This is a genomic window from Kouleothrix sp. 19917 (genome assembly GCF_057073505.1).
Window position 1 is genome coordinate 807280 of the sequence record NZ_CP097099.1, and the last position, 57671, is coordinate 864950.

Here is a 57671-nt window from a genome sequence, read left to right on the forward strand (position 1 = left end):
TGCGCCTCGGCGGCGGCGCTCTGCTCGGCTGGCCAGTCGCGCTCTGGCCCGCGAAAGCGAAAGCGCTCGGGGCGCTCGCCGCGTGCGGCCCAGTCGGCGCGCATCTGCTCTTCCTGCTCGGGCGTCACAAAACACTTATAGGCGTGCCCGCTTGCTACCAGGTCGTCGGCATAGCGCTGGTAGATACCCAGGTCCTTGCGCTCAGACTGGACATACGGCGCGTGCGGGCCACCAATATCGGGCCCTTCGTCCCAATCGATACCAACCCAGCGCAGCGAGGCCATCATGTCGTCGGCCGCGCCTGGCACAAAGCGCTTCTCATCGGTATCCTCGACGCGCAGCAGAAACTGCCCGCCATAGTGGCGCGCAAACAGCCAGTTGAACAGGGCGGTGCGCACACCACCAATGTGGAGAAAGCCGGTTGGGCTCGGGGCAAATCGCACCCGCACCGGCGGAACAATCGTCGCCATACAAACTCCTTTGTCGATTCTCCCGCTATTATACGCTGAAGACGACCCTGCGCAACACGCCTTGCGCGGCGGCACCGAGCGTGGTATACTCGGGATGGTATCCGAAAACGTGTAAAAAAGATGATCACACTTGGCGTGGCTGTAAAAATTCTGGGGAATGGCGGGCTGCGGGCACGCGACGGCCGTCGTGCCGAGCACGCGCCGCACCTGAGCGTCAGCCTGCTGCTGGTGCGCGAAGTGCTGCTCTACCTGGCTGCGCAGCATATTCGGCTGTATCGCCTGGCCGACGATCTGGCGCCCTACGCGGATGGCGCGCGCGGGCCAGCTATGGAACAGCAGATCGATGCGTGTGCCGATCTGCTGGCCGAAACCGGCGCGCTGGCGCAGGCGCACAGCATCCGCCTGACAATGCACCTGCCGCTTTGGCTCGCGCTCGCCAGCCCCGACGAAGCGCTGGCTGCGCGCAGCGCCGCCGCGATTGTGGCGCGGGCGCGCTTGCTGGCAGCGTTGGGCTGCGGGCCATCCAGCATCATGGTGATGCACATCGGCGGCGCGCACGCCGAGCGGGCGGCCACGCTCGGGCGCTGGGCGGCGCGCTTTGCCGCGTTGCCGGCCCTGGCGCGCGGGCGCATCGCCATCGAGCCCGACGACGACGCGTGGAGCTTGCCCGACCTGCTCTGGCTGCACGAGGCGACGGGCGTGCCAATCGTCTTCGACGCGCTGCACCACCAGCTCAACAATCCGGCGCGCATCCCGCTCGGCGCGGGGCTGGCGCTGGCGCTGGCTACCTGGCCGGCAGGCGTGCGGCCCAAAGCGCATTTTAGCTCGCAGCGCACCGAGGCACATGTGCTGCCGGCGCGGCGTGGCGCACCTCAGCAGGTGCTGGCGCCGCAGCTCGGGCAGCACGCCGATTTCATCAACCCAATTGAGTTTGCCGAGTTTGTACGCGCTGCGCACGGTCTGCCCGGCTTCGACTTGATGCTGGAAGCAAAAGGCGCAGATCTGGCGCTCGTGCGGCTGCGCGCCGATCTAGAGCGTATTGCGCCCGAGATGGCGGGGCTTGTGCAGTGATGGAAGATGCTATTGAGCACGACGAACGCTCGCCCGGTGCCCGCGTTCTGCTGGTGGTGGTGATGCGTTTGCGCGACTGGCAGGCTGTTCGCGAGGAAGGCTGGTATCGCATTCCGCTGGCGCGCGCCCCACGCGCCCTGCACGCCGAATACCTGGCGTTTTACCCAACCGCCGCCTGCGGGGCCGATCGCTGGGCGGTGCGCGTCTACGCAGCGGTGCGGGCCGTCACGATCGCCACGCGCGCGGCGCTGCTGCCCGACGAAGCCGCACATCCACGCGCCGCCGAGCGCTACTATCGCTTTGCGCTTGGCCCGCTGCAGGATTTGCCCACGCCGCTGCCCAGCCGGCGCTTGCGGCGCGTAAGCTTTATTCCAACCACGTTTGGGCAGTTATTTGCGGCGCGCGATGTTGCCGAGCTGTGGCGTACACCAGGCGACCAAGCGGCGGGGTGGGATGCTCTCTGGGGCGCGGGCGTGAACCGCCGCTGAGTGAGACACTTGGCCGGATGTGGGCCAGTTTTTCACGCAGATAGCGCGTTGTTCTGCGCAAGAACGGATGCTGCTGGCAGAATGAAATACGCACTACACTCTGCATTTTGCAGTGTGTAGTGCGTACTGTTATGCATTTAACACACCAGGCTATCAGTGCCCGAGGTGGCGTTGCATCTTGCCGATCAGCTGCGCAAAATTGATTGGCTTGGTTTCGAAGTCGTCGCAGCCAGCCTCAAACGAACGCTGGCGCTCCTCGTTCAGGGCATAGGCGGTAAGTGCGATGATTGGGATGGATTGCGAGGCCGGGGCGGCTTTGATCGCCTGGGTGGCTTGCCAGCCATTCAAAACCGGCAGCCCAATGTCCATCAGGATCAGGTCGGGGTTGACTTCCTGGGCCAATGCTACGGCCTGCTCGCCATTGCCGGCAATGCTGATCTGGTAGCCTTCCCAGGCCAGGCGCCGCGAGATCATCTCGCGGTTCATGGGGTCGTCTTCAACGAGTAAAATGTGCGGCATGATGTTCTCCTGGTGCCGTGTGGCACAACAACGCGACATGGCGTTTGCCGAACTCTCAATTTTTGTGCTTGTATTGGAACAGGCTATTACATACCGCTCGGCCACAGCAAAAGTTACTGCCTGACAGCGGTTTATATGTTTACATGCCAGGCGGCGCGGCAAAGCTGCTGCGATGTATAATGGGCGGGCAAGCTGCGCAAAGGATCGTATGGATATTGTGATTGTAGCAAACGCGCCCGACCTCGACGCCGCGCCATTTCGCGAGCGCATTGCCGCGGCGGGCCGGCGCGTGGCGGCCGATGGGGGGGCGCTGCCGCTGATGCAGCTTGGCCTGCCGCCACATGTGATGATTGGCGACATGGACTCGCTCGACGCCGTGGCGCTCGATGCGCTGGCGGCTGGCGGCGCCGAGCTGCGCCGCTTCCGGCGCGACAAGGACGAAACCGACCTGGAGCTGGCGCTGCTGTATGCCGCCGCCGAGGGCGCGCAGACGATCGATATTATTGGCGCGCTGGGCGGGCGCTGGGATCATACGCTGGCGAATGTGGCGCTGCTGGCGCTGCCCGAGCTGCGTGGCCGGCAGGTGCGCATGCTGGCGCCCGGGCAGACGCTCATGCTGGTGCCGGGCGCGCTCGACATCCTCGGCAAGGTCGGTGACACGGTGTCGCTCGTTCCGCTGGCCGGGCCGGCGCATGGCGTCACCACGCGCGGGCTGCAATACCCGCTGCGCGACGCGACCCTGAGCTTCGAGCGGGCGCGTGGCGTAAGCAATGTGCTGCTGGAGCCGCCCGGCCGCGTGGAAGTGCGCGACGGCCTGCTGCTGCTGGTGCACCACGACGACGGTGGCGCGCATCAGTGGCGTGGCGGCTAGGGCGCGTTCCAATGCCCAATTGCCAGAGCGCCTGTGGTACAATACGCGCGTGCGAAGGAGCAAACCATGCCAGAACAAAAAAAGAAAAAATCCACAGCCAGCTCGATAATCAGCGGCATCATCTTTCTGATGTTTGTTGCGGGCGGGCCAATTATTCGCCTGCTGCGCAACCTGTTTGGCGGCACCGTTGCGCTGCCGAATATCAGCAACCTGCTGCCGCTGGTCGTTGGTGTGCTGGTGGCGCTGGGCGTGCTGGTGGCGATTGGCCGCGCAATTGGGCGCGCAACGCAGGGGCGCAGCGAAACGCGCCTGCCGACCAACATGCAGCCGCCTTCCAGCGGGGTTGCGCCGCAGCTGCCCGCCGCCCGCACGATGACGATGCGCCCGCCCAGCGCGGCAAGCAGCCTGCCCCGCGCCGCCGAGCGCTTGGTGCCGCTGCCATCTGCCCCGCGCTTCGACCCGATCTTCCCGCCTGCGCTCCTGCTGGTGGGGATCGTTGGCCTGCTCATGCTGGCTGGCGTGGCACTGGTGATACTCGGATGAGCCAGTTCGACGCGTTTGCGCGCTACTACGACGCCGACTATGGCGCGATTGCCGACGATGTGCCATTTTACCGCGAGCTGGCCCGCCGCAGCGGTGGGCGCGTGCTTGAGGTGATGTGCGGCAGCGGGCGTCTGCTGCTGCCACTGGCGCAGGCGGGGCTGCGGGTGGCCGGCATCGATATCTCGGGGGCGATGCTGGCGCGGGCGCGCGCCCGGCTGCAAAGCGCCGGCCTGCTCGACCGCGTTGATTTGATGGAAGGCGATATTTGCGCGGCCGCGCCGCAGGGGCCGTTTGGCCTGGCACTTGTGGCGATTAACTCGTTTATGCACCTGGGCAGCACGGCCGAGCAGCTCGCCGCGCTCGGGCATATTCGCGAGGCATTGCGTCCCGGCGGCCTGCTGGCGCTCGATCTGTTCAACCCCGACCTGCGGTCGCTGGCGAATGAGAATGGCGCGCTGGCGATCGACAAAACCTTTACGCTGCCTGACGGCACGCGCGTGCAGAAGTTTGTGGCCCAGCAGCCCAACCTCGCCGCGCAGACCAACCATGTCACCTTTATTTACGACGAGCTGGATGCCGACGGTCGGGTGACGCGCAGCGTGCTGCCCTTCCCAATGCGCTGGCTGTATCGCTTCGAGCTGGAGCACCTGCTGGCGCGCGCTGGCTTTGCGCTTGAGGCTGTGTATGGCTCGTATGAGCTCGATGAATACGATAGCACCAGCGATTTGCTGCTGGCTGTCGCTAGGAAGCACTAAGTTCCATGTTCCAAGATCGCGCGGTTGAGCAGGCACGCGAGGCACGGCAGCAGCGGCGCGCCTTGCTGATTTTCTCGCTGGCGGTGGTGATCCTGCTGGGTTTCTGCGGCACGGCTGGGTTTCGCATGCTGACGCTGCCCGCCAAGCTCTACCCGGTTGGCCAGGCGGCCGATTTCGCCGACGGCAAGCCGCATCAGGTCAGCATTCCCAAGCTCGAGATCAGCAGCCTGATTGCGCGGCGCGATTCGTCGCTGAGCGAAGACACGGTGTTCGTGCGGCGCGAGAGCGACGGCTCGTGGGTGGCACTGCTTGGCATCGACACGCTGTCGGGCTGCTTTTTGTTCTGGGATGCCGAGGCTGGCCTGTTCCACGACGTGAATTGCCTGGGCGCGCGCTACACGCCCGATGGTCGCTACCTCGATGGCCTGAAAAGCGGCGAGCCACCGCAAGACATGGCGCGGCTGGTGGTGGAAGTGGATGGCGACCAGGTGTTTGTGCGCGATGAGCGATTGCGCGAACGCTAAGATACACCGATTCTTATCATTCACTACTATTCAAGCGCCGCGCATCGTGGTATAATTGCGCGTGTTATGGGGATGACTGGCTTCGACAGGGAAGGATGTCGTTGGTTGCAAGCCGAGCCGCCCAGTCTCGTTAAAGGGGCACCGGCATTAACTGCCAAAAACAACACAAGTGCACGGAGCTTCGGTTCCCTCGCGCTGGCTGCCTAATTAGGTAGTCCGTTCGCCCACTCTCACCCCGATGGAGTGGGGCCGAACGTCAACAGTCGGGGCGCTCCCGGGTAAGTACCTGCGCGCTCGGGCTAAGCAAAGCAGGATGGCCCAAAAGTCGCTTTGTCGGTTGTGTGGCTTCGGGCGACATTAAACAATGGACTACGCTTGTAGACGCCGGCGTCTAACTTTTCTGGACGGGGGTTCGACTCCCCCCATCTCCACCAAACACGCGCCCCCGGCAGGTTTTCTGCCCGGGGCGCGCTTTTTACCCGCGTTTCTGCGCAAAGGAGGCGATCATGACGGCGACCGAATGGGCATGGGCGGCACTGAATGAAGACGAGCTGCGCGCCATTGCGCAGGCCGAGGCCAGCCTGGGTGCCGATTATCTGCTGGCCTACCAGCCGCTGGCCGCCGACGGCACGCCCGCCGAGCTGCCAGCTTTGCCGGCGGCGCAGCTCGACGCGAGCCAGCTGGAGTGCCTGCACGGCCTGGAACAGCAGCTCCACGCTGTGGTGGTGGCCTACGCTGCCGCGACGTAAACGCCTGGAATATGCCGAAGACTCGGGGGCGGCTTGCCGCTCCCGTTTTTTTGCGCCTGCGCGGCGTGCGTTTGCGCCTGCGCGGCGTGCGTTTGCGCCTGCGCGGCGTGCGTTTGTGCCTGCGCGGCGTGCGTTTGTGCCTGCGCGGCGTGCGTTTGTGCCTGCGCGGCGTGCGTTTGCGCCTGCGCGGCGTGCGTTTGCGCCTGCGCGGCGTGCGGCAGGGGCCGCCGCCGGCCCCTGCACCCCGGCGTTGGGGCTTGCGCCCCAAACCCCAAATTTTAGGCCGGTATCTGGGCTCGCGTAATGGGCACATGCCTCCGTTATGCTGTTTGCTGGCAGCGAATAGCCATACATTGATGTAACTACAATCTATTCATTTTGTTTAGAGGGAAAGTCCGCAGTTATTGCGAATTCATACAGGTGTACCAGGCATGCGTGCAGTTGCACTGCACAGGCATGCAGATATACCAGGCATGCGTGCAGTTGCACTGCACGAGCGTGCAGCCGTACCAGGCGTGCGTGCAGTTGCACTGCACAGGCATGCAGTTGCACTGCATAGACATGCAGACGTACTGCTAATATGCGCGCCTGAACGAAAGTGCCATGCAACTGCACCAAAACTGTACGCGCCTGTACCCGGCATTTCGCTATGATGCAGGGGCGGCGTGGCGCGGGGCTGCGCCGATACAGGAGTGTGTATGGGCCGGGAAACAATCAGCGAGCAGCTTGAGCGCGCGCGTATGCTGTTTGCGGTGCTGGAAGGCCGCCCTGATCTGCGCGAGCGGCTGGCGCGGCTGAGCTACGCGCCGGAAGAATTGGCGGCCGGGCGGGCGCTCTACCTTGCGGCGGCGCAGGCCCGCACTGTACACCACGCCAGCCGCGCCACGCAGCTGCAAGCGAGCGGCGCGCTGCGCGGGTTGCGCCAGCAGGTTGATTCGCAGTATCGCGATCTGGCTGCGATGGGGCGGGTGGTGTTTCGCGATGATACAGCGGCGCTGGTGGGGCTGGGGCTGCGCCGGGCCGAGCGCCGTTCGGCGCGGGCGGTATTTTTTGCGCGAGTGGGCCAGCTCTACGAGGGCGTGGCCGACAAGCCCGAATGGCTGGCGGCGCTCTCGGCGGTGGGCTACGACGCCGAGCGATTAGCCGCCGAGCGCGGGCAGTTTGCCGCGCTGAAAGAAGCGCGCACCGTGTACGAATCTGCGCGGGGCGATGCGCGTAATGCCGCCGACGCGCAGCAGGCGGCGCTGCGGGCGCTGGGCAACTGGCTGCGCCGGCTGTTTGCGATTGCGGCGATTGCATTGCGCGACGCGCCCGACGATCTGCGGGCGCTGGGTGTGCAGCCCCGGCGCTAAGCACGATCTCAAGAAAGTATTGCGAAACGAACCGCCAGGGTAGCAGGGCTTTATAGCAGTTTGCTGTCGGCGGTCTGCAGGCGGCAGTGGTGTTTCTGCGCTGCAATGCGTTTCTTGCCAGCACCTGAATGGCCAGTTGTTCTGCAAACGGGCTGCCTTGGGTTGCAATGCAATCGACCGCCTTTTGCCCTTCCTCCCAGGCTCCCAGCCCGGGAAATAGCACCCGCCTCTCCAACTACGCTCCCCGCTGTGCGCACGCGAACCGAAGATAACGATATTGTTAGAAATGCCATCTGGCTGCCAAAAAAGCCTTGTCTTCGGCTATACTACTGCTAGATCCAACATGAATTAGAAAGCTGGCTACGGCCTTCCTCTCATCACGATTGTGAGTACGCGCGCTGCTGCGAAGCAAGGGCTTGCCCTGCGCAGCAGATTTGTGGTGTGGTGTATTTTCGCTGGAGGGCGGTTCGCGCATCGGGTTTTGCTACCGGCTGCGTTCCGCATGCATTTGTCTTCGTGCAACAAGGGGGATGGGTATGCGATCACCTGTTTCGCGTCGGTGGTTTCATGTGATGGTGGCGGTGGGTGTTGCGCTGGCGCTGCTGCGGGTGCCTTCGCCTACATTGGCGCTTTCGAGCGATGTTGTGATTAGTGAAGTCTATGGTGGTGGTGGCAACTCCGGGGCAACGATTAAAAGCGACTTTATCGAACTCGTCAATCTCACGGGAAATCCGATCGACGTCTCAGAGTGGAGCGTGCAGTATGCTTCGGCGGCTGGCGCGGTCTTTCAGATGACGAATCTGAGCGGTAGTATTCCGGCACATGGTTTCTACCTTATTCAGCAAGCTTCGGGGGCTGGCGGCACTGTCAACCTGCCCACCGCAGATGCCACTGGCTCGGTTCCCATGTCGGCCACCTCGGGCGTGGTTGCTCTGGTCACTGCGCAGATTCCGCTGGTTGGATGCGGAATCTCCTGCTCGACTGCGCCGAATGTGAAGGACTTGGTCGGCTATGGTGCAACGGCGAATGTCGAGACCCAGGCCGCGCCGGGGCTGAGCAACACGACATCTGCTTCCCGTACGGCCCCATACACCGATACTGACAACAATTCCGTCGATTTCTCGGACGGCGCTCCATCGCCAATTAATAGTGCTGGCGCGATGGCGTGGGCTGACCCGACGGCTGTACCGACGCATACGCCCACGAACACGCCGACGGATACTCCAACGAATACGCCCACAGATACGCCGACTAACACGCCAACAAACACACCGACGGATACGCCGACAAATACACCAACCAACACACCCACGAATACACCAACCGACACGCCCACGAACACGCCGACGAATACGCCGACGGATACTCCTACAAATACCCCCACGAACACGCCAACCAACACACCAACGAATACCCCCACAAACACGCCAACCAATACACCCATACAGCCGCCAACGCTGGCGATTGCGCCAGGCGGCGCGTGCGTGACGGATTTCAGCGGCCAGGTGTTTGTGACGGTGAGCGACCCCGACGGCCCGGCGAGTAGTTTGACGCTGCGTGCCAGCTCCTCGAACACGAGTCTTATCCCCGTCAGCGCGATCACGTTTGGCGGGAGCGGCGGCGCGCGGACAATGCTTGTAACGCCAGCGACAGGGAAGAGTGGCAGCGCCACGCTCACGATTGCGGTCAGCGATGGCGCGGCAAGCACGAGCCTGACGCTGAAAATGGTGGTGGGCACGAGCAAGAGCGATAGCCTGACCGGCAGCAGCGGCCCTGATATCCTGCTTGGCGGCGACGATAACGATACGCTCCAGGGTGGCGGCGGCAATGACCTGATCTGCGGCGGGAAGGGCAACGACAAGCTATATGGCAGCGACGGGCACGACATGCTCGATGGCGGCGCTGGCAACGATACTATCTACGGGCAGGATGACAACGACACGCTGTTTGGTGGCGCTGGCAACGATGCGCTTTACGGCGGCGATGGCGATGATGTTCTGCGCGCCGGCGATGGCAACGACAAGCTCGACGGCGGTGCGAACGACGACCAGCTCTTTGGGGAGAACAACAACGATACGCTGACGGGCGGCAGCGGCACCGATCGCTTCGATGGCGGCAGTGGCACCGATACGGCCAGCGACCGTAAATCGAACGAGGGGCAGGTGAATATTCCGTAGTGTGCTTTCAGCGCAGGGGTTGGGGATGGAGCGACAATCCAGCTTACGTGGTGGGGGTTCGGGGGCGGCAAGCCGCCCCTGAATTTTCTTTCTCTAGTGCTGCGCCCCGGCTTTGCCGGGGCGCAGCACTAGAGAACCAACGTAATAAACGGATTTGGTATCACTAATACCCATCGGTACAGCCATCGAATGACCTGATCTCTGGGCATAGTAGCCGTGGGGTTGATGACTATGCTGAGGCTTTGACTATGGTGCTACTCGTTAGACCTAAGCAAGTTTAATGTCGTTCAGAGTCCCGGTGAAGAGATTGAAGTAGTGAGCCGAGCGAGAAAAGTTGCGTCGACTGCTTTGTGGGTCTTTGTACATTACGACGTTCTGAGAATCATCACTTTACAGCACGCACAATCCTGGCTATACCATCATAGACTTGTGGTACAGCATAAGACCAATACTCTGTGGGGAAGAAGCCCGGCGAGATGGCAATAGTAACTACCGCGATTTGAGCCACCCAGCGTACTTCTGCGAGCTGGCTGAGGAACCCCTCAATGCGGGCTTTCATTTCCTCGCACTCCTTGGTCGTGGCAATTTGATAACGTAGATCAGAGTCACCACAGTAGCGATTGCAAAACGCATCGAGATCGACATCCAGCCAGATGCGCTCGTGAATATCTATTGAAAGATCATCTGGCAAGCGCCGCGCCTGCCGAAATTCCCATAAACCAGGTGCCATTTGTTCTTGTATATGCATTCTCGTCTGGGTAAAACTCCTCCCTGCAAACGCAGTCTGGTATGGTCTTGGGGCTAGCCACATTGTTCGCTCTTCAACGCTAGAGCCAATGTGAATTAGGCAGCCAGGTGGCATAGCGAGCAGATATGCTGTGAGAAAATTACTCTTGGTAATCACGCCGCGATCGATTGCCCGCTCCAGTGCATCGGGATCAGAAAGATCCACGGCTTGTTGGAATACCTCATCATGGAACTGTCTTTGGTTGATTTCCCACGAAAGCAATAGTGGCATAAGATCACTATGGTCATCGATATGGACGATAGTAGTACCTCTCTCAACATAGTTGGAGTTGAGAGATGCACATGCCGCAAGAAGTGCACGCGAATGAACCATCGACAAACTGAATATGGTGTCATTGATTTGCTCGTTTCGCACAAATCGCGGCATGGTCTGGAGATCTGTTCCATAAGCTTGTGCGCCCTCCAGCACTAATGGATCGATGTAGTACGCTGGGTCGGGTGACCAGCCAAGGCTAAATATCCAGACATCATCACGATCGACAACCAGCTTAGGGCAATGATCGGGAAAGTGCTCAAACAGCACATCCATCGCAGCATTAAGATCTACGGCAGATGTATACGGAAACTCAATTATAGAAGTGTCAATCATAGTAGTATAGATAGGTTGATCGAGACCTGTGGAGCGGCGCTGTGCTGCTAAATCCAAGAGATACTGACTCGACTTACACGTTCTGCCCCATAGTAGATGTATCAATAAGGAACGAGCTGCCCTTCCTTTCGTGACATGCCTTTACCCACGAACAGCGTCACCTTGGTACCTATTACTCAAGGCTCAGAGGAAGGCACAAATGAAATCTTGACTAGCCGACAGCTTTGCCTCTGTGCCGTTGAATGGCGTTTACTGTTACGCTTCGTTGCCCTGCTACACTTTCAACACGTACTGCTTGATCATGATTCCAACACCATATACCCTTGTAGAGTGATCATGTTTCCAGTCTTTCCTTAAGAATGCCAGGAGGGCGACTTGGCGGAATATCCTCCCCCAATTGGTGCGCAAGCTCATTTAATAGGCGTTCCCCGCGCTCTGTCAGCAGCGCGAAGTCACGGAGACTTGCAATACCATAGGATGCCTGTGTACGGCAACGAGCGGCGTTCTGTTGTGCTTTTGCGAGATCCAGCCCCACCGGCTGTGCATCTGCGAGCACACTCCAGAAGCGCGCGAGACCAGCGAAAACGAAAGTGCCATGAAAGAAACCACCGGCAGGACGAAGCCCTTCGCGCCACGGCGCCGGAAATTGCGGGAAGACATGGTCGAAGAGAAAGACGCCATCACGCTCCATATGATACAGCTGCTGGTGGTAGAATTCATGCAAGATTGAGTCAGCAAGATCATCGAACGCTAGAGGTGCACCACCAGAATAAGCAGCGAGATATAATATATTGGGCGCAGTGTCGTCACTAAAAGAGAAGATCCCCTTCTCGTCAGGATCAGTCGTTTCCACAAACAGCACGTCCGAAATGAGTGCTGCGATGGCGGCAGGCAGGGCGGGGTCAACCAGCGCCAGGTAGCGTTCAATCGTATCCAGCGCGTTGATTCCGTGTATTACCTCAGCCGAAGCAGATGGCAAGAGCCGAATCGTATCCTTGAAAGGGCGCACTAACCACAGCTCAGGCAATTGAACGCGGATGGCTTCTAGCCAGATGTGCTTCGCTGCCAGCACCGGGAGAAGCTCAGTATCAGAGCCAGATGGGGCACTAGCACGAAGAAGGACGGCTGCTGCAGGCGTATCGTTACGATGCCATCCTTGTTCAGCAGCAATAATGTCTGCTTGCCGTTCTGTCTCAGATCGCCAATGTTTGCATGCCTTGATAAGCGCCTCTCCTTGAAAAATGACGGCTGTGGAATCAACCAGCGAAAACTCATGATGCTCGTCTCGTAATTCTTGTTGTAGCAGGCTCGTCGCAACGTGGAGGATACCGAACATCTCGTGGCAGTAGACTGTTGGTGCGTTCAAGCCACGCGTCGGATGATATCGGTGCATTACACAACCACCACCGCAGGCTGCTATAACAGGACATGAGCGGCACTCCGGCGCAATCCCTGCCATTGACAGCCGATAGCTGTGCTCGTGGATGTGTGGGTGACGGGCAATCTCTTCGAATGAAGTAGTGGTCACCATTCGATTAAGCAGCGCGCCACCTGGTCGGGTAATCTTGAAGACATCGTGGTCTGTGTAGGATCCATCTGTCTCGATGACAATCAGGCCGACCGCACCAAATCCCATGATGTCTGTTGAGCTAGGTACGCCCAGACGCGAGGCCAGAAGCGCGTCAAACCAGCGTATAGGTAGATCGGGGTAAGTGTGGAACCAGCAAGTGAAAGCCTCTTCTAGCCATCTTCGATACAATTCAGGATCTGCGTTTCGACCAATTGGTTGATCAGTATGTGTCGCATCAGGTAAAAGCAGGTCAAGGCCAGGCAAATTCAGGGATGCAAAAAATGCGAGCAACTCGGAGGGAGGGATTTGCGGATCAATCACAGCAATGACACCGCGAAGCAGACCGTCTTCCCGCAATTGGAGCCGCCTGAGTGCTGACATGGTCGCGTGAAAAGTTGACTCGCCAGCATGGGTTGGGCGGTGCCGGTCATGAATATGACGAGGGCCATCAAGGCTGAGTGACACCGAGATCTGAGCTTGCGCGAGTACATCGAGTTCGGAATCAGAGAGCAATACACCATTAGTCTGGAGTGAGAAATACAATGTGCAGGAAGTGCGCACCTCGCGTCGTATACATTCAGCGGCTGTAGCGAGACGTTTAGCGGTATAAAGTAGTGGCTCTCCGCCGTGAAACACTATAGAAAACTCAGTGAGGTTGTATTCATCTACATAGTCATCTAATCGCTCGGCAAAGGTTTGGATGATGCGATCGTCCATAAATACCGGCTGATGACGCCAAGATTGATCAGGGTGTTTATAGACGTAGCAATAATCACAATCTAAGTTACAGCGCGAAGCTACTTTGAGCAGTGCGCCAGAGAAGCGAGCATTTAGTCTCTGTGCCATCAGTGAACTCTGTGTCACTCTCAGTTCCTCTCCGGGTGTGTTCGATATATGGGGCTTATAACGGTTTGCAGAACAATTGACCACTCATTACCGCGGAGAAACGCGTTGGAATGCGGAAAATGCAACTGCGCTCTGCATCCTGCCGACTGCAAACAGCTATAGAAGCTATTGCAACACAAAGCAGGTGTGGTGAGCAGCTTCGTAACTACTCCCCACACCTGTCAGTTGTTATTTACAATGCACTATCTCACGCAAATGGCAAGAAAAATGCATAGGTAGTAAGTAAATACAGCTGTACTGCGCCATCATTTTCGATTATGCCTATGGTGCATACGACTGTAGCTGACAATGGTCTCGTCTTCCTCGCGTTGCTCAACCGTCTTGCCGAGGCGCTTGAGTGCAGGATTATGAGCGGATTCCAACTCACGCGCCGAGACTTTCCGCTGAGTTTTTGACGATTTCTTGCTCGCATAATCATCGCGCTCAGTCATCACTAGATATCCTCCATATTGGTGATGGCATTCGTGAGGCTACTACAGCAATTTTTCATTGTACTAACAAAACATGAGTCAAGCGACGAGCAAGTTATACCATGCAAAATCAGACGTTGTCAACGATTTGCTCATAAAGACCCGATTTTCCTCCAGACCCAAACATTCTTGATATCAGTTTCGCGTTACTGTTTTTGCAGAAGGTGCGACCTACGGTTGCAATCGCGGGGCACCGTGACAAATATGCAAACGCTAATATTAAGAACGCTACTCCGCTAGCTATGCCACGAAACGATTGTCAAATAACAGTTTGCAGATGCGCATCGGACGGCTCTGCGGGCACTAGGACGCCCGCTCCAGCACGATCATTGGGAGCTCGCGGGCAGTGCGCTGGCGGAAGCCGGCGAACATGGGCGCGGTCGCAATCATCATGTCGAGCAGGCGTTCGCGCTCGGCACCCTCGGCCACGCGCGCCTGCGCCGCGAAGCGCTTGCCACCCACTTCGACCTCAACCAGCGGGTTTGCCAGCAGGTTGTGAAACCAGCCGGGGTGCATGTCGCGCCCGCCGTTGCCCGCGCTGATGATGTAGTTCGTGCCATCTGCAACATAGGCCAGAGGCGTGGTGCGCGGCTCGCCGCTCTTTGCGCCGGTGGTGGTGAGCAGCAGCAGCGGGATGCTGGCGAACTGCCCGCCCACCGCGCCCGCGTTTGCGCGAAACTCGTCGATGATGCCCTGGTTGAGGCGCTGTCGCTCGTTCATGGGTGCTTTCTATCTTTTTGCCTGCGGCAGCAAGGTATTTTAGAGTATTATTGCTAGGGCTTACGCAGTTGGCCTGCCGAGCCTTCGGCAGAGTGGTATTCGATTTTTTCTTTGTGTGCGATTTTTCCGCGCGTAGCGCGGAAAAATCGCACACAAAATTACGTTACTGCCGTGGGCAAAAGATACGGCATTGGTATGCCAAATAACGCAACTGCGCTAGTAGCGTAGCCTTCCCAACTCCCATCCCCCAACCCCCATCCCCCACGCAGCTACGTCGTTGGTGTGGGTAGCTCGCGGGCGCGGGCGCTGCTTTCGCTGCGCAGCTTTTCGAACTTGGCCGCGTCGTAGCGCAGCACGGGCTGGCGGGCGGCGCGCACTTCGTCGAGCCGGCGCACGGGCGCGGTGGTGGGCGCGTTGTGCAGGATCTCGATGTCTTCACGCGCCTCGTCGGCGATTTTCAGCATGGCATCCACAAAGGCGTCGAGGTTGCGCTTGCTCTCGGTTTCGGTTGGCTCGATCATCAGCGCCTCGGGCACGATCAGCGGGAAGTACACTGTCGGCGGGTGGAACCCATAGTCGATCAGACGCTTGGCGATGTCGAGCGTGCGCGCGCCCGGTGCTTCAGCGATCTGGCCTTTCAGCACGCATTCGTGCATGCAGATGCGATTGTAGGCGGCCGGGTAGGTGCCTTGCAGCTTGACGCGCAGGTAGTTTGCGTTGAGCACCGCCGTTTCGCTCACCTCGCGCAGGCCAGCCGCGCCCAGCGTGCGAATGTAGGTCCATGCGCGCACGAGCATGCCGAAATTGCCCCAGAACGACTTCACGCGGCCAACCGAATGCTCGGGCTCGAAGAAGCGGTAGGCCGGCTTGCCATCGGCTTCGGTCTTTTCCACGCGCGGGCCGGGCAGGAACTGCGCCAGCTCAGCCGTGCAGCCCACCGCGCCCGAGCCGGGGCCACCGCCGCCGTGCGGAGTGGTGAATGTCTTGTGCAGGTTGTAGTGCATGAAGTCGAAACCAACCGCGCCGGGCTTGACGATGCCAAGAATGGCGTTGAAGTTCGCGCCGTCGCCATACATCAGGCCGCCCGCGCCATGCACGATCTCGGCCACATCGCGGATGTTCTGCTCGAAAATACCAACCGTGTTCGGGTTGGTGAGCATCAGGCCGGCGGTGCGCGGCGAGATTTTGGCGCGCAGGTCATCCAGATCGACATTGCCATAAGCGTCGCCCTTCACCTCGACCACCTTCATGCCGACCATTGCGGCGGTGGCGGGGTTGGTGCCGTGCGCCGAGTCTGGAACCAGAATCTCGTTGCGCTCGGTGTCGCCACGGCCGAGGTGGTAGGCGCGAAACACCAGCACCCCCGTGAACTCGCCCTGCGCGCCGGCCGCAGGCTGGAGCGACACGGCCGCAAAGCCGGAAATTTCGCCCAGCATTTCCTGCAGTTCGTACATCAGGCGCAGCGCGCCCTGCGAGAGCGCGTCGCCTTGAAGCGGGTGCGCGCCGGCAAAGCCGGGCAGACGGGCAACTTCTTCGTGGATTTTGGGGTTGTATTTCATGGTGCACGAGCCGAGCGGATACATGCCGGTGTCGATACAGTAGTTGCGCTGCGAGATGCGCGTGAAATGGCGCATGACCTCGGTTTCGCTCAGCTCGGGCATGGCCGCCAGGTCGTCGCCGCGCAGAAGGCTGGCGGGCAGCTCGGCGGCGGGCACGTCGAGCGCGGGCAGGTTGGTGCCTTGCTTGCCCGGCGCGGAAAGCTCGAATATTGGTGGTTCGTAGGTATTCATTGTTTATCCCTCTAGAATACGCATCAGGCCGCGCAGCACGCCGCGCCGCCGCCCGCACTCATCCAGGTCGCCAGCGGCGTGCGCCGCCAGCATGCGCTCAAGCATCAGCAGTGCCCGGTAGGGCGTGAGTACATGCTCGCGCACTTGCTCGTAGGGGCGGGCATTTTCGTCGTCGTAGCCGTTGCCGTAGCCCACGCGCAGGCTGAAAAAGCGCTGATCGTCGATTGTGTCCAGCCAGGTGACATGCTCCCACGCCGGGCTCCAGCCCAGCGCCGCGCCCCAGCCTAAGACGCTGCCCAGGCGCCATGCGCCGCGCCCGCTGGCCGAGTCGGAGTCGCCGCGCCGCACGAGAATGCTGGCGGGGTGCAGGCTGCCGTGCAGCAGCGCGGGCTGCTTGCCAACCGGCCGAAAATTGTCTTCAAACCAGCCCACAAGTTCGCCGCCGCTGCGCCGGTCGAGCAGGCCAAGCGCGGCGCAGCGCTCGGTGTTACGGCGCAGCCGCGCCAGCGCGTAGTCGCGCTCGGTGGCCGCAGTATCGCCGCCCACCAGCGGGCCATAGGCGTCGCAGGCGAGGCGATGGGTGCGCGCGGCCACGGTGCCAAGCCGCCGCCCGATGGTATACAGCGCGTTGTTGTCGAGCTGCGGCAGAACCTGGTCGAGCGGTTCGCCGGGTGTGCCCCCAAGCAGCAGGTAGGGCACGCCGACGGTTGCGCCATCCGGGTCGCTGGCGCGCAGCTCGGGGATGGGCAGGTCGACTTCGCCGCGCAGCCGGCGCAGCGCCTCGGCGGCGGTGGCGGCTTCTTCCTGCGCAGCGTAGACCTGCACCTGCAGGCGCGTGCCGTCGCTCAGCGCCAGCGCGTAGCGCTCGCCGGGCAGGGCGCGCGTGTCGCGCAGCCGCGCGTCGGGCAGGGCGCGGGCGAGGATGGCAGCGAGTTGTTCGGTGGTTAGATCCATATATGCATGTGGGGCGAAGCATTCGCCCGGAAAGACTTTTCTCAACAACGTAACGGTCCTGGGCGAATGCTTCGCCCTTACCTGCGTGATCGGCACCCGCACGTCGATCTCGACGATGCTTCGCCCTTACCTGCGTGATCGGCACCCGCACGTCGATCTCGACGATGCTTCGCCCTTACCTGCGTGATCGGCACCCGCACGTCGATCTCGACGATGCTCCGCCCTACGCATGCGATCTACGCCAGTGATGATAGCGCCTCTACCAGCGCGTCGATCTCTTTGCGGCTGTTCATCTCGGTCACGCACAGCAGCATGGCGTTCGCCAGCGACGGGTAGTCCTGCCCGAGATCGTAGCCGCCGACGATGCCGCGCTCGCGCAGGGCCGCGTTGATCTCGGCGACCGGGCGCGGGCAGTGTAGCACGAACTCCTTGAAGAAATCCCCGCGCTCGTCGACGCGGAAGCCGGGCAGCTTGCCCAGCTCGGTGGCGGCGTAGTGCGCACGGTGGAAGCACAGCTCGGCGACTTTGCGCAGCCCCTGGCGACCCAGCAGGCTCAGGTGCACGGCGGCGGCGAGCGCCATCAGGCCCTGGTTGGTGCAGATGTTCGAGGTGGCATTTTCGCGGCGGATGTGCTGCTCGCGTGCCTGCAATGTCAGCACATAGGCCAGCTGCCCATCGACATCGAGCGTCGCGCCGGCCAGGCGGCCGGGCAGCTTGCGCACCAGCTTTTCGCTGCACGCGAACATGCCCAGGTATGGCCCGCCATAATTCAAACCAATGCCCAGTGGCTGGCCTTCGGCGGTGGCAATATCTGCGCCGGCCTCGGCGGGCGACTGGAACAAGCCCAGTGCAATTGGGTCGAAATGCGCGACCAGCAGCGCGCCAGCGGCGTGAGCCTGCTCGGCCAGCGGCTTGAGGTCGTGCAGCGTGCCGAAGAAATCGGGGCTTTGCACCAGCACGGCTGCGGTGGTGGTGTCGGCCTGGGCCAGCACCTCGGCCACGGTCGCGTCGGGGTTTTCGTCGCCGCGCACGCGAATGCCGGTGCCTTGCAGGTAGGTGCGCAGCACCGCGCGATACTGCGGGTTGACGCTCGGGGCGACCAGCACGGTGCGACGGTTGCGCGTGGAGTTCACCGCCATGATTGCCGCCTCGGCCAGCGCGGTTGCGCCGTCGTAGTGCGAGGCGTTGGCCACGTCCATGCCAGTGATCGCGCAGATCAGGCTCTGGTACTCGAAGATCGCCTGGAGCGTGCCCTGGCTGATCTCGGGCTGGTAGGGCGTGTAGGCGGTATAAAACTCGGCGCGGCGCAGGATCTGGTCGACGGCGCTTGGCACGAAGTGGTTGTACGCGCCCGCGCCCAGGAAGATGCTGTGGCTGGCGGCGTTGGCGTTCTGGTTCGACATTGCGCCCAGCTCGCGGCGCAGCTCGATCTCCGACAGCGCGCGTGGCAGCTTCAGCTCGGGGAAGCGCAGCGCCTCGGGCACGTCGGCGAACAGGTCGGCCACCTGCTCGACGCCGATGGCGGCCAGCATCTCGGCGCGCTCGGCCTCGGTGATGGAAATATAGTGCGACACCTTGACTCCATTTACGATTTACGATTTACGATTTGCGATTGGCGAACCCAGAGCCATTGCCAATCCAGCATTCTTGATGAGAACTGAGAATCGGCGTGTCTTAAACACCCGCGTCAGTTTACGCGGCAGAGCAGTTGGCAAGCTCAGAGTAATCGTCAATCGTCAATCCAAAATCGCAAATCCCTAGTGCTTGATCCCATCCACAAACTTTTCGTAGGCTTCGGCGCTCATCAGCGCGCCCACGCCCTCGGCGACCTTGATCTTGATCAGCCACGCGCCGTCGTAGGGGTCGCTGTTCAGCAGCTCGGGCGCATCGACGACCGACTGGTTGGTGGCGGTGATTTCGCCGGCCACGGGCATGTAGACTTCGGAGGCGGCTTTCACCGACTCGATCGCGCCAAAGGTGTCGCCGGCCTCGAACGACGCGCCCACGTCGGGCAGCTCGACATACACCACATCGCCAAGCGCGTCCTGCGCGTAGTCGGTGATGCCAATCGTCGCCTCGTCGCCCTCGATCCGAATCCATTCGTGCGTCTTCGCGTATTGCAGGTCGGCCGGGGTTTTAAATGCCATGATCGTGCTCCTTTGTTCAGCTCGCATTGCGAAATCAGAAGAGTGTGGTTATTTCTTGTAGCGCGGCTTGTAGAAAGGCGTTTTCACCACGCGCGCGCGCACTGGCCGGTCGCGCACGACGATAGTGATCTCGCTGCCTTCGGTAGCGAGCGCGACGGGCACGAGACCAAGCCCCAGGTTTTTGCCAAGTGAGGGCGCGGGCATGCCGGTGCTCACTTCACCAATACGTGCGCCGCTCGTGTCGCGGATCTCGTAGCCGCCACGCGCAATGCCCCGGTCGATCAGCTCGAAGCCGGCCAGCTTGCGTGCCGCGCCGTTCGCTTTGATCTGCACCAGCGCGTCGCGGCCAAGGAAGTCGCCGCCCTTGTCGAGCTTCACCGCCCAGCCGAGCTTGGCCTCGTAGGGGTTGATGTCGTCGGCGATCTCGTGGCCGTAGAGCGGCAGGCAGGCCTCGAAGCGCAGGCTGTCGCGCGCGCCCAGCCCGGCGGGCTTGAGCCCGGCAGTGCGCCCCAGCTCCAGCAAGCCATCCCACAAGCGCACGGCGTTGTCGTCGTCGACAAACAGCTCGAAGCCGTCTTCGCCGGTGTAGCCGGTGCGCGCCACAATGCCGGGAATGTCGCCTAGCAGCATGCCAGTCGCAACGCCGTGGAATGGCAGCGCGGCCAGTTCGGCGCTGGCGGCCTGGGCAAGAATGGCCTCGGCGGCCGGGCCTTGCAACGCCAGCATCGATGCGTGGTCGGAAATGTTGGTCAGCACGACATCGAAGCCGTGGATATTGTCGAGCATCCAGGCGAAGTCTTTGTCGGTGTTCGAGGCGTTGACGACTACCAGGTAGCCGTCGGGCAGGTTGTAGACGAAAATGTCGTCGACGATGCCGCCATCGGGGCGGCAGAGCAGCGAGTAGTTCGCCATGCCCTCGCCAATCGAGGCGATGTCTTGCGTGCAGACATGTTGGAGGAAGGCAAGTGCGTCGGGGCCTTTGACCTCGAACTCGCCCATGTGGCTGATATCGAACAGGCCGGCGGCGTTGCGCACGGCGTTGTGCTCATCCACAATGCCGGTGTACTGCACGGGCATTTCCCACCCGCCGAACTCAACCATGCGCGCCCCCAGGGCCACGTGCCGGTCGAACAGCGGTGTTCGTCTGAGTGTCGCCGAAGCGGTCATGGCGCGTTTCCTTTCGCTATGCGCGTGGCACGAGTGTGTTGCAGGAAGTGCAACGGATTATACCAGAAGGCGAAGAACCACAGAACTACAGAACTACAGAACCGAGAACCACAGAACCACAGAACCGCAGAACCGAGAACTACGGAACCGAGAACCGCAGGCAGTAGGCACTCGCCAGTTGGCAGTAGGCACCCAGCCAAGAACCGCAGAACAGTAAAACCAAGAACCGCTGAACAGTAAAACCAAGAACCGCTGAACTACGGAAATAGCAACCTGCAACTTGGCAACCTGAAACCTGCAACTGCGAATCTATCGGCCAAACGTCCAGCCCTCATCCATATATTTTGTGCGCCGCAGATCCTCTGCCGTAGCTTCCTCATCGGCGGAGAGCGCGCCCGGCGCGAACGCGACATCCCAGGCGGCGCCGAAGCCAGCCATCAGCGTGGCGGCCACTTCGTCGAAGCCGATGGCGCGGCCGGCCGCCTCGTCCAGCGCGATCATGCTGGCGGCGAGATTGGCGGGCGGGCGCAGCAGCAGCGCGCTCAGTCGCTCGTCGTGGCCCGCCAGCGGGATTGCGCCGTGCTGAATGAGCATGCCATTGCGGCGAGTTTGTGCGCTGCCCACTAGCTTGCGTCCGCCAACAGTCAGTTCGTAGCTGGCTGGCGCGTCGAAGCATGCCGCCGACGCGGGCGCGTTTTGTGCGCTGTGGCGGGCGCGCTGCGCGGGCGTGAGCGCCGCGTCAACACCCAGCCGCCGCAGACCGTCGAGCAAGGCCAGGCTAATCTGGCGGTAGCTGGCGAGAATAGAGCTGCCGCCCAGCAAAGGATGCTGCTCGCTCGCAATCACCGCGTAGGTCAGCTCGGCATCGTGCAGCAGCGCCCGCCCGCCCGAAGGACGCCGCACAATTGCCACGCCGGCCTGCTCGCACGCGGCGCGGTCGATCTCACCGCTGCGCTGAAAGCGCCCAAGCGACAGGCAGGCCGGCTGCCAGGCGTACAATCGTAGCGTCGGCGGCGCGCCGGCCCAGGCCAATGCTTCGTCGCGGGCCATATTGCATGCGCCATCGCAGGGCGCGTCGATGATCAGCCGCCAGCGTTCCATAATCCTCAGGAATCAAAAAGCGAACAGCGCCAGGCCGGGTGCCTGACCTCTGTCCGCAAACCTGAGAGATGCCCCGGGCGAGTGCTCAGTTTTGAGTTCGTCGCTGCGACAACGCAAAACTCACCATTCAGCACTCAAAATGTATGCCGGGTTACTCCGTCGGTGCCGCGCAGCGCGCAGCTCTCCAGAGTGCCGTCGGGGCGCAGTTCGGGGGCCTGAGAGATTCGCGCAGGCATTGGCCATGCCCGGCTTGCTCCTTCGGCGACCGCTCGCGCGGTGCTCTCCCGCGCCCGTCGTTCGGCTATCTAATTGCCGCGTAGTATAGCACACATGGTGTGGAGTGTGTGCGCGCGTTCAGATTGCAACGCAGGGCCATGTCGGTGTTTGAATTGGGAACGACATCAATCCACAGATTACACAGATTGCGCAGATTATGGCCTTCATATCTGTGTAATCTGCGTAATCTGTGGATTGATTTTGGGACTTTGGCGTAGCCCAACACCTGCGCTGAAGACGTGCTAATGCCCGCCAACGTCTGAATCGACGCCAGCGCCGGGCCCCTGGTCGAGCGCGGAGATTGCCTCGACCTCGTTGCTTGCCAGCGCGAAGTCGAAGACGTCGATGTTTTCGGCGATGCGCTGCGGGTTCGCCGATTTCGGGATGGCAACGTTGCCCAGCTCGACGTGCCAGCGCAGTACGATCTGGCCGGGCGTCTTGCCATACTTCGCCGCCAGATCGGTGATCACGGGTTCGGCCAGCAGCGCGCTGTTTGGCCCAAGCGGCCCCCACGCCACGGTGATGATATTGTGCGCGGCGTCGTAGGCGCGCTGCTCGGCGCGGGTGACGTAGGGATTGAGCTGGATCTGATTGACGGCGGGCGGAATGCGCGCCGCCGCCAGCAGGCGGTCGAGATGCGCGGGCTTGAAGTTCGAGACGCCAATCGAGCGCGCCTTGCCCGCGTCGACCAGCTTCTCGAAGCTGTGCCAGGTGGAAATGTATTCGTCGCGCTTAGGCAGCGGCCAGTGGATGAGCAGCAGGTCGACATAGTCGAAGCCCATGCGTTGCAGCGATTCGTCCAGCCCGGCCAGCGCGCGATCATTGCCCTGGAATTCGCCATCGAGCTTGGTGGTGACGAAGATCTCCTCGCGTGGAATGCCGCTGTCGCGCACGCCCGTGCCAACGCCGCGCTCGTTGCCGTAGCGCATCGCGCTGTCGATATGACGGTAGCCAGCGGCCGTCGCCGCCGTGATCGCGGGAACAATTGTTGTGTCGTTGAGTGGCCATGTGCCGAGGCCGATCTGCGGGATGCGGTGGCCATCGTTGAGAAGCAGGGTTGGTGCGCCCATTGCTATGCCCTTTCGCTGGTAGGATCTGTGCGCGCCTAGTATACCCTGCTTCTCGCCAAGAACGTGCTGGTGCGCGTGAACGCGCAGGGGTTGGGGGTTAGGGATTGGAGATTGTGATGCGCAACGAGACTCTTCCTTGCACCGAGCAGTTTGCAGTTGGCAGGGGGCAGACGGCAGCTGCATCTTCCATACGCCAATGCGTTTCTTGCCAAAGCAAGAGTATTCTGGAAAGAAAGTTCTTTTCTACAACGGGCAAGCTTGCAGGAAGCTTATCTGAGTATCAGGTTGAAGCAAGACTGGTCTGAGCTTCCTGGAAGCTGAGTACGAGGGAATTTATTTTCCAGAATAGTGAGTGGTCAAGTGTTCTGCAAAACCACTATAAAACCTCTTTGGAATTGCATGAGCGCGCTCGGGTGCGGCGTGCTGTGCGCACAAGCCACAGCCCGGCGAAGAAGGCGCCAGCCGCTGCGGCCAGCAAGGAAGCCGCCCAATCGGGCGCGCCGCCGGTTTGTGGCAAGTGCGTAGGCGGCTGGGCTGCCGTAGCAGGCTGTTCGCCCGGGCTTTGCGGCGTGGCGATTGGCTGGCTGCGGAAGAAAAGGTGTTGTACAACCGTCGCGCCAGACGCCAGCTCGATGTCAATTGGATCTTGCGAGGGCGTGCCTTGCCCGCCCGCCAGCGCCACGCGGTAGCGGCCCGCTGCTAATGGCTGGCGATCATAGTTGCCGTTTGCGTCGCTTTGCACGGTGGTGTCGCCCACCTCTACGCGAATATTTGGCGCGGGCGCGCCCGTGCTTTCGTCGATCACGGTGCCGGTGATGCGCCCGGCAGGAATGGGCGTTGCATCGCTATTACCCTGCGCCGCGTTGCTGGTGGGGCGCGGCGTGGCGGTTGGTGGAATGGTTGGCCGGGCTGGCTGCGCGGCGGCGTTTCGAGCTGGCGATGCGTGAAAGAGCACAAGCGCTGTGCAAAGCACTACGCTGGCTCCAAAAAGTGTTTTCAATCGCACATGGCGAACCATAGATCCTCCTTTTATCAGTTTGCAGTCGGCAGGATGCAGGAAGCAGTTGTGTTTCTGCTCTACAATGCGTTTCTCGCCAAACCGCTATAGTATTCTGGAAAGTAAGTTCTTATCGGTAAGCTCCCAGGAAGCTATTCTGGCAATCAGATCAAAATACAACTAGCTTGAGCTTCCTGGAAGCTGAGTGCTGCGAAGCGCAGATTCAGTTGAGCCACAGAGCGCATGGATAGCACTGAGTATGGTTTCCTGCCCGGTGATCTCTGTGTCCTCTGCGGCTCAATCGTTGTGCCTTTAGGTATAGGTCAGGCGCATCATCGCGCTGCGCGCGGGCGAAACTGCGTGCCGCCCAAAGTGTAGCCGGTGCTGCGCGGCGTCGTGCCCGTCACTACCAGCCCACCCAGGTGGAACAGGTTATTGCTGCGGTCGACATCCCCCGACGCGCCGCTCGATCTGCCCGGGTTAAAGCTATCGGCCAGCACATACAGGTCGGTGGTGCCGGCAGCGAAGAAGCCGCGCCAGTTGGAGTAGCCCAGCCCATAGCTTTGCACCGTGGAGGTGAGCGTCACACGTTGCCCGGGTGCAAGCTGCGGCACCGACCACGCAATGCCAAAGCAGGGATCGAGTGAGCAGGCGGTATTCCACGGCACGTTCAACGCTGGTGTTACCGATGGATTGAGATACAAATCAACCCAGAATGGTTCGGCCGTGCCAGTGCCCTGATTCTCAATCACCACCGTTATCAGCACTGGCTCGCCCGCGGCAAATGTGCTTTTCTCGGGGTTCAGGGTCACGCTCACGATCGCCAGGTCTGCGAAGGTCGGCAGTTCGACCATTGGCAAGTAGGCGCGGGGTTCGCTTGCTGAGGGAAGTGGCGTGTCGGTCGGCGTCGCGGTGTCGGTCGGCGTCGCGGTGTCGGTTGGCGTCGCGGTGTCGGTCGGCGTGTTGGTTGCAGTGCTTGTTGCTGTGTCAGTTGGTGTATTTGTGGGGGTATCGGTTGGCGTTGGCGTATTACTCGGCGTCGGCGTATTGGTGGGTGTGTTGGTGGGTGTATTCGTCGGTGTGTTCGTTGGCGTATTGGTGGGTGTGTTGGTTGGCGTATTGGTGGGGGTGTTGGTGGGTGTATTCGTTGGCGTGTTTGTAGGCGTGTTGCAGCTGCCGGTGTTCAGCCGGATGCCGACATTGCCACTGGTATAGTTTGCGGTACCGAAGTCGAGCCTGCCGTCCTGGTTGAAGTCGCCCACAGTTACCCCGGCTGGAGCAGAGCCTGTTGAGAAAGCAAGCGCAGCCTGGAGTGTACCGTCGCCGTTTCCTAATAGAATGCTGGCCGTATTTGCAATCTGGTTCGTGACGACCACATCGATTCGGCTATCGTTGTTAAAGTCACCTAGTGCGATTGCATCAGGGTTATTGCCGGCCGCATAGTTGACCGCGCTCGCGAAGGTGCCATCGTTATTGCCCAACAGAATACTTACGTTGTTGCTGTTATAGTTTACGGCGGCCAGGTCGAGCTTGCCGTCAGCGTTGAAATCGCCCGCAGCCACTGAATACGGCAGTGTTCCAACCGTATAGAAAACTGCATTCTGGAAGGTGCCGTTGCCATTGCCGAGCAGAATGGCGACCGTGAAGCCACCTCGGTCGGCAACAGCAAGGTCGAGCTTGCCATCGATATTGAAGTCACGCGTGATCACCGTGAAGGGATTTGGTCCCGCGGAGTAGGTAACGGCACTCTGAAATGTGCCGTCGCCATTTCCCAGCAGGATACTTGTGGTATTGCTGCTGAAGTTTGCAGTGGCGAGGTCGAGCTTGCCATCATTGTTGTAATCACCCACTGCCACTGAGTCGGGGTTGCCGCCACCCGCTGGATAGTTAACAGCACTCTGGAACGAGCCGTTGCCATTGCCCAGCAGAATACTTACATTATTGCTGTTGGAATTGGCAACAGCGAGATCCAGTTTGCTATCGCCGTTGAAGTCGCCATAATCAAATGAGTACGGGTTGGTTCCAACAGCGTAGTTGGTGGCGGAGGCGAAGGTGCCGTTCGGATTGCCGCCCAGAATACTGATCGTGCTGCTTAATAAGTTGGCTACTGCCATATCAAGCGTACCGTTGCCGTCAAGATCGATCGCCTTAGGCGTAAACGCGCCCGTTCCAGTCGTGTAATTGACGGCGGCAGCGAAACTTACACTATAGCCGAATGGGCAGGGCGTAGCCGTCGGTGTAGGTGTATTCGTTGGTGTATTGGTTGGAGTGTTCGTTGGTGTATTGGTGGGCGTATTCGTGGGCGTGTTCGTTGGAGTATTGGTGGGCGTATTCGTGGGCGTATTCGTGGGAGTATTGGTGGGCGTGTTCGTGGGCGCAGCCGCCTGAAACTCGAACGAGCCTCTGTCGCACACACCGCCAACTGGCCGGGCAATGCCGCGCTGGTCGGTTGCGGCGCAGGTGGCATTGTTCGCGCTATCGAGCGCCGGGCTGCCAGTGAGCAGCGCGTGCGTTAAGGTCGGCCCGGTGTTGTTCGCCAGCGGGCCAAGCAGCGGATCGATCGGGCTGGCACCCGAACCAAGCTGGTTATTGTTCACGCCATTGGTGATGCCGGTGGAGCCAGTTCCATCACCAACCAGATTGTACGAGCTGGACGCCACCATCGCGCCGCTGATGTCGTCGCGTGTAGCGGCAGTGGAATTGAAGTTGCCCGCCACGATCGTGTTGCGCAGCGTGACAGCCGCAGTGTTCTGGGCGATGCCGCCACCCGCGCCGCTGCCATTGTTGTCGTTATCGGCGGTGTTGTTGGTGACGGTGACATTGTTCAGCGTTGCATTGCCGGTGCCGCCGCCCGTCGTTATGAAATACGCCCCGCCGCCGTTGTTGTCGGCAAGGTTGCCCGAAATAGTGCTGTTAGTGATGGTGATCGTGCCCTGGTTGCCGGTGGTCGAGATCGCGCCACCGTTACCATTCCCGCCGCCAGTGATGCTGGCGGTGTTGCCCGAAATGGTGCTGTTGGTGATGGTGACCACGGTTGCCACCCCGGTGGAAGTGGCAATACCGCCGCCCTCGCCGCGCACGGTGTTGTTAGCGATCGTTGTGGTATCGATCGAGAGTGTGCCGGCGTTGTGCATGCCGCCACCAACGACCGTGCCAGAGGCGGGAAGCGTCTGGTTGTTCGCAATCGTGCTGTTGCTGATCGTCAGCGCGCCACGATTCTCGATCGCACCATTCGCACCCGAGAAGTTGTTGATTACCTGAATGCTGTTGAATGTCGAGGTGACGTTGTTATGCAGATAGAGCGCGCCGCCTTCCTTGAACGTGGGGGTGCGCGTATCGCCATTCTGGAGCGTCAGGTTCGACAGGTCGAAGGTGCTGGCAGCCGAGGGAAACACATCGAAGAGCCGCTCGATGCCATTCCCGTCGAGGATTGTGTTGCTGATGCCATTGCCCTGAACTGCCAGGCTCTGCTTGACGTCCAGGTCGCCAGTGCCACCATTATCTTCGTTGGCGGCGCCTGTGAGTGCAAAGGTGCCATTGACACTGAATGTGATCGTGTCGGCGCCGGCGTTTGAGTTAGCGGCGCAGACGGCCTCGCGCAGGCTGGTTTGCCCATCGGGGCCGGGCAGCAAGGCGAGCGTAACCGCGGGGCAGGTGCCTGCCGCATCGAGTGTGTCGGCGGTGGTGGTGACGGTGATACTCGCTGCATAGGCCGACTGCGTGAATGGCAGCATTGCTGCTGCAAGTGCAAAACACACGAGCAGCCTGAGCATTTGACGCAGTGGCGCTGATAGTGAGGCAGGCGTCGTTTCTTGCTTTGTGTCGTTATTCCCGGGGGCTGATGGGTGCTTAGCTGCGGCCATGAAATCGTCCTTGTACTAATGAGCGTTTAGCAAAACACAACGACGTACTCAACAGGCTGGTGCGCGTGAACGCGCAGGAATTAGAGGTTGGAGGTTAGGGATCGGGATTGCGATGCGCAACAAGGCCTTTCACTGGCCGAAAACCTCACTTGGAATTGCGCAGTGGATCAAGGCAAATATTTTGGCGATGCGAACGGCAGACTTGACGGCGGGAACACGTGTGCTGGCAATACGGTGCGATGCAAACTGAGGTGTTGTAGCAGCACGATTGTAGAATGCGCAGCCAACGGTATTGGTGACAAAAGGCAGCTAATATCGTAGCGGGATGGTTGCTATTGCGCAGTGCCCAGCAGGCGCGCATAGCTATGCTTGCGCCCAACAAATAACCAGCGCCGCGCATATGCGCGGCGCTGGTGCCGAGGGCAGCAGGAAAGCGATTTGTTATTCGGTGGACTCAGTAGATGTACGCCGGACGGGCCGGCGGTACTCGCCTTTCTTCTTCAGGCCCAGCGATGCAATGGCGTCGGAATTCGATCCGTACTGGCTGGTAACGGCTGCCTTCGCCAGCAATACGGCGTCGTGCAGCTCCCAGCCGAGCGCGGCGCGGGTGCTGCGCGCGGCGGCCAGCTCCATTTCAAGCTGAAATTCACGCTCTTCGGCCGCTGCCAGTGCGGCGTCTTTGGCTTGCAGCGATTCCTTGCTTAGCTCACGATTAGCGGGTGCGTAATCGGGCAGCAGCCTGAGCGCCCGCAGAACCATACGATCGCTGTCGATCATACTTGGGGGAAGTGGTTTACTACGACGTTGTGCCATGGTGTTCACGCTTCCTTTGAGATCAGGTTTCAATATCACATTGGCAAATGCCACCGTTAGAATAGCCTGACTGTGGGCCTGTGCCAATCGCGCGATCGTCCTGTCTGCGATGGTGCGAAAGGCACAGATGCTTCTGAACACAAAGTACTATTGCATGTAACAAGCGTTGCCACAAACTGCTTGGTGTACATACGTGCCAATAGCGTTGGCGTGCATGCTTGGAATGTTTGCGTGCATGCTTGGAATGTTTGCGTGCATGCTTGGAATGTTTGCGTCGATGCCGATAGAGTTTGCGTCGATGCCGATAGAGTTTGCGTCGATGCCGATAGAGTTTGCGTCGATGCCGATAGAGTTTGCGTCGATGCCGATAGAGTTTGCGTCGATGCCGATAGAGTTTGCGTCGATGCCGATAGAGTTTGCGTCGATGCCGATAGAGTTTGCGTCGATGCCGATAGAGTTTGCGTCGATGCCAATAGTGTTTGCAGCCATGCTTGGACTATTTGCGCGAACCCTGCTGCTGGGACGAAGACAAGCTTCACCTGTACTGCAATCGTCGGTCGTTGGTCGTCCTTCGTTGGTTGTCGGCTTAGAGATCCGACCAGCTATGAATGCGGGCGGTATCGAGCACAATAATTGCCCCGCGCTCCGAGCGCAGCAAACCCAGGGTAGCGAATTCACCCAGGGCTTTATTTGTCCATTCGCGGGTAATGCCGGCGTAGCTGGCCAGCGACTGTTGGGTAATCGTAAGCCGCACTGGCACGGCATGGTTCGCCTGGCGATGCACAAGCTCCGAAAGCGCAGCGGCGACGCGCCCGGCCGCATCGAGAAACGCCAGGTTTTGCCCAAAGCGGGTGGTAAAGCGCAGGCGTTCGGTTAGTTCTTCGAGCACGCGCTCAACCAGATCGAAATTATTGCGCAGCAGCTCGCGGAACGCATCGCGATAGATCACGAGCGCGACAACCGGGCCAAGCGTAATCGCGCCAGCCGAGCGCTGCTTCCCGTCGAGGACAGCAAACTCGCCAAAGGTATCGCCGCGCCCATACACCCGCACAGTAAGCTCGCGGCCATCCGGGCTCAGCAAGTAGATCCGCACATAGCCTTCCACAATGATATACAGGCAATCGCCGTCATCGCCCTGCTCGAAGATCGTTTTGCCGGCGACGAAATGCTGCTCGTGTGTGATCGCGCCAATCTTCTGCCGCTGCTCGGCATCGAGGGATTGAAAAATCTTTGCTTCGGCCAGAATGGCGTGCCGATCCAGGGCGCGGCTGTGCATAAACGACCTCTTGTTATAGCTCAAGCACTCAACTCTCGTATGCTCGTGTCAGGGGTAAGCATACCACCCCGTTTATATATGCTCGATGAAGTAATTCATAGATAACTTTCGGCCTGGTAACAATACGCTTTACAGATTGAGGAGCATGGTCTTTCAGCCTTCCAACGAGTTCCCTTTTCAGCCGTTGGCAGAACCACAGTGGTGGCAACGGCCGAAAAGGTCTATTTGCGGCTGACTTCGTTTCCCCACACCCACCGAGCGGTAAAGATCGGAAAACTTTGTGGAACACGGAAGACTTCGCGCAAATAAATCTATGTGTTGCTCAGCACAGAAGTGTGAAGTACTTCATCTACAAGGGAATGAGAGCTTGCTATTGTGTATCCATCAGACGTGCAGCACATAGTACTCGGGAAACGAACAATCTGCCCTAACAGTACATCAGTGTTGCCTGGGGATGCAATATGTGAATAGCAAGGAGGAAAGACTGCGCTTTGATGGTGATCGCGTCGGAGAATGAATAATGCAAAGTCAGAAAGGAAAACCCCATGAAGCGGAACCTGATCGCCACAGCCATGAGCATCGCGCTCCTGCTTTCCCTCGCTATCGCGGTGCGCCCATCTTACGCAGCCCCCAGCGGGCCGCAGCCCACTGTTGCCCCAGCTAATCCCGAGGCGACAGCAACGGCTGATGGCAGTGAAGCATCGGGCCTTGAGATTGCATCGCAGGATGCGCTCCCTGCCAAGCCCGCTGCGGGCGCTGATGGCGCGGCAAATCCGAACTTTGTGCCGAGCAGTGCCTTGCACACGGGGCGGGTGACATTCAACCCATATCGCGGGTACGGCGTCGGGCGCATCAATGACTGGCGGGTGCTTTCGACCAGCAAGATTTTCATCTCGGTCTCCGAGCTTAATGGCGGCCAGCGTATCATTGGGGCTGCGCCAATTCGGGTAGAAAGCGTGGCGCCACACTTTGGGTACTTTAACCTGAGCGTTCGCGTTGATTGGGGCGCCCCGCTGCCTTTCCAGGTTGATTATATGATCGTGAATGGCTAAAACCGCTTCCTGCTAAATCGCGCGGCCAAGCCGGACGCTGCAACGAAAAAGCGAAGGTGCGAGGTGACAAAGCCCCGCACCTTTGCTGCGCCTAGCCCATTCATCTGGCAGCACGAATGCCCTGCAAGCAAAAAGTAACTTATGCTGGTGTAGCGCGCGGCGAATGCCAGATCGATGAAGTGCTTCACAAAAGGGCTTTCAGAGACATCTTATCGCGCGCCCTGCTCTTGAGCTATTGGAAAATTAATCGTGTAGGGTCGATTACTCTGGCGCGTATTGGCAAGGGTGAATGGAAGATAAAGCTTGGGGAACGTGCTTGCGCGCCCTTTGAGCGTCTCGATGGTAACGTTTCCTGCGGTATCGATCGCTTCAAAAAAGGCATCGATACTTTTGTCGCGAGCTTCTTCAGAGAGCTCGCGCCACCAATAGTCACTGCCATGATGCAATTCAAGATGCTGCCATTGTTGGCCATCGTAGCTATAGATAAGTTCGACTTTACTAATCCCTGCGCCAGCCAAGCCATTGGGAAGCGTGCCAGGTTTTACAACAGCGCGGGCATAGACTGTTCCGAATTGAGCCGACTCTGCATCTTGTGGCTTCGCCAGGGAGAAATCGGCAGACAGAAACTCTGGCCCAACCCGCGGTGCCTGGAGCGTGTTGTAGGTCACTTCGAACACCATTTCGGTGAAGCGCCGCAGGTCGCCCCTGCGCGCGCTGGTGGCACGGAACTGCGCGGGGTTGACAAGCAGCTGATCCTGCGGCACTTCCAGGTTTCGCGAAATAGTGGTGGTGCGCTGGAAGGTATATGGCACATCGGGCTGCCAGCTCCCCTGCATTGGCAATGTAATTGCGTCTTGAACGATGGTAAGATCATCAGTTACCTGGTTCGTGATCGTTGGCTCGAAGCCTGCGAGGTTCGGTTCGGTTTTGGCGCTCAGCAAGCGCACGCCGCGCGGCTCGGGCGTGAGTTCGCCGGGTTCGGGTGCGAGCGTAATATCGTAGGAGAACAGCGGCAGCACCACGCGCCCGCGCACCACTTGCGCCTCGGCAGTGATCGCTGTCGTATGCTGCTCGCCCGTGCGGAAATTGTCGGTGAGTGTGCCGATGGCGATGGGAATAGTGCTGTCGGAGATTGTTGCCGAAATAGTAATCACGCGCGTGATGACGCCATTGTTGTCCTGGAATGGCAGCCATACAGGCGCATCAACTGGCTGTGGTGGATCGGGGTTCGGGTTCGGCACTTTTGTACGTATGAATGGCAAGCCGTACAGCACCATCTGGTTGATGACTTTATCGTCGAACAGGCCAAAGCCGCCTGAACCGGCGCTGAGAATATATTGCCGCTTGGCCAGCGCCAGCGAATCGCCGATCTCTGCGCCATCCTTGATATTGCGGCGGATTGCGCGCGTGAAGAGCGTAGCGAGCCGCTCGCTATAGCCAACTACTGGGTCATCGGCCCCGTAGCCATAGCCGGTATTGGCGATCCAGTTGCCACCCTGCTTCACAATCGCCTGTGCAAAGTCAATTGTAGTTGTTACTGTTGCATTCTGATCGGGCATATTCAGGCCAGCATGGCAACCAACCGAATAGAGTAGCGTTGGCGCGCCACCGCGCTGAAAGAACAGGGTGCTGCTGATGTCGGCGGTAGGTGCATACAGGCGCATTGCTTCAAACACGTTGTCGTTGTTTGCCGGAACTGCTCCTGAATGGCTGAAATGCCCATTGAGCGATGTAAGATCGTAGGGTGTGCTGATGTCTGTATAGCCGTCGATCAGCTGAGGAAGCTGGCCGCCAAACCACAGGCCAGTTAACTGTTCAAGGTTCCAGTCTGCGCTGATCAGCTGCGTAATTGCGGGCGAGTGCTGCTCGGGTTTGGAGATAGTGCCGAGTTCGGCGCTGATCTGCTCGGCTTCGTCGGTCATGAAGTCGTAGCCCGTCACAAAGGCGTGCTGCACATCAATGGTGTTGCGCGTGCTGTCGGGCGCGCTCAGGTAGCCGCGCAGGTAGCTCACAATGTCGCTGGGGCGCTCGACCAGGCGGCCAATGCCCAGGTCGGGAACGTACAAGGCACGCCCGCGCCATGCCGTTGGTCGCCGGTCGGCATAGAAGTTGTCGGTGAGCACGAAATGATGGTAGAACGCGCCTTCCAGCGCAGTAGCAGGTTCGCCGGTTCGGCCAAGCTGCGACAGGTAGAGGCTTTCGTTGGCAGTCGGGGTTTCGTCGGGCGTGCGGTAGAAGGGCACGACGCCGTCGCCGCCCACCACCACAATACTGGTCGTTCCTGCGTACACATTCGTCAGCGCATAATCGACGATCTGCCAGATCTGCCGGGCCACTTCGTTGGCGAGCAGCGGCTCGTTCGGTTTGGCATCCCACTGCGCATACAGCTGGTTGAGCAGTTTCTGGTCGGTGTCGTTCAGTAACCCCGGCCCGGCCAGGTCGAACAGCACGCCGTGGCTGCCTGCCAGCAAGGGATTGCCCGGCGCGAGCAGGCGGCCAAGCTCGCCTGCCGCCGCAGTCTCGCTGAGCGTTGCCGTTCCTTTGAGCGCCTTCGCGGCGGCAAGCATACGATTGGAGTTAAACAGGTAAATGGTTTGAACCGAAGCGTCGGGCGCGCGGTTTGGCAAGCCGCCAATTATCCGGGCATGGGTACTGGGCTGAACGAGTGTGCCATCGCGCAGCTGAATGTCAAGCTGATAGGGCGGGAGTTTGACATCGATCGCGTTTGTAAACGGCCGCGCGATGGCAATGAAGTAGGTGCCGCCTTCGGGAAGCGAGGCGCTAATCGTTTCTGAGATCGTGCCGGTATGGGCAGAAATACCATTGACATTGCCGATCACGGTGAGGCGGCTAATCACGGTGAGGCGGCTGATCACGGTGAGGCGGCTGATCACGGTGAGGCGGCTAATGGCGTTGGCGTCTTCCTGCCCGTCACTATTTACGTTGCTGCCGTTGCCGTCGGCAATATTGCTCAGGTCGATATTATCGCCGCTTGGCAGGGGCGTGCGCGGGTCGGAAAGCAGCACAAGATCGTAATCATCGGGGAGCTGCGTGAGGCTGATGGCGACACTGGCACCGGGCCGCGCGCCAAAGGCAAACCAGCTGACATACTCGGGCCGGCTTAAATCGCAGCGCAACTGGACATTGCCGCCCGGGTCGAAGGCGAGCGGGTATTGCGCCGCGTTATTCAGCGTATCGAAGGGTTTTGGTTCTGAGATTTGCTCATCCGGTTTGCCACAGAACGGTATTGGCTGGTTTCGGTCGCGGGGCTTTGCCACAACGCTAAACAATTGGCTGGTGCCGGTGATGACGCCATTGGCGGTGTTGGCGCTTGCCTGCAGGCGATAGCCCGTGCCAGGCTTGTCGACACGCAGGTTCGTGAACGTCGCCGTGTCACTTATGGGGCTAACTGTTGTGGTACCAAAAAGTTTGGCATCATTGGTTCGATTGTCGTCAGTGGGAGTTGTGTTCAGCAAGCTCACGCTGACCGGCGCGCTCAGATGGCCGGCGTTGCCATAGGCATCCTGCCCGGCAACCACCGGCTGTGGTTTAAGCACCCCTTCGACAGTGCTGCTGCTTGGCTGCGTGGTAAAGACAAGCTGTGTCGCCGGGCCAACCTGGTATGCGCCAATGTCGCACGCGCCAAGCCGCAGCACGCCGCGCTGATCGGTTACCGGGCAGGTGGCTGTGTCGCCCGCGCCAACGGCGGGGCTGCCCGGCAGAAGCGCGTGCGTTGGCGTCGGGCCACCATTATTCTGCAAGGGGCGCAGCAGTGGGTCGCTGGTGGCAATGTCGTGCGACAGGCGGGTGATGGGGCAAGCCGCTGGCAGGCCAAGCAGATTGTGATCGAGGGATGTGATTTGTCCATCGCAATCAGCACCAGTAGTTGCTTCGTTGCCAGCCAGTATTGAATTCCTGAGCGTTGCAGGCGTTGTGGAATTATCGAACATTCCCCCGCCACGACCTGCGAGATTGTCCGTTATAGTGGCGCTTTCAACTTTGAGGGAGCCTACACCTTCATTCCAGACCCCACCTGCGTCAGTTTGAGCAATGTTGCCACTGATCGTCACATTTGTTAATTGAGCAATACCTGAGTTGAGAAGGCCTCCTGTATTTTTGAGCGCGCTATTTTGTGCGATTGCCGAGTTCGTCATCGTCAGCTTGCCACCGCTGTTGTTCGAAAGGCCTGCGGCACTTTCACGAGCTGTATTGCCGGTAATAAGCGTATCAGTAACCGTCATGATGCCGCTGTTACCTACTCCGCCAGTGCTGCCGCCAGCCTGATTGCCAGAAATGGTGCTTTTCTGTATGGAAACTACGCCTGTACCATTCGTGTCACTATAGTTTGCCAACCCACCACCATTACCTGGAGTAGTATTGCCGCTAATACTGCTATTAGTAATGTTAAGTACAGCTCCACTTGCGTTGCTCACTCCTCCTGTTTCGTTTGTACGCGCAACATTAGCGCTGATAGTTGAACTCGTGATTCGCATGTTGCCGCTGTTAGATACTCCACCAATTCTAAGATTTGCAGTGTTGCTGAAGATTTGCGTGCGATTAATAATGGTGGTGCCACCAGCCACAATGCCACCGCCAACATTGGCCTGGTTGCCAATAATTAAGCTGGTTGTGGTAGTTATTGCGCCATCGCTGAACAAGCCGCCACCCTGCGCGGCAGCATTCGGCACATTCTGCCCCAGTGCCATATTGTGGCTGATGGTGGTATTGACCAGATCAAGCTGCCCGCCGCCTGGATTATTTTGATTTGTGTTGTAGATACCACCACCAATGGCGGCTGGCTGGCTGATGACAATCGTACCGGCAATTGCGCTATTGGCATATAGCAGCGTATCGCGCAGGGCCAGCCAGCCATAGTTGATGATGCCTCCGCCGCTTGCCGCCCGCCCGCCGCTTGCGTCAGCTGTGTTATTGCTGATCTCGCTGCGGAGCACGCCCAGATTCCCGCCGTTGAAAACGCCGCCGCCAACATTATCGGCGCCGCCAGTGCTCGCAGTATTGCCATTGATATGGCTGTCGCGAATATTCATCTGGCCTTCGTTGACTATGCCCCCGCCATTGCGATTCCCGCTGCCTCCATCAATTCGGGCCGCACGGTTCGCCAAAAGTTGAACATTATCGAGCGCGCTGACGCTGCTAACGCCTGCACTCACGCCGCCACCCGAACCATCGGCCTGGTTGCCGCTGACGCTGGCGTTCCGTAAAGTCAGCGTGCCTTTGGCAAAAATGCCACCGCCAGTGCCTTTACGGGCCTGATTACGCTCAATCGCTGTGCCAGAAATAATTGCGGTGCTGCCCGGCAGCAGCGATACACCACCAGCGCTGCCTGCGGCAACATTGTCGCTGATGCTGCCACTCGTCATTGTCATCGTGCCGCTCGCGCGCACCCCACCACCTTCGCTATCGGCAATGTTGCTGTCGATGCGTATATTTGTAAGTGTCATTGACGCGAGTTCGGCTTCGATCCCGCCACCAAAACTATTCAACTTTCCTGGCGCGGTTTCGGCGCGATTGCCACGCACCGAGGCATTGCGGAGCTGTAAGTTACTGTCATTCAACGCATAGATGCCGCCGCCATGCGACTCCGAGGCGCTCAGGAGCGTATTCGTCAGCACAGTTGTCCCATCAAGCGTGAGCGCAGCGCCGTAGTAAGCGAAGATGCCACCCCCATAGCTTGCGGTAATCACCGATGCGCTGCCAACACGGTTGTTTTGTATGGTGCCACCGCGCAGAGACGCCGTGCCGCCAACAAGCACGCCGCCGCCCCAGGCACTGCCCGACCCATCGAGTGTATTGCTTACAACCGAAGTGTCGGTAAGCGCGAGCGTGGTAGTGATGTAGCCGCTGAAAATGCCACCGCCGCGATTGGAGCTGCCACCAGCTGAGGCAGAATTATTGGAGACGGTGCTATTACTGAGGGTTGCATTGCCCCAGTTGGCAATGCCGCCGCCCTGGGTTTCGCCCGTGGCTGTGGGGCTGCCGATGGCGCTGTTGCCGCTGACTGTGGTGCGGTCGAGCGTAAGATTTCCAATGGTAAAGCCGGGGCGCAGGTAATTAAAGATGCCGCCGCCATAGGCATTAAAGCCTTCTGCATGGTTGCCGCTGATGGTGCTGGCAACTATTGCCAGGTCGCCAGAGTTTTGAATACCTGCCCCCCATGCTATGACAGTTGGAATGCCGACGGTATTATTGAGCACCTGCACAGAATCAAGCCGCATGTGTGCCTGTTCGGTATTGAAAATGCCCCCTCCGGTGTTATAGTTGATGCCGCCACTCGCGGTATTGCCACTCACAACCGTCCCAGTTACGTTCATTTGCCCAAAATTGGCAATGCCGCCGCCGTCGCGATGTTGGTTGGGCAATCCCAATCCGTCAATAGCCTGATTGTTCTGGATTATTCCATTTGTAATATGCGCTTGGCCATCCATATCATTGAAAATTCCACCGCCGCGCCACGCAACCTGATTATTGCTCAGCGTACTGCTAATCACTGTTGCCGTACCCAGGTTATAGATACCGCCGCCAGATAAGGCCTGGTTGCCAGTTATAACACTATTGCTGATCGAGAGATTGGAGCCAGTGTCGTTAAAAATGCCGCCACCATTGGAAGTAAGGGTCGCAGGAAACACGCCCGCGATATTTTGGGTTACAAACACATTGTTCAAGCTCAGATTGCCATGGTTTGCAATGCCGCCGCCCGGTGTTGCGGTGCCGCCTTGTAATCGCATATTCGCCAGCGAGGCGGTGGCACCGGGTACGACACCAACGACACTGGCATCGGGGGCAGCCAGCTGGTGGCCGTGAATAATCGTTGCTGTTGCAGACGAAGAACCCGAGCCAGCGCCAAGCAGCGCCAGCGATTTTGTGACATTCACTGGCTCGTTGTAGTCGCCAGCGGCGATCTGGATCGTATCGCCGTCCACGGCCTGGCTCATTGCATAGGTGATGGTGAGGCAGGGCGCGGCCTGATTGGTGCAGGTGCCGGCATCGGTGCCGGTTGGGGCTATGTAGCGGGTTGTGCCGGCGGCGATTTTTGCGACAAACCCATCTTCCGAGCCGCCAGGGTTGGCCTGCGATGCAGCGACTGTTGGGAAATTCGATGAGGTGGTGTAGCCAGCCACATAGGCGTTGCCAAAAGGATCGGCAGCAATCGCAAACCCCATATCTTCGGAATTGCCGCCGAGAAAGCTCGATTGGCGCAGCTGTGACCCATCGGCGCTGAGCACTGCGACAAACGCATCTTCGCAAGGTGTTGGTGTTGGCGGCGTGCCACAGGTTCCGCCACCGAATGTGGGCTGAATTGGGTTACGTGTTGGGAAATTCGCTGATTCAGTTATGCCAGTGAGGTAGATATTGTTGCCCGCGTCAAGCGCGATATCCATGCCCCGATCCGAAAGGCTGCCCCCGAGGTAGGTCGAGAATAGAGCAGAGCCACCACTAGCGGGCAGCTTGGCGACAAAGGCATCGTAGCCGCCGGTCAGGGTTGGCTGTAATGCGGCCGTTGTTGGGAAGTTCTCCGAAATTTTCATGGAGTTGCCCGAAAATGTGAAGCCAGATACAACAGCATTCCCCGCGCTATCGACGCTCAAGCCGGATGCTTCATCAAAGCTGCTGCCACCCAAGTAGCTGCTATAGATTTGTGCGCCATTTGGAGCAAACTTCGCCACAAAGCCATCCGGGCAAACAAAAGTGATTGTGCCATTGTTGCATTCGCCACTGCCAAATTGCGCACCGTTATAGCTGCCCCCACCGCTTAGCGGAATAACCAGCGGGTTACGAGTTGGAAAATTATCTGAGTTGGTATACCCGCTGACATACGCATTATTGTTGCTGTCAACCGCGATACGTAGCCCAACATCCGCGCGATTGCCGCCAAGAAACGTGCTGTAGTGCAGCGTATTCGTGTTTATATCGAGGCTGCTTACAAATGCATCGCGGCAGGTTAGCGGATCGGATACACAATTCACATAGTTCGGCTGAATGGCGTTCTTGATTGGGAAATCGGGCGAAGCAGTTGAGCCAGTGAGATACACAAGCCTGTTGCCATCGATTGCCATACCATTGGCACCATCGACCCCGCTGCCACCAAGCAGCGTCGAATACAGCAAGTTGTTGCCGTTTGCATTTATCTTGGACACAAATGCATCGATTATGCCATTCAGTGTTTTGTCTAATGCATTCGTGGTGGTTGGGAAATTCGCAGAGTAAGTTGAGCCAGCAATATACACGTTGCCGAGATGATCTACGGCGATTGCGTTGCCAAGGTCATCGGCGCTGCCGCCCAGGTATGTGCTAAACACAGGAGTGTGCCCATCAGAAGCGAGCTTGACAACAAACACATTGCTATTACTGAGGCTAGTGAGCCCCGGTAGCGGGTTGGCCGGGAAATCGGGCGACAAGGTATGCCCGACCAGGTAGATATTCCCGCTTGGGTCGAGCGTGATATCTTCGACGCGGTCGTTGGCGCTGCCGCCCAGGTAGCTACTGTATTCGAGCGCCGGGTCGAGCGTGAGTGGCAGCGATGGATTGTATGCGCCAAGCACAAAACCAACGCTGCCGTCGGCAGCAATGGAATAGTGTGTGCTTACGCTAGTGCGCTGCCCGGCGCGCATTTGCCACGCGACTGGCGCGCGCTCGATCAGGGCATTTGTGCTGCCTGCTGTTTCTATGCGCAGGTCGCCATTTACTTCTAGCTGCGGGGCAGTGGCGCCAGCATAGCGCCAGCGAATCTGGGATGGATCGGCGCCTGGTGCGAGTGTGTAGGTGCCTTTGAGATGGTTGGCCTGCCCATCGTAGCGCGCATCGATGCCAGGATACAGCGCAATATAACCAAGCGCGGCGTAGGTTGGCAGATTAGTCTGCCATTCTGATGGATCCTTGCCGATCAGGTAGTTTGCAACGCCTGATAAGCGTTGGATGCCGCTTGGAGGGTGCTGCTGGCTGCCAATGAATTCGATTGCCACGTTCGTAAATTGCTGTTGAGGGAGTGAATCTTCATGTGTTGCGGGTGTTATGGGAGTTGCTGGTGCAGCAGAAGACCTCTCAACGGGAAGTTGAAGCACAAGTTTGCCGGGAAGAAATGCTATTCCGCCGCCAAGTGCGCGCGCTTGCATTTGTGATCCTGCGGTAGCACTGCTGGTAAAGGCTAGCGGCGCAGTGCTGCCTATAAAATGGTCGGTATGTACGGCTTCGGGGAAGTGATAGGTCTGCGACTGCGGCGCGAGCGCCACGCCGGCTACGAGCAAGAAGGCGAAAACAAGCTGCCATGTGCGTTTAAGTGGCAAGGCAGGCAGCGAGCGGCGCGGGAAAGTCGTGTGCATACAAGCATCTCCCTATAGGCAGGTGGCGGAGGAGCACATGCGGCGAAATCCGTGCGCTTCAAGGACGTGGTGAGCGCGCGCTATGGCAGTAAGATCGCGCCCAAATCATACTGATGCCAGATCTGCTATGTATTGCACAAGAAATGACGGGAAAAAAGACCAGTGGGTTGCTATACGCCTAGCGCCTCGCTGCACGCCTCGTCCACGGTAAGTAGCTCGCCGGCAGCCCACGCTGCGGCCCAGGCGGTTTCGCCAAGCTGCTGGCGTGCTGCGCTTATTGCGCGGTCGTAATTGGCCTGCTCGTGGGGCGGAAGTGGCGCATTGATCTTTTTGCGAAGCTGGCTGGCTGCTGCCCAGAGGCGGGCGGCACGTTCAGTGCTCCCAAATTCTGCGGCAACACGCGCCAGGCCGTCGAGCGCAGCCGCAATGCTTTCCTGGTCGGCCAGGATGCGTGCCTGAGGGAGTGCCTCGCGGTAATGCAGGCGCGCCTGCTGGATGTTATTCTGCGCCTGCTCAACAACGCCAAGGTTGATTAGTGAAATGACCACGCGGGCGGTGTCGCCGAGTTTGCGACGACGCGCCAAACTTTGCTGATGTAGCTGGCGCGCCTTATCGTCGTCGCCAAGATCATGCGCCAGAACGCCTAAATTGCTCTGAGTATTGGCAATGTTCGGCTCATCATTCAGCTCAAGGAAGATCGGCAGCGCTTCTTCGTACATGTGCTGAGCGCGGGAGTAATCGGCCTGAGCGTTGGCAACAATCCCAAGGTTATTCAGCGCCCGAGCAGTGGCCGATGGCTTATTGAGCGTTTTGCCAAGAGCGAGACTTTCTTCATAGAACTGATGGGCCTCGGCAAAATCGCCCTGTGCCCAGGCCAGCCCGCCAGCAGCGTTCAACGCCTCCAGGCGCGCAGCGGCATCAATAGTCGCAATAGTTGGCTGGGCCTGCTGAAATGCTGTTGCCAGCCACTTGCGCCCTTCGTTGAGCCGCCCTTGGGTATACCAGAAACGCCAGAGTGCAGTACACATGCGCAATGTGCGTGTTATATCGCCTAGGCGCATAAGCCAGTGCAGCGCTGCTTCCAGGTTAACTGCATCATCTTCGAGGCGGCCAAACCAATCTTTTTGTTGTTCACCTGTGAGCTGAGGCTGAGCAGTTTCAGCCAGGGCAAAGTAATAAGCCGCGTGGCGGGCCGCAATTGCTTCTGCCTCGCCATGGCTGGTTGCACGTTCCTGGGCATACTCGCGGATGGTTTCGAACATGCTGTAGCGCGCATCGCCATCGGTATCGGCTGCCATGGTTATCAGGCTGTGCTCGGCAAGATTTGTGACAAGGTCAAGCGGCTCTGTTTCGAGCGGGCGGAGTGGTTGATGATGCTGGTCTTCGCCAAAGGCGCGCGCCGTTTCCGGCTCGGCGGCAATATGGCAGATCGCTTCGAGTGCCGCGATAGTCGCCCCGCCCGGCAGCATGCCCAGGCGCTCAAAGAGCAATTGTTCGTCGCCGCTGAGCAGGTTGTAGCTCCAGTCGATCGCCGCGCGGAGTGTTTGCTGGCGCTCGGGAACATCGCGGGCATTGCTGGTAAGCAGGGCAAGCCGATTTTTCAGGCGGTCGCGTATATTTTTGAGCGTGAGTACATTGCTGCGCGCGGCTGCAAGCTCGATTGCGAGCGGCAATCGGTCGAGCCGCTGGCAGATTTCGATAACAAGTGGTGTATTTTCGGCGGTGAGTGTAAATTCGGGCTTGCGCTTGCGGGCGCGCTGCACAAACAAGGCTACTGCTGAAAATTGCCCGATACGTGCAAGCTGCTCGTCACCGAGCGATCCTGAAATTGGTAGGGCAGGCACGGCCAGCGGTTCCACGGTGAATAGCTGCTCGGCCTGAATATTCAACGGCACGCGGCTGGTTGCGAGGATGCGCAGACCCGCGCTTGCCTTGAGCACAGCGTCTACAATTGGCCCAAGATCATTGGCTACCTGCTCGCAATTATCGAGCACCAGCAGTAACTGGCGGGGGCGTAACCATTTGCACAATGCATCCAGGCGCTCGGAGTGCTCTTTCAGTTGGTCAACGCTATAGCCAAGCTCAGGGTCGAGCCCGCGCGCAATGCTGTCGATCACACTGGCTGCGCTTCGCGCCGCCGACAGATCGGCCATTGCCCCACCATCGCTAAAAGTATCGATAAGCTCAGCCGCCGTCTGCAAGGCCAGGCGTGTTTTGCCAATGCCGCCAGGGCCAAGCAGAGTCACAAGCGCCTGATCGGCAGCAAGCTCTTGTGCCAGGGCATGAATATCGTCTTGCCGACCGACAAATGAGGTTAGTTGGCGCGGAAATGGCGGGCGCTGATGGGCTGGCTGCCCGCTAAGCGGTGGGAATTGATTGGGCAGGCCAGGAACATTGAGCTGAAAAACCTCGACGGGATCGAGCAATCCTTTGAGCTGAAAGCTTCCACAGCTGGCAAGCCCGGCACCGGCAGGCACGCTGCGCTCCACAAGGTTTGCTGTGCTGCGCGACAGCAATGTTTGGCCGCCGTGGGCCAAACTTCGCACGCGCGCGCACAAATTGACAGGCGTGCCATAGTAATCGCCTGTGAGCAGTTCAGTTTCGCCGGTATGCATCCCGATGCGAATACGAATGACTAATGGCGTGGGCCAGAGCTCGGCTGCAAAACGCTGCTGAATATCACAGGCAGCGGCAACGGCCTCGTGGGGGCGCGAAAACACGGCAAAGCGGCTGTCGCCTTCGCCGCGCGGCCGGACGAGCACTCCATGCTGCGCGCTTACACTTGCCTCGATTAGCGCATCGTGACGCTGGATGGCTGCACCCATGAGGCTTGCGTGGCGCTGCCACAGCATGGTGCTATCTTCCATGTCGGTGAAGAGATAGGTCACAGTGCCTTGCGGCATGTGTCTTATGATATCGTCCTGGACTTGGGCGAGATGTTGTGGGTCGGGCAAGCTCGATTGGGCGCGCGTAGGCATTGGTGCCGTCAATGCTTCCTGATGAGTATTCGGGGTATCATTACTTGATGCAACCATACTCCTCCTTTTGCAGGTGGCGCGCTGCCATAGCTGCAAACCATCAAGCAATGACGATGCTGCATGGGCATATAGGGAAAACTGCTGGGAAGATTATTATACTATAGATCGTTATATCCATAAAAACACGAGGGTGGTCATTCGTCCCTCGTCGGTCGTTGCCCCGAATAGGGGAATTCCCCCAACCAAAATAGGGGATACCCGCTACTCGGATGTGGGGGTAGTAAGGGTTGAGAAATTTAAACCCTCACACTACACTAGAGGCAATCCCGACATCCGTTCGACACCGCCCTTGGCTGCCACAGCAGCACGGCATGTTTGCGCTGGCAGCCTGCTGTTGCCGCCTTGTGCTGTGAAGAAAGGAGTTAGCCGAACCCATACACCATCGCTCAAAGGGATTATCTGTAGATCCTCGGTAACAGTGTTAGTTAGGGGGACAGATCCATGCGAACCAAGGTACTTTCACTCCTCGCACTGCTGGTGCTCGCGAGCATGCTGCTGGCAGCATGTGGCAGCTCGGCAGCTCCCACCGGTGGCGCAGCCACCGCCGCCCCGGCCGCCGGTTCTGGCGCAGCCACCGCTGCCCCCGCAGCAGGTGCCGCCGATGGCAAGCTCGCCGTCGGTATTGTTCTGCCAACCAAAGACGAAACCCGCTGGACACAGGACGAAGCCCGCTTCAAGGAAGCGCTGGACAAGGCTGGCTACCAGGTAGAGATTCTCTTCAGCGAGAAGGATTCGGCGAAAGAAAAATCGAACGTCGAATCGCTGCTGACCAAAGGCATCAAAGTGCTGATCATCACGCCGGTTGACGGCACGGCCGCCGCCTCGACGGCCGCCGCCGCCCGCGCTGGTGGCGCCAAGGTCATCTCCTACGACCGCCTGATCCGCGACACCGACGCCGTCGACTACTACGTGACCTTCGACAGCATCGCCGTCGGCGCGCAGCAGGCGCAGTACCTGGTCGACAAGGCCGGTGCTACCAAGGACAACCCGCTGTACATCTATGCCGGCGCCGCCACCGACAACAACGCCTTCATCTTCTTCCAGGGCGCGTGGGAAGTGCTGCAGCCGAAGATCGCCGATGGCACCTTCGTGCTCAAGAACTCCAGCGAGGCACTTGCGCTCAAGGATAAGAAGGATCTGAGCCGCGACGAGCAGGCCAAGATCATCGCCCAGGTGACGACCGACTGGGCGCCGGCCACCGCCAAGACGCTGGCTGAGTCGAACCTGACCACCGCGCAGGCCGCCGACAAGGGCAATGTCTTCATCCTGGCCCCCAACGACGACACCGCCCGCGCCATCGGCGACACCTTCGGTGGCGACAAGGACGTGAAGAGCTTTGTGATCACCGGCCAGGACGCCGCCCCGGCTTCTGTGCAGTACATCATCGATGGCAAGCAGTCGATGACGGTGTTCAAGGATGTGCGCACCCTGGTGAACGACGCGATCTCGGCCGCTGTGGCGCTGCTCGAGAACAAGCAGCCGAACTCCAAGGGCTCGTACAACAACGGCAAGCTCGACGTGCCGGCCATTCAGTCGCCCGTCATCTCGGTCGACAAGGCCAACGTCAAGGCCGCGCTGTTCGACTCGGGCTACTACAAGGCGAGCGACTACACCGGCGTGCAGTAGGCCCGCCACGCTCCGCGACCCCGGTTCTTCCCCCCGCAGCGAGTGAGGGGAAGAACCCACCCATGCACACCAAGCACGCGGTGCAACCATAGTTTGAGCCACAGAGGGGCGGGGCACACTGAGCAATTGCTTCTCGGTGCAACCGGCAGCTTCTGTGGCTCATTCTATAAGCAGCGCACAGTTGCTCACTTGGGCGAAAATAGCGATAATACAGTTTCTCGACACCAGTGTGCCAAGGCTGGCACCGGCTGCCTGATGTGCCTGGCGCAGCGGGCAGGTGGTCAGTAAAAAGCGAGCTTCGCAATGAATACCCCAATTCTGGAAATGCGCAACATCACGAAAGAATTCCCTGGCGTCAAGGCGCTCAACAACGTCAGCTTTCGGGTGGCGCAGGGCGAGATCCACTGCCTCGTCGGTGAAAATGGGGCTGGCAAATCGACGCTGATGAAAGTGCTCAGCGGCGTCTACCCCCACGGCACCTACACCGGCGACATCCTCTACAATGGCGAGGTGCAATCGTTTCGCGGCATCCGCGACAGCGAGCACGCCGGCATTGCGATCATCTACCAGGAACTGGCGCTGGTACCCGAAATGACGGTGTACGAAAACATCTTCCTCGGCAACGAAATCCGCAAAGGGTCGGTGATCGACTGGAATGAGACGATCAAGCGCGCCGGCGAAATGCTGGCCAAAGTGCGCCTGCGCGTCAACCCCAGCGCCAAAATCAAAGACCTTGGCGTTGGCAAGCAGCAGCTCGTCGAGATCGCTAAGGCGCTCAGCCGCGACGTGAAGCTGCTCATCCTCGACGAGCCGACCGCCGCGCTGAATGAGGACGATAGCGCCAACCTGCTCGATCTGCTGCGCGGCCTGCGCGACCAGGGTGTAACATGCATTCTGATCTCGCACAAGCTCAAAGAAGTGATCGACATTGCCGACTCGGTGACGGTGCTGCGCGACGGCCAGACGATTGTGACGCTCGACGCGCACAAGGGCGAGGTGAGCGAGGCCGCGCTGATCAAGTTCATGGTTGGCCGCGAGATCGAAAATATCTATCCGCACCGGCCAAACAAGCAGATCGGCGAGGTGGTGCTCGAAACCAAAGATTGGAGCGCCTACGACCCCGCGCTTGGCCGGCAGGTGCTGCGCAACATCAACTTCAACGTGCGGCGCGGCGAGATCATCGGCTTTGCTGGCCTGATGGGCTCGGGCCGCACCGAGCTGGCGCTAAGCCTGTTCGGCAACCCCACCCACTACCAGACCAAGGGCGAACTGGTGGTGAAAGGGAAGAAGCGCAGCTTCCAGAAGCCGAAAGACGCGATCAAAGCTGGCGTGGCCTATGTCACCGAAGATCGCAAAGGCAATGGCCTGATCCTCATCCAGGATGTGAAGCGCAACATCACCCTGGCGAACCTGCAGGCGATTGCCAGCAACAACATCATCGACAACAACGCCGAGGTCAAGGTATCGAACGAATACCGCACCTCGCTCAACATCAAAACGCCCTCGGTCGAGCAAACCGTCTCGAACCTGAGCGGCGGCAACCAGCAAAAAGTCTGCCTGAGCAAATGGCTGTTTGCCAAGCCCGAAATCCTTATTCTCGACGAGCCGACGCGCGGCATCGACGTTGGGGCGAAGTTCGAAATCTACACCCTGATGAACCAGCTCGTCGAGCAGGGCATGAGCATTATCATGATCTCATCCGAGCTGCCCGAAGTGCTTGGCATGAGCGATCGTGTGTATATTGTTTCGTCGGGGCGCATCACTGGCGAGCTGCCGATTGAAGAAGCGACCCAGGAAAAAATTATGCACCTGGCTACTAACTGAGGAGGACTAGGATGTCTATCCAGAATGCGCAGACGGTGGTGCGGCCTGCGTCGTTTTTTCAGAATCTGCGGAAGGTGCTGCGCGAAAATATTCGCGAATATGGCATGTTCATTGCCTTGTTCGTGATCATGGCCTTTTTCAACCAGTTCACCGATGGCAACTTTATCTCGGCGCGCAACCTCAGCAACCTGCTGAACCAGACCGGCTACATCGCGGTGCTGGCGGTTGGCATGACGCTGGTGATTGTGATCCGCCAGATCGACCTGTCGGTTGGCTTTCTGGCCGGCTTCCTCGGCGCGGTCGCGGCAATTGCGCTCAGCCGCTGGGGCATGTCGGTCTACCTGGTCATCCCGATGGTGCTGATCTTCGGCCTGATTGCCGGCCTGATTACCGCCTTCCCGGTGGCGCAGCTTGGCATCCCATCGTTTGTGGCTTCGCTGGCCGGCTGGCTGATCTATCGCGGCTTTTTGCAGCAGGTCACCGAAGGCACTGGCACGATCATCATCAAGGACGAAACATTCAACGCGCTGGGCAATGGCTTCATCCCCGACATCCCTGGGCTGGGCGGGGTGCTTGAAGGCGTGCACAAGCTGACACTGGTGCTTGGGGTGCTGGCGATAATTCTGTACATCTACAGTGCCACCAGCCGGCGCAGCAAGCAGCAGGCCTATAACTTCGAAGTCATGCCGCGCGACATCTTTATTCTGCAGCTGGTGTTTGTTTCGCTGCTGATTGGCTGGGTGACGTGGGTGCTGGCGACCTACCAGGGCCTGTCGTGGACGACGGTGATTATGCTGCTGGTGGTGGGCATTTACCATTTCATCACCACACGCACCGTGCTGGGCCGGCATATCTATGCGGTGGGTGGCAACCCCGACGCCGCCGAGCTGAGCGGCATCAGCGTGAAGCGCATTCTCTTCACTGTGTTCGGCTCGATGGGCTTGCTGTCCGCGCTGTCGGGCATTCTGTTCGCCGCGCGCCTCACGTCGGCCTCGACCACGGCAGGCACGCTGTTCGAGCTCGACGCGATTGCGGCGGCGTATGTGGGTGGCGTGTCGGCGGCGGGCGGCGTGGGCCGCGTGACGGGCTCGATCATTGGCGCGCTGGTGATGACCTCGCTGATCAACGGCATGAACCTGATGGGCGTGGGCATTTCGTACCAGTACATTGTGCGTGGCGCGGTGCTGGCGGCGGCGGTGATCTTCGACGTGTACACGCGCCGGACGAGCCGCTAGGCGATTTACGATTTCGGATTTACGATTGACGATTAGGTTTCTGGTTCTAGCGCGCTGTCCTCCGGCAGATTTGTGAACAGTTTTCCGCGCATAGCGCGGAAAACTGTTCACAAAAATAGTGAGTACCTTGCTGCCGCAGGCAAGCAGCACGTAGTTGAAATGTAGAAGAGCGCGACAGCGTAACACCTAAATCTGTGCAATCTGTGCAATCTGTGGATTATCTGCCTAACCCCGGGAGCAAGGCAATGCAGCAAAGCGCCACACTTATTCCAGGCGAGCCACGCTCGCGGCTGGCGCGTGGGCTGCAGCGCGGCTGGCGCTCGCTGATCCAGCGGCAAGAGCTGGTGGTGGCAGTGCTGCTGTTCTTGTTCGGCATTCTGCTGGGCATCAGCACCAGCACCTTCTTCACTGCCGTCAACCTCATGAACATTGCGCTGAGCTTTTCGTGGTATGTGATTGCCGCGTTTGGCGCGCTGATGGTGATCATCGTCGGCGGCATCGATCTGTCGGTGGGCGCGGTGATGGCGCTGGCCGGCATGATTGGCGCGATGGCGCTGGACTTTGGGCTGCCGCTGCCGCTGGCGCTCTTGTGCGGGCTGGGCAGTGGCGCGCTGGTGGGCCTGATCAATGGCTTGCTGGTCGGACGCACCGGCCTGCCGCCCTTTATGGTCACGCTCGGCACCATGGGCATCACGCGCGGCGTTGTGCTGAGCCTGACGAGCGGCGCGCCAGTGGTCGACCTGTCGCCGGGTTTTCGCTACCTTGGCCAGGGAAGCATCACACTTGGCACGGTGGCAATCCCCATGCCGGTGGTCTGGATGTCGCTGATTGGGATTGTGATGAATGTGCTGCTGCAGCAAACCGTGCTCGGGCGCTATATCTACACCGTCGGGCTGAGCGAGCGCGCGCTGCGTGTTGCGGGCGTGTCGCCGCGCCGCGTGAAGACGGTGGTGTACACGCTTAGCGGCGTGCTGGCCGGGCTGGCCGGGCTGATCCTGACTGCGCGCCTGGGCGTGGCCGCGCCAATGGCCGCCTCGGGCTACGAGCTTGATATTATTGCGGCGGCAGTGATTGGTGGTGCGAGCCTGTTTGGCGGCCAGGGCACCGTGGCGGGCGTGATTTTGGGCGCGTCGCTCATCCAGGTGATCCGCAATGGTGTGGTGCTGCTTGGCCTTTCCAATCAGAACCAATGGCAGTTCGTGACGATTGGCGCTATGATCCTGGTGGTGCTCTTGCTCGATTACTGGCGGCGGCGGCGGGTGTAGCAATGGCTGACCGACGAACGACGAACGACCCTTCGGCAAGCTCAGGGCAGGCTAACCAACGACCGACGAGCGCTGCATATCGCCCTTCGTCTTTATTTCGCCGCGTGGGTATGCTGGTGCTGTGTGTGCTGGCGCTCGCGGCATGCGCCGTGCCAGCCGGTAGCACGCGCCAGAAGCTGACGATTGCATGGGTGACGAAATCGCTGGGCAACCCGGTGTTCGACCTGGGCCGCGCTGGCGCGCTGCAAAAAGCGAAAGAGCTGACCGAAAGCGGCGCGGTTGATGTGCAGATACAGGTGCTTGGCCCGGTCTCGGCCGACGCGGTCGAGCAGGCGCGTATTCTCGACGACCTGATTGCGCGCGGGGTGGATGGCATCGCGGTGTCGTGCAACGACCCGACCGCCTGCGTCGCGCCGATCAATCGCGCCGTTGCGGCTGGCATCCCGGTGATGACATGGGATTCGGATTCGCCGCAAAGCCAGCGTTTCGCTTTTCTGAGCATCGACAACTATGCCGCCGGGCAGGCCGCCGCCGACATGCTGGCGCGCGCAATCGATGGGCGCGGCAAGGTTGCAATGCTGACGGGCGTGCCGGGCGCGCTCAACCTCGACGAGCGGGCGCGCGGCTTCACCGACCGGCTGGCGGCCTACCCCGACATGCACATTATTGCGACAATCGCCAGCAACGAAGATATCAACCTGGGCGTGCAGGGCGTGGAAGAAACCATGCAGGCGCACCCCGATATGCGCGGCTGGTTTTTTGTGGGCCTGTGGCCACTGTTCGCCGACCGGGGCGCGATGCCGCTGTGGGAGCAGGCCACGCGCACGCGCGGCATGCGAACTGTTGCCTTCGACACCCTGCCGGTCGAGCTTGATCTCATGCGCGACGGCTACCTCGAAGCGCTGATCGGCCAGAAATACTGGGATTGGGGCGCCAGTTCGGTGCAAATGGTGTACGACTATATTCTGAATGGCAAGCGATACCCAACGTTTATCGACACCGGCATGGACATTGTGACGCGCAGGAACGTCGACGCAATGGCGCATGCCTGGGAAACAAACGACTTCAGCCAGCCGCTGCCGGCACCGTAAACGAGGGGTCAGAAGTCAGAAGTCAGGAGTCGGCAGGCAGGAAGCAACCCGCGCCTGGCGAACTGCCCACCACATATTGCCAACTGCTGACTCCCGACTCCCGATTTCAGGCATCATTATGGAACCAGTTCTGCGCTGTATCAATCTGTCGAAATCGTTTGGCGTCCTGCCGGTGCTGCGGCAGGTCAGCTTCGACGTTGCGCCCGGCGAAGTGCTGGGCCTGGCCGGTCGCAGCGGCTCGGGCAAGTCGGTGCTGGCGATGCTGCTGGCCGGCGTGGAGGTGCCAAGCGAGGGCGATATCTACCTGGAAGGCCATCGTTTGCGCTGGCCTATCCAATCGCGGGCGCATGGCATCACCGTCATTCACCAGCACCCCGAGCTTGCAGCGAAGCTCGACATAACATCAAACATCTTTCTTGGCAATGAACTGGGCTGGCCCTCGGCCGGCGGCTGGCTCAAGCTGCCCTACCGTCGGCGCATGCACCAGCGTGCCGCCGAAATCCTCGACCGGCTGGATGTAGAAGTTGGGTCGCTGCGCGAGCCAGTGAGCAACCTTTCGAGCGAGCAGCGCCAGATGATCGCGATTGCGCGCGCGCTGGTGCGGCCGGTGCGCCTGGCAGTGATCGACGAGCCGACCATGCCGCTGAGCTATGCGCACCAGCAGCGCCTGCTTGAGCTGATCCGCGCCTGGCAGCACGAAGGCACGTCGGTGATCTTCGCCAGCAATAACCTCGACCACCTGTTTGCCGTCTCCGACCGGATTGTGGTGCTGCGCCAGGGCCGCTGCGTCGCCGATTTCCGCACCGACGTGACTGGCCGCGAAGAGGTGGTTTCCGCGCTGGTTGGCACCACCGACCGCCAGCAGCTCACGCCGATCATCTGGGCGCTCGACAGCTACTACCGCGCCCGCGAGCAGGCCGAAAAGCTCGGCCACCAGCAAACGCTGCTGGAGCAAAATCTGGCTGCGCAGGATTCGCTGAACCGCCAGCTGATCGACAAGCTGGCCGAGCAGGTGTCGGCACTCGACCGCGCGAACCTGGCGCTGCAAGATGCCCAGCGCCGCCTGCTGACCGAGCGCGAGCAGGAGCGCAAATCGCTGGCGCGCGAGCTGCACGACCAGGTGATTCAAGACTTGCTGAGCATCAACTACCAGCTTGAAGAGATCGAGGGCGAGGCCGCGCAAAGCGCCGACGCCGACGATGTTGCCGAGGCGCGCAGCAGCATTCGCGCATTGGTGGAAGATGTGCGCCGCATCTGCGGCAACCTGCGCCCGCCAACCATCGACAGCCTGGGCCTGGGCGCGGCCCTGCAATCGTACACCCGCGACTGGGCGGCGCGCACGGGCATCGTCGTCTCGCTCGACCTCGACGCGCACTTGCAGCGCCTGCCCGAAGCGATCGAGCTGTCGATCTTCCGCATTGTGCAGGAAGGGCTGAGCAATGTGCGCAAGCACGCCCGCGCCAGCAGCGTGCAGATCAGCCTGAAGCACACCTCGCCGCGCGCCATTCTGGTGGCGATTGCAGACAACGGGCGCGGCCTGCCCAGCGGCTTCGACCTTGCGGCGCTCGCCGCCGACGGCCACTACGGCATGCTGGGCATCAGCGAGCGGGTCGCGCTGCTGGAAGGCCGCCTGCACCTCCAGAACCAGGCCAGTGGCGGCGCGCTGGTGCAGGTTGAAATCCCGCATCCGCGCGTTGAAGTTAAAGTTTCGCGGATTGGTCGCTAGCGCGCCCTCGGCTCAAATAGGACGACAGGAAGATTCACCACAGAGACACAGAGGCACAGAGGGCTTTCGGATGCTCTCAAAACTCTTGCGCTGCAAGCACAATATTTCGGCCTGGAAATATTGCGGTACGATTGTTGCCACGCCCCGCATGAGCGCGCTGTGTACGATTCGGCGCGAGTTGTTGTGGGAGCGTCCTCATGCGAATTGCCCAGGTCTTTGTTGGCGGCTTGCTCTTTCTGCTTGTTTTGCTCGCTGCTCCTCCACTGGCGGCCGCCCCTGCCCCCGCGGCCGACATTGGCTTTGCCGACATTTCCTTTTTCTACAAGCCGGCCGGCGCGAGCACGAATGTGGTGCTGGCACCAACTGGCGAAAAGCCGCAAAGCAAACTCTGGTATAACGACGGGCGCTGGTGGGCCGATATGTTCAGCCCAACCGCCCGCGCGCACCGCATTTTTGTGCTCAACCGCGCCACGCAGCAGTGGGCCGACACTGGCGTCACGCTCGACGCGCGCCCGCAAACCAAATCGGACTGCCTGTGGGACGGCACGCACCTGTATGTCGCCTCGGGCGGCGGCCTGGAATCGACGGGCGCGTCGCTGGATGCTAAGCTGTTCCGCTATAGCTACGCGGGCGGCAAATACAAGCTCGACGCTGGCTTCCCGGTGACGATTCGCCCCGGCGGCGCCGAGGCGATTGTGCTGGCAAAAGATGGCGCGGGCAAGCTGTGGGTCACGTACACGCAGCAGAACAAGGTTTTTGTCAATCGCAGCACCACCAGCGATGCCAAGTGGGGCACGCCGTTTGTGGTACCGGCCAGCGGCACCAACACCACCGTCAGCGCCGACGATATTTCGACGGTAGTGGCCTATGGCGGCAAGATCGGCGTGCTGTGGAGCAACCAGACCGACGGTGGCTTCTATTTCGCCAGCCACACCGATGGCGCGGCCGCGAACAAATGGACCGGTGGCGTGGTGGCGCGCGGCACGAACCTGGCCGACGATCACATGAGCATCAAGGCGCTGCAAGCCGACGCAACTGGCAGTGTCTATGCCGTGGTGAAAACCTCGTTCGACACGCCCGGCCAGCCGCAGATCGAAATGTTCATTGGCCGCCCGCAATCGAACGGCAAGCTCAGCTGGCGCACCGTGGTCGTCAACACCAACGGCCACGAAACGCGCCCGATCCTGCTGCTGGACGCCAGCAACCGGCGCGCGCTGATCTTCATGGCCGACGAGAGCGGCGGGCAGATTTACTACAAGGCCACCAGCCTCGACGCGCCATCGTTCGACACCCAGAGCAAGGGTCAGGTGGTGATCAGCTTTGCGCGCGCGCCCTTTATGAACAACCCAACCTCGACCAAGCAATCGATCACGTCGGCCAGCGATGCGGTGGTGCTGGCAAGCTACGACAACAGCTCGCACCCCAGCAGCACAACGTCCGACATCTATGCGCACACGGTGATCGACGTGCCCGCGCCCGCGCTTGGCAGCCGGCGCATGTACATCCCGCTGGCGCACGGCTGATGCGCGATTGCCAGCGCCGCGCAGATCGGGTATAATACCAAATACGGGTGTATACTTACAGCATGAGACGACTGAAACTGGCTGAACATCTGACGGTTGAGGAACTCGGGCAGCGCTATCGCCAGGCCGCCGATCCTGTCGCTCGCAGTCATTGGCAGATGCTCTGGTTGCTGAGCCAAGGCCGTTCCCCTACCGAAATCGCACAGGTCTGTGGTTACTCGCTGACCTGGTTGTACGCGATTGTCCGCCGCTACAACGCCGATGGTCCTGACCACGTCGGCGACCGCCGTCATCACAACCCTGGCCAGGCTCCGCTGCTCTCGCCCGCCCTGCGTGCCGAACTCGACAAAGCCCTCGAAGGTCCTGCCCCCGATGGTGGCGTGTGGACTGGCCCGAAAGTCGCCGACTGGATGAGCAGCAAGCTCGCTCGAAAGGTACACGCGCCACGCGGCTGGGAAGTCTTGCAGCAGCTTGGTTATCGCTCCTATGTCCCGCGTCCGCGCCATATCAAGGCCGATACTGAGGCGCAAGAGCAGTTTAAAAAAAACGCTTCCGCAAGCCGTCGCCCAGATCCAAGCCGAGCATCCTGACGCCAGCGTGGAGGTCTGGGGCGAGGATGAACATCGCATCGGCCTCAAACCGATCCTGCGGCGGGTCTGGTGCAAGAAAGGGCAGCGGCCACTTGTGACGGTTCAGCCGCGTTACAAATGGACCTACCTGTATGGGTTTGTCTGTCCGCAACGGGGCGAGAGTTTCTGGCTGCTGCTGCCACGGGTCGCGGTGGCAGTGTGGACGCTGGTGCTGGCCGAGTTTGCCGCTGCAGTCGGGGCTGGTCCGAGCAAACAGATTGTGCTGGTGATCGATCAAGCCGGCTGGCACAGTAGCAGTAAGGTGGTAGTACCGCAAGGCGTGCATGGAGTGTTTCAGCCGCCGTATTCGCCGGAGGTGCAGCCGGCCGAACGGTTGTGGACATTGAGCGACGAAGCGCTGGTGAATGAGCATTTCAGTGATTTGGACGCCTTGATTGAGGCACAAACAGAACGCTGCCGTCGCTTGCGTGAGCAGCCGGAGATCATTCGCACGCACACCCTCTTTCACTGGTGGCCCAAACCGACCATACCATAAGTGTTCACCCGTATTTGGTATAACACAGGCAGCGAGCAAGCCACCAGCGTGTGGGAAAGGATGGCTATGCCTGATCTGCCGGCGTTGATTCTGGACGATGGGCAGGTGGACTGGGAGGCGCTCTTTCAGATCTATGAGTTCGAGCAGTTTCACGACTATGCCGCCGACCTGACGCGCGGCGAGGTCGATTTCCTCGAAATGGCGCTCGCGCTTGCGGAAGATGCCTCGATTCTGGATGTGGCATGCGGCGGCGGGCGGCACGCGCTGGAGCTGGCGCGGCGCGGCTACTCGGTGGAAGGGGTGGATAGCAGCGCGACGCTGGTGGGCTACGCCACCCGCTGCGCCTACGAGCAGGCCACGCGCGCGCGCTTCGTGCAGGGCGACATGCGTGCGCTAGAGTATGCCCAGCAGTTCGACACCGCGCTGGTGATGAATAGCAGCCTGGGTTTTTTCGACGATACAACCAACCGCGCAACGCTCAAGCGCATTGCGGGCGCGCTGCTCGATGGCGGCAAAGTGCTGCTGCAATGCCTCAACCCCTACCAGATCGACAAATACCTGCAGGGATTTCGCGGCGGCTGGCACGCGCTGGCGGGCGGCTACCTGCTCCACGAGGCCAGCTTCGCGCCGCGCATCGCCACGCTGCACATGAACTACCGCTTTGTGCTGCCCGCGCACGGCATCGACGCCCAGCACCCCGGCGATCATATTCGCCTGTATGGCTACCCCGAGCTTGAAGCGATGCTGGCAGCATCCGGCCTGCGCCCGATCTCGGTGTTTGGCGACGCCGTGCTGCCGCCGATGCCGTTCGAGGAAGCGAGCATCTGGCAGGTATTAGTGGCGGAGAAGTTGTAATACTCCAGTAGTATTCAGAACTCAGGAGACAGTAGTCAGGAGGCCCTCGGCTTTCTGATGCTACCAAGAACAACTACGGTGGTTCAATTGACCTGAAAACCGCTATACATAAGGATGAGTGCTTTCAATTTGTCATGCTGAGCGCAGCGAAGCATCTCCCGGCGTTATAAACGGGAGATTCTTCACTCCGCTAACGCCCGTTCAGAATGACAAATTGTTGGTACGATGCCTGAAAATTGCCACGAAGACACGAACTTTTAAATTCTTCGTGTCTTCGTGCCTTCGTGGTAGTTTTATAAGCACTACGCCCCGACGACGCGGTAGAGCTTGCCGCTCAGGTCAATGACGTAAAGCTCGCCGTCCTGATCCTCGCCAAACGAGCTGATACTCGCGCCGCTGCTGAGTAGCTCATTCTGCTGCCATTGCCCGGCGGCGTCGCGCTGCAAGCCCCAGATTTTGCCGCTGCAATAATCGCCAAACAGGTAGGCGCCCGCCAGCCCCGGCACCGCCGCGCCACGGTAGACATAGCCGCCCGTCACCGAGCAGCCGTCGTCGTGCGAGTACTCGGCCACCGGGTCAGCAAAGCCGTCGCTTGCGCACGAATTGCTGCGGAAGCAATGCATGGCCTCGCGCGTGTTCCAGCCGTAGTTGGTGCCACCTTGCGCGCCGGCCGGCTGTATGTCGATTTCCTCATACTGGTTCTGCCCAACGTCGCCAATATACAAATCGCCGGTGTCGCGGTCGAACGAGAAGCGCCAGGGGTTGCGCAGCCCGTAGGCCCAGATTTCCGGGCGCGCGTCGCCGCCATTCGGCCAGGGGTTGTCGGCCGGGATGGCGTAGGGGTCGCCCTTGTCGACGTCGAGGCGCAGGAGCTTGCCAAGCAGTGTGTTGCGATTCTGCGCGTTCCCATACGTATCGCCCGCGCCGCCGCCGTCGCCCAGCCCAACGTAGAGGTAGCCATCTGGCCCAAAGGCGAGCATGCCGCCGTTGTGGTTGGGCGCGGGGTCTTCCTGCTTGAACAGCACCACGCCGCTGTTTGGGTCGGCCGCGTCGGGTGAGGACGAAACCTTGTAGCGCGCGAGGGTGTTGTCGCCGTTGCTGGCGGTGTAGTACACGAAAAAGGTGCCATTCTCGCTGTATTTCGGGTGGAAGGCCAGACCCAGCAGCCCCTGCTCGCTGCCATTGTCGGTGATCAGCGAGCTGATGTCGAGAAACGGCGCGGCGGCGCGCTGGCCGTCCTTCAGGATCGCGATCGTGCCGGTTTTCTCGATCACAAACAGCCGCCCGCTGCCGTCGCCCGCGTGCGTGGCGAAGACCGGGCTGGTGAGCTGATCGTTGACGAGCTGGAGCGCGATGGCGGTGCCGCCCGAACCTGCTGCCGCTGCGGTGGGCGCATCGGCGCTGGCGGTAGCGCGCGGCGCGGCAGTTGCCTCGGCGGCGGGCGCGCTAGTGGCCTCGGCGGCTGCGGTTGGTGCATCGGCGCTGGCGGTAGCGCGCGGCTCGGCAGTTGCTTCGGGGGCGGGTGCGCTAGTAGCCTCGGCGGCTGCGGTTGGTGCAGCTGGCGCGCTGGTGGGCGTGCTGGCGGTGCTGCTGCCACAGGCTGCCAGAAACGCGGCAAGCAGAATCCATGAGAAACGTCGCATACTTTTCTTTCTATGCTGAATGTCGCGGAGAACCCGGTATAATGACGCGCGGCGCGGGTGGCGGCTCACGGTCGCTGCTGCAAGATAGCAAGACCTGCGCCGTCTGGCGTGCAGTATCGCATCATCGCGGCGGTTCTGGCGCGTGCTGAAATGAGCGATTCGTGAGAATTTCGATGCATTTTGCCTTTATCGACTCGTGGATTCAAACGATTGCCGAGGGCAGCGGCACTGCCGCCGGCATTGGCGGCCTGCAGCGCGCCCTGCTCGCGCGCGGGCACCGCGTGTCGCGGCTGGC

General features: G+C 60.1%; 42 protein-coding genes, 1 other RNA gene and 2 riboswitches (2 of these 45 only partly in view). Of the genes, 22 read left to right on the forward strand and 21 right to left on the reverse strand.

Going from position 1 to position 57671, the window contains the following annotated elements; translation table 11 throughout:
• On the reverse strand, nt 1-470 hold the start of the coding sequence (gene gltX / locus M1P90_RS03260) for a glutamate--tRNA ligase (RefSeq protein WP_483701225.1). It extends 1033 nt beyond the left edge of the window; only the first 470 of its 1503 coding nucleotides appear in the window; its start codon is at nt 468-470; its stop codon lies off the left edge, out of view.
• Between the two features lie 120 nt (nt 471-590).
• Between gltX and M1P90_RS03265 the strand changes: the two genes are divergently transcribed.
• Nucleotides 591-1541: a UV damage endonuclease UvsE gene (locus M1P90_RS03265; protein ID WP_483701226.1), complete on the forward strand. Its 951-nt coding sequence runs from the start codon at nt 591-593 to the stop codon at nt 1539-1541.
• On the forward strand, nt 1541-2029 hold the full coding sequence (locus tag M1P90_RS03270) for a hypothetical protein (RefSeq protein WP_483701227.1): 489 nt from the start codon (nt 1541-1543) through the stop codon (nt 2027-2029). Before M1P90_RS03265 ends, M1P90_RS03270 begins: the two co-directional genes overlap by 1 nt.
• Nucleotides 2030-2182: 153 nt before the next feature.
• Here the strand turns inward: M1P90_RS03270 and M1P90_RS03275 are convergent, their stop codons facing one another.
• Nucleotides 2183-2548 (reverse strand): response regulator, encoded by a 366-nt coding sequence (locus tag M1P90_RS03275; protein ID WP_483701228.1) that lies wholly within the window; start codon nt 2546-2548, stop codon nt 2183-2185.
• A 208-nt stretch (nt 2549-2756) separates the two neighbouring features.
• On the opposite strand from M1P90_RS03275, the gene M1P90_RS03280 reads away from it, so the two are divergent.
• The 8 genes from M1P90_RS03280 (at nt 2757) to M1P90_RS03315 (ending at nt 9519) form a co-directional block, all read left to right on the forward strand.
• Nucleotides 2757-3419 carry a thiamine diphosphokinase gene (locus M1P90_RS03280; RefSeq protein WP_483701229.1) on the forward strand — a complete coding sequence of 221 codons (663 nt, stop codon included), beginning with the start codon at nt 2757-2759 and terminating at the stop codon, nt 3417-3419.
• A gap of 66 nt (nt 3420-3485) precedes the next feature.
• Nucleotides 3486-3962: a hypothetical protein gene (locus M1P90_RS03285; RefSeq protein ID WP_483701230.1), complete on the forward strand. Its 477-nt coding sequence runs from the start codon at nt 3486-3488 to the stop codon at nt 3960-3962.
• Nucleotides 3959-4717 carry a class I SAM-dependent methyltransferase gene (locus M1P90_RS03290; RefSeq protein WP_483701231.1) on the forward strand — a complete coding sequence of 253 codons (759 nt, stop codon included), beginning with the start codon at nt 3959-3961 and terminating at the stop codon, nt 4715-4717. The genes M1P90_RS03285 and M1P90_RS03290 overlap by 4 nt, the downstream gene beginning before the upstream one ends.
• Nucleotides 4718-4722: 5 nt before the next feature.
• Entirely contained in the window at nt 4723-5241 is a 519-nt protein-coding gene (locus M1P90_RS03295) for a Rieske (2Fe-2S) protein (RefSeq protein WP_483701232.1), read from the forward strand.
• 68 nt (nt 5242-5309) lie between these two features.
• Nucleotides 5310-5675, forward strand: a transfer-messenger RNA (tmRNA) gene (ssrA, locus tag M1P90_RS03300).
• A 72-nt stretch (nt 5676-5747) separates the two neighbouring features.
• A complete protein-coding gene (locus tag M1P90_RS03305; protein WP_483701233.1) occupies nt 5748-5990 on the forward strand; it encodes a hypothetical protein in 243 nt (80 codons plus the stop codon).
• Nucleotides 5991-6688: 698 nt separating this feature from the next.
• Nucleotides 6689-7342, forward strand: a complete 654-nt coding sequence (locus M1P90_RS03310; protein WP_483701234.1) for a PQLLE family protein — start codon at nt 6689-6691, stop codon at nt 7340-7342.
• Nucleotides 7343-7878: 536 nt separating this feature from the next.
• The gene (locus tag M1P90_RS03315) at nt 7879-9519 is read left to right on the forward strand and encodes a lamin tail domain-containing protein (protein ID WP_483701235.1); all 1641 of its coding nucleotides are present in this window, start codon (nt 7879-7881) and stop codon (nt 9517-9519) included.
• Nucleotides 9520-9904: 385 nt separating this feature from the next.
• On the opposite strand, the gene M1P90_RS03320 is transcribed toward M1P90_RS03315, so the two are convergent.
• The 16 genes from M1P90_RS03320 to M1P90_RS03395 all read right to left on the reverse strand — a co-directional run bounded on the left by M1P90_RS03320 (nt 9905) and on the right by M1P90_RS03395 (nt 30035).
• The gene (locus tag M1P90_RS03320) at nt 9905-10972 is read right to left on the reverse strand and encodes a hypothetical protein (RefSeq protein ID WP_483701236.1); all 1068 of its coding nucleotides are present in this window, start codon (nt 10970-10972) and stop codon (nt 9905-9907) included.
• 277 nt (nt 10973-11249) lie between these two features.
• Nucleotides 11250-13349: a cyclophane-forming radical SAM/SPASM peptide maturase YhhB gene (gene yhhB, locus M1P90_RS03325; RefSeq protein ID WP_483701237.1), complete on the reverse strand. Its 2100-nt coding sequence runs from the start codon at nt 13347-13349 to the stop codon at nt 11250-11252.
• 287 nt (nt 13350-13636) lie between these two features.
• Entirely contained in the window at nt 13637-13822 is a 186-nt protein-coding gene (gene yhhA, locus M1P90_RS03330) for a YhhA family cyclophane-containing RiPP (protein ID WP_483701238.1), read from the reverse strand.
• 342 nt (nt 13823-14164) lie between these two features.
• Complete coding sequence (locus M1P90_RS03335) at nt 14165-14581, reverse strand: nitroreductase family deazaflavin-dependent oxidoreductase (RefSeq protein ID WP_483701239.1); 417 nt, start codon at nt 14579-14581, stop codon at nt 14165-14167.
• 269 nt (nt 14582-14850) lie between these two features.
• Nucleotides 14851-16371, reverse strand: a complete 1521-nt coding sequence (gcvPB, locus tag M1P90_RS03340; RefSeq protein WP_483701240.1) for an aminomethyl-transferring glycine dehydrogenase subunit GcvPB — start codon at nt 16369-16371, stop codon at nt 14851-14853.
• Nucleotides 16372-16374: 3 nt separating this feature from the next.
• The gene (locus tag M1P90_RS03345; protein ID WP_483701241.1) at nt 16375-17325 is read right to left on the reverse strand and encodes a phosphotransferase family protein; all 951 of its coding nucleotides are present in this window, start codon (nt 17323-17325) and stop codon (nt 16375-16377) included.
• 236 nt (nt 17326-17561) lie between these two features.
• Nucleotides 17562-18899, reverse strand: coding sequence for an aminomethyl-transferring glycine dehydrogenase subunit GcvPA (gene gcvPA / locus M1P90_RS03350; protein ID WP_483701242.1), 1338 nt, complete (start codon nt 18897-18899; stop codon nt 17562-17564).
• 183 nt (nt 18900-19082) lie between these two features.
• A complete protein-coding gene (gene gcvH / locus M1P90_RS03355) occupies nt 19083-19472 on the reverse strand; it encodes a glycine cleavage system protein GcvH (protein ID WP_483701243.1) in 390 nt (129 codons plus the stop codon).
• Nucleotides 19473-19520: 48 nt separating this feature from the next.
• On the reverse strand, nt 19521-20639 hold the full coding sequence (gcvT, locus tag M1P90_RS03360; RefSeq protein ID WP_483701244.1) for a glycine cleavage system aminomethyltransferase GcvT: 1119 nt from the start codon (nt 20637-20639) through the stop codon (nt 19521-19523).
• A 309-nt stretch (nt 20640-20948) separates the two neighbouring features.
• Nucleotides 20949-21740 (reverse strand): lipoate--protein ligase family protein, encoded by a 792-nt coding sequence (locus M1P90_RS03365; RefSeq protein ID WP_483701245.1) that lies wholly within the window; start codon nt 21738-21740, stop codon nt 20949-20951.
• 47 nt (nt 21741-21787) lie between these two features.
• A riboswitch (glycine riboswitch) is annotated at nt 21788-21930 on the reverse strand.
• A gap of 3 nt (nt 21931-21933) precedes the next feature.
• Nucleotides 21934-22037, reverse strand: a riboswitch (glycine riboswitch).
• A gap of 221 nt (nt 22038-22258) precedes the next feature.
• Entirely contained in the window at nt 22259-23086 is an 828-nt protein-coding gene (locus M1P90_RS03370; RefSeq protein WP_483701246.1) for an aldo/keto reductase, read from the reverse strand.
• 376 nt (nt 23087-23462) lie between these two features.
• Nucleotides 23463-24104, reverse strand: coding sequence for a carboxypeptidase-like regulatory domain-containing protein (locus M1P90_RS03375; protein WP_483701247.1), 642 nt, complete (start codon nt 24102-24104; stop codon nt 23463-23465).
• Between the two features lie 311 nt (nt 24105-24415).
• Nucleotides 24416-27817 carry an FG-GAP-like repeat-containing protein gene (locus M1P90_RS03380; protein ID WP_483701248.1) on the reverse strand — a complete coding sequence of 1134 codons (3402 nt, stop codon included), beginning with the start codon at nt 27815-27817 and terminating at the stop codon, nt 24416-24418.
• A gap of 570 nt (nt 27818-28387) precedes the next feature.
• Entirely contained in the window at nt 28388-28846 is a 459-nt protein-coding gene (locus M1P90_RS03385; RefSeq protein ID WP_483701249.1) for a hypothetical protein, read from the reverse strand.
• Nucleotides 28847-28906: 60 nt separating this feature from the next.
• Nucleotides 28907-29248 (reverse strand): hypothetical protein, encoded by a 342-nt coding sequence (locus tag M1P90_RS03390; RefSeq protein WP_483701250.1) that lies wholly within the window; start codon nt 29246-29248, stop codon nt 28907-28909.
• 97 nt (nt 29249-29345) lie between these two features.
• Nucleotides 29346-30035, reverse strand: a complete 690-nt coding sequence (locus tag M1P90_RS03395; RefSeq protein ID WP_483701251.1) for a Crp/Fnr family transcriptional regulator — start codon at nt 30033-30035, stop codon at nt 29346-29348.
• A gap of 545 nt (nt 30036-30580) precedes the next feature.
• On the opposite strand from M1P90_RS03395, the gene M1P90_RS03400 reads away from it, so the two are divergent.
• Nucleotides 30581-31087: a hypothetical protein gene (locus M1P90_RS03400; protein WP_483701252.1), complete on the forward strand. Its 507-nt coding sequence runs from the start codon at nt 30581-30583 to the stop codon at nt 31085-31087.
• Between the two features lie 209 nt (nt 31088-31296).
• Here the strand turns inward: M1P90_RS03400 and M1P90_RS03405 are convergent, their stop codons facing one another.
• Both M1P90_RS03405 and M1P90_RS03410 read right to left on the reverse strand, forming a co-directional pair.
• Nucleotides 31297-40425, reverse strand: coding sequence for a DUF7948 domain-containing protein (locus M1P90_RS03405; protein ID WP_483701253.1), 9129 nt, complete (start codon nt 40423-40425; stop codon nt 31297-31299).
• 170 nt (nt 40426-40595) lie between these two features.
• Nucleotides 40596-43313: an ATP-binding protein gene (locus M1P90_RS03410; protein ID WP_483701254.1), complete on the reverse strand. Its 2718-nt coding sequence runs from the start codon at nt 43311-43313 to the stop codon at nt 40596-40598.
• A gap of 591 nt (nt 43314-43904) precedes the next feature.
• On the opposite strand from M1P90_RS03410, the gene M1P90_RS03415 reads away from it, so the two are divergent.
• From M1P90_RS03415 to M1P90_RS03460, 10 genes are all read left to right on the forward strand, one after another.
• Nucleotides 43905-45089 carry a sugar ABC transporter substrate-binding protein gene (locus M1P90_RS03415; protein ID WP_483701255.1) on the forward strand — a complete coding sequence of 395 codons (1185 nt, stop codon included), beginning with the start codon at nt 43905-43907 and terminating at the stop codon, nt 45087-45089.
• Between the two features lie 303 nt (nt 45090-45392).
• Nucleotides 45393-46913 (forward strand): ATP-binding cassette domain-containing protein, encoded by a 1521-nt coding sequence (locus M1P90_RS03420; RefSeq protein ID WP_483701256.1) that lies wholly within the window; start codon nt 45393-45395, stop codon nt 46911-46913.
• An 11-nt stretch (nt 46914-46924) separates the two neighbouring features.
• The gene (locus tag M1P90_RS03425; protein ID WP_483701257.1) at nt 46925-48148 is read left to right on the forward strand and encodes a sugar ABC transporter permease; all 1224 of its coding nucleotides are present in this window, start codon (nt 46925-46927) and stop codon (nt 48146-48148) included.
• A 245-nt stretch (nt 48149-48393) separates the two neighbouring features.
• Nucleotides 48394-49413, forward strand: a complete 1020-nt coding sequence (locus M1P90_RS03430) for an ABC transporter permease (RefSeq protein ID WP_483701258.1) — start codon at nt 48394-48396, stop codon at nt 49411-49413.
• Nucleotides 49414-49415: 2 nt separating this feature from the next.
• On the forward strand, nt 49416-50504 hold the full coding sequence (locus tag M1P90_RS03435) for a sugar-binding protein (protein WP_483701259.1): 1089 nt from the start codon (nt 49416-49418) through the stop codon (nt 50502-50504).
• Nucleotides 50505-50622: 118 nt separating this feature from the next.
• Nucleotides 50623-52230 carry an ATP-binding cassette domain-containing protein gene (locus M1P90_RS03440; protein WP_483701260.1) on the forward strand — a complete coding sequence of 536 codons (1608 nt, stop codon included), beginning with the start codon at nt 50623-50625 and terminating at the stop codon, nt 52228-52230.
• A 197-nt stretch (nt 52231-52427) separates the two neighbouring features.
• A complete protein-coding gene (locus M1P90_RS03445; RefSeq protein ID WP_483701261.1) occupies nt 52428-53753 on the forward strand; it encodes a hypothetical protein in 1326 nt (441 codons plus the stop codon).
• A gap of 62 nt (nt 53754-53815) precedes the next feature.
• Complete coding sequence (locus M1P90_RS03450) at nt 53816-54343, forward strand: winged helix-turn-helix domain-containing protein (protein WP_483699014.1); 528 nt, start codon at nt 53816-53818, stop codon at nt 54341-54343.
• A gap of 7 nt (nt 54344-54350) precedes the next feature.
• Nucleotides 54351-54878, forward strand: a complete 528-nt coding sequence (locus tag M1P90_RS03455) for an IS630 family transposase (protein ID WP_483701262.1) — start codon at nt 54351-54353, stop codon at nt 54876-54878.
• A 66-nt stretch (nt 54879-54944) separates the two neighbouring features.
• The gene (locus tag M1P90_RS03460; protein ID WP_483701263.1) at nt 54945-55733 is read left to right on the forward strand and encodes a class I SAM-dependent methyltransferase; all 789 of its coding nucleotides are present in this window, start codon (nt 54945-54947) and stop codon (nt 55731-55733) included.
• Between the two features lie 302 nt (nt 55734-56035).
• Here the strand turns inward: M1P90_RS03460 and M1P90_RS03465 are convergent, their stop codons facing one another.
• Nucleotides 56036-57376: a PQQ-dependent sugar dehydrogenase gene (locus M1P90_RS03465; RefSeq protein ID WP_483701264.1), complete on the reverse strand. Its 1341-nt coding sequence runs from the start codon at nt 57374-57376 to the stop codon at nt 56036-56038.
• Nucleotides 57377-57537: 161 nt separating this feature from the next.
• Between M1P90_RS03465 and M1P90_RS03470 the strand changes: the two genes are divergently transcribed.
• Nucleotides 57538-57671 carry the beginning of a glycosyltransferase family 4 protein gene (locus tag M1P90_RS03470; protein ID WP_483701265.1) on the forward strand. It continues 952 nt past the right edge of the window, so the window shows 134 of its 1086 coding nt (coding positions 1-134); the start codon lies at nt 57538-57540; the stop codon falls past the right edge of the window.

What these genes read in the sequence shown, in the direction of transcription:
- M1P90_RS03265 (WP_483701226.1), top strand. Translation starts at nt 591, where the DNA reads ATGATCACACTTGGCGTGGCTGTAAAAATTCTGGGGAATGGCGGGCTG.
- M1P90_RS03270 (WP_483701227.1), top strand. Translation starts at nt 1,541, where the DNA reads ATGGAAGATGCTATTGAGCACGACGAACGCTCGCCCGGTGCCCGCGTT.
- M1P90_RS03275 (WP_483701228.1), bottom strand. Translation starts at nt 2,548, where the DNA reads ATGCCGCACATTTTACTCGTTGAAGACGACCCCATGAACCGCGAGATG.
- M1P90_RS03280 (WP_483701229.1), top strand. Translation starts at nt 2,757, where the DNA reads ATGGATATTGTGATTGTAGCAAACGCGCCCGACCTCGACGCCGCGCCA.
- M1P90_RS03285 (WP_483701230.1), top strand. Translation starts at nt 3,486, where the DNA reads ATGCCAGAACAAAAAAAGAAAAAATCCACAGCCAGCTCGATAATCAGC.
- M1P90_RS03290 (WP_483701231.1), top strand. Translation starts at nt 3,959, where the DNA reads ATGAGCCAGTTCGACGCGTTTGCGCGCTACTACGACGCCGACTATGGC.
- M1P90_RS03295 (WP_483701232.1), top strand. Translation starts at nt 4,723, where the DNA reads ATGTTCCAAGATCGCGCGGTTGAGCAGGCACGCGAGGCACGGCAGCAG.
- M1P90_RS03305 (WP_483701233.1), top strand. Translation starts at nt 5,748, where the DNA reads ATGACGGCGACCGAATGGGCATGGGCGGCACTGAATGAAGACGAGCTG.
- M1P90_RS03310 (WP_483701234.1), top strand. Translation starts at nt 6,689, where the DNA reads ATGGGCCGGGAAACAATCAGCGAGCAGCTTGAGCGCGCGCGTATGCTG.
- M1P90_RS03315 (WP_483701235.1), top strand. Translation starts at nt 7,879, where the DNA reads ATGCGATCACCTGTTTCGCGTCGGTGGTTTCATGTGATGGTGGCGGTG.
- yhhA (WP_483701238.1), bottom strand. Translation starts at nt 13,822, where the DNA reads ATGACTGAGCGCGATGATTATGCGAGCAAGAAATCGTCAAAAACTCAG.
- M1P90_RS03335 (WP_483701239.1), bottom strand. Translation starts at nt 14,581, where the DNA reads ATGAACGAGCGACAGCGCCTCAACCAGGGCATCATCGACGAGTTTCGC.
- gcvPB (WP_483701240.1), bottom strand. Translation starts at nt 16,371, where the DNA reads ATGAATACCTACGAACCACCAATATTCGAGCTTTCCGCGCCGGGCAAG.
- M1P90_RS03345 (WP_483701241.1), bottom strand. Translation starts at nt 17,325, where the DNA reads ATGGATCTAACCACCGAACAACTCGCTGCCATCCTCGCCCGCGCCCTG.
- gcvH (WP_483701243.1), bottom strand. Translation starts at nt 19,472, where the DNA reads ATGGCATTTAAAACCCCGGCCGACCTGCAATACGCGAAGACGCACGAA.
- gcvT (WP_483701244.1), bottom strand. Translation starts at nt 20,639, where the DNA reads ATGACCGCTTCGGCGACACTCAGACGAACACCGCTGTTCGACCGGCAC.
- M1P90_RS03365 (WP_483701245.1), bottom strand. Translation starts at nt 21,740, where the DNA reads ATGGAACGCTGGCGGCTGATCATCGACGCGCCCTGCGATGGCGCATGC.
- M1P90_RS03370 (WP_483701246.1), bottom strand. Translation starts at nt 23,086, where the DNA reads ATGGGCGCACCAACCCTGCTTCTCAACGATGGCCACCGCATCCCGCAG.
- M1P90_RS03375 (WP_483701247.1), bottom strand. Translation starts at nt 24,104, where the DNA reads ATGGTTCGCCATGTGCGATTGAAAACACTTTTTGGAGCCAGCGTAGTG.
- M1P90_RS03380 (WP_483701248.1), bottom strand. Translation starts at nt 27,817, where the DNA reads ATGCTGCCATTCACGCAGTCGGCCTATGCAGCGAGTATCACCGTCACC.
- M1P90_RS03390 (WP_483701250.1), bottom strand. Translation starts at nt 29,248, where the DNA reads ATGGCTGCAAACACTATTGGCATCGACGCAAACTCTATCGGCATCGAC.
- M1P90_RS03395 (WP_483701251.1), bottom strand. Translation starts at nt 30,035, where the DNA reads ATGCACAGCCGCGCCCTGGATCGGCACGCCATTCTGGCCGAAGCAAAG.
- M1P90_RS03400 (WP_483701252.1), top strand. Translation starts at nt 30,581, where the DNA reads ATGAAGCGGAACCTGATCGCCACAGCCATGAGCATCGCGCTCCTGCTT.
- M1P90_RS03405 (WP_483701253.1), bottom strand. Translation starts at nt 40,425, where the DNA reads ATGCACACGACTTTCCCGCGCCGCTCGCTGCCTGCCTTGCCACTTAAA.
- M1P90_RS03415 (WP_483701255.1), top strand. Translation starts at nt 43,905, where the DNA reads ATGCGAACCAAGGTACTTTCACTCCTCGCACTGCTGGTGCTCGCGAGC.
- M1P90_RS03420 (WP_483701256.1), top strand. Translation starts at nt 45,393, where the DNA reads ATGAATACCCCAATTCTGGAAATGCGCAACATCACGAAAGAATTCCCT.
- M1P90_RS03425 (WP_483701257.1), top strand. Translation starts at nt 46,925, where the DNA reads ATGTCTATCCAGAATGCGCAGACGGTGGTGCGGCCTGCGTCGTTTTTT.
- M1P90_RS03430 (WP_483701258.1), top strand. Translation starts at nt 48,394, where the DNA reads ATGCAGCAAAGCGCCACACTTATTCCAGGCGAGCCACGCTCGCGGCTG.
- M1P90_RS03435 (WP_483701259.1), top strand. Translation starts at nt 49,416, where the DNA reads ATGGCTGACCGACGAACGACGAACGACCCTTCGGCAAGCTCAGGGCAG.
- M1P90_RS03440 (WP_483701260.1), top strand. Translation starts at nt 50,623, where the DNA reads ATGGAACCAGTTCTGCGCTGTATCAATCTGTCGAAATCGTTTGGCGTC.
- M1P90_RS03445 (WP_483701261.1), top strand. Translation starts at nt 52,428, where the DNA reads ATGCGAATTGCCCAGGTCTTTGTTGGCGGCTTGCTCTTTCTGCTTGTT.
- M1P90_RS03450 (WP_483699014.1), top strand. Translation starts at nt 53,816, where the DNA reads ATGAGACGACTGAAACTGGCTGAACATCTGACGGTTGAGGAACTCGGG.
- M1P90_RS03460 (WP_483701263.1), top strand. Translation starts at nt 54,945, where the DNA reads ATGCCTGATCTGCCGGCGTTGATTCTGGACGATGGGCAGGTGGACTGG.
- M1P90_RS03465 (WP_483701264.1), bottom strand. Translation starts at nt 57,376, where the DNA reads ATGCGACGTTTCTCATGGATTCTGCTTGCCGCGTTTCTGGCAGCCTGT.